This is a genomic window from Limosilactobacillus urinaemulieris, from assembly GCF_932750685.1.
GTDB classification, from domain to species: domain Bacteria; phylum Bacillota; class Bacilli; order Lactobacillales; family Lactobacillaceae; genus Limosilactobacillus; species Limosilactobacillus urinaemulieris.
Genome location: NZ_CAKOBX010000005.1, coordinates 1 through 57,671 on the forward strand (window position 1 = coordinate 1; position 57,671 = coordinate 57,671).

The window sequence follows — 57,671 nt, forward strand, 5'->3', positions numbered from 1 at the left end:
AATTAAGTTGAGAGTAATAGAATTAAATCCCTTAAAATCAATAATACGCTTGACTTAACGTAGAAGATCTGCTCGCCGTGACCGCAACTTCCGCCTGGGGTTATAGACAAGATTACCAAAACGTGCTCGCCAGGAACTTGCTAGAGCTAACAACCTCTTCTACTGCTGCATAGTCTAGATCTGTTCGCCCTAACCTTCCTCGAGCTAACGACCTCCACCTCCGACGACAAGACGCCGTTCGGTGGAGAAATCGTTAGCCACCGGAAGGTTTTAACGGGCTCGCACTCTAATAAATATAATCCCTCGTCATCGGCAGGTTGTTGCCAGAAGGACCCTTGGTAATCAGATATTGAATAACATCAATATTGCCAGACTCAAAGGAAGCTGCACATGCTTGAAGGTAGAGATCCCACATTCGAGTGAAGCGATCTCCCATCATATCTTCAATCTGGGAACGGTGAGCATTAAAGTTCATGTCCCAAATTTCTAGTGTTCGTTGGTAATGACGACGAAGCATTTCAACATCCGCAATCTGCATGTTATTTTCAACAATATGGCCGATCATTTCTTCTAACCCAGGAACATAACCGCCAGGGAAAATATACTTATTGATCCAGCCATTGTAAGCACCGCCCTGTTGACGAGTAATTCCGTGAATTAGGGCGACACCATCCTGAGTAAGGTACTTGTAGATATCCTTAAAGTAAAGGCCAAGATTTTCCTTACCAACATGTTCAAACATTCCAACAGATGTAACATAGTCCCACTTACGATCTCCTAATTCACGGTAATCAACCAAAAGGACTTCTGCAACATTTTCCAGTCCCTCATCCTTAATCCGCTTTTGAACGAGGTTAAACTGTTCTTCACTCAAGGTTACCCCAGTGACCCGAAGGCCGTATTCCTTGGCTGCGGTAAGCATTAGTGTTCCCCAACCACAACCAATATCCAATAAGGTCTTCCCGGGCTTTGGATCAAGCTTCTTCAAGATATGGTGAACCTTATCAATTTGAGCCTTGGTTAAATCGTCACGGTTACCATGATCGAAGTAAGCACAGGAGTAGGTTAATGTATCATCAAGCCATAATTTATAAAAGTCGTTTCCAACATCATAGTGACTTTGAACATCACTTTCACTTTCCTTTTCAGAGTGTCCCTGCTTGGGTAAAAACCGGCGAAATTTAGAATTCCGCATAAAACTACTGGCACTTTCATATGCAGCGGTAATTAGCTTTTGAATACTGCCGTCAATTTCAATCTTGCCGTCCATGTAGGCTTCCCCAAGAGCAATGGAGGCGTTCTTCGTAACGTCACGGATCGGGAGTTTTTCCTTAAAGGTAATAGTTACTTCTGGTTCGCCATCACCATAAACCGCACTCTTACCATCCCAGTAAACAACCTTAACCGGGATATTAAACGAGTGGCTTAACAGTGACTTATAGAACGTCTTTTCTAACATTTCTACGAATCCCTCTTTCAAAAAAGTATGAGATCATTATAACACTCCATCGTAAAATACAGTGATATTATTGTTCAGCCCCTTAATTATTTGCTAAGATTAGGATAACTGAAGCATAAAGCAGAGGAGGAGATATAATGACCGATGCCTGGCACCGCTTCATTGCTAATGTCAAATTACGTCGTTTTGTAGTCTTAGCACTAATCATCTTTGTACTATGGCTTCTTCGACCAATGATGAACTTGATCCTTTTTACATTCATCCTAACATTTATTGTTATTAGTTGGGTTCGGTGGGTTCAACGTCACGTTCCTAAATTATCGACAACATTTACTGTAATTATCACGTATGTCGCATTAATCGTTGCAATCTACTTCGGTGTTACTCGCTACTTACCAGTTCTGGTTAACCAAGTTATTAAAATGGTTAATTCTGTAGTTAAATTCTATAGTTCTCGACAAGCAACTGAAATTATGCACTACGTTAACCATTACATTAGCTGGGCAACAATCATGTCACAGATGAAGCATGGTGTAACCCTCGCTGTCAGCACATTAACCAGTATTGGCTCAATGACAATCACCTTCTTAATGTCGTTTATCCTAAGTTTCTTCTATACTCTTGAGTTAAAACAGATGAACGAGTTCTCGCGAACATTCCTCAACAGTGACTTCGGGTGGTTCTTTAGCGATATTGATTATTTCGGCAAAAAGTTTGTGAATACTTTTGGAGTTGTATTAGAAGCCCAGTTTTTCATTGCCATTTGTAATACTGTCATTACATCAATTTGTCTTGTGTTCATGCACATGCCACAAATTTTTGCTTTAGCGCTAATGGTCTTTATTTTTAGCTTAGTACCAGTTGCCGGAGTAATCATTTCGTTGATCCCTCTATCAATGGTTGCCTATTCTGTTGGCGGGCTTCGAGATGTCATCTATATTCTGATTATGATTTGCGTGATCCACGCCCTAGAAGCCTATGTTCTAAATCCCAAATTCATGTCTAGCAAGACCGAATTGCCCATTTTTTACACCTTTATCGTCCTTCTAGTCGCTGAACATTTCTTCGGTACCTGGGGATTAATCGTTGGTGTCCCAATTTTTACTTTCTTGTTAGATATTCTGGGGGTTAAGTCAATCAAGAAAAAGTCGCATTTGCTTAAGGCCCATCAGCAGAAGAAAAATGAAAATTGAATTTCCCCTTGACATTTAGGAATAAGCCAACTATTATAATGACCAATGAAATACCTTTAACTTAGTCCAGAGAGGCTAGGAAGGATCTAATTGAACGTCATAAGTACTCGATCTACCTTTCTAGTCCATTGCTAGAAAGGTTTTCTTTTTATGCAATGGATAAGGCAGTACGAAACAACGTCAATTATTTCAACTAGGTATTTTGGAACAAGTCACTTTTGATTCACCTAGGAGGAAATATTCATGACATACTCACAACGTGTTGCCAAAGCACTTTTAGACATTAACGCCGTTACCCTTAGTCCAGAAAAGCCATTCACTTGGGCTAGTGGAATGAAAGCACCAATTTACACCGATAACCGGCTAACTATTTCATACCCAGATGTTCGTCAAGCAATCGTTAACGGAATGGAAGAACAAATTAAACTCCATTTTAATGATGTTGATGTCATTGCCGGAACCGCAACGGCAGGAATTCCTCACGCTACCGGAGTTGCCCAGGAAATGGGTCTGCCAATGGTTTACGTTCGTACTAAACCAAAAGACCATGGTGAAGGCAAGCAAGTTGAAGGAGTTCTTCACCAAGGCGAAAAAGTTGTCGTTATTGATGATCTAATTTCAACTGGTGGTAGTGTTTTGAATGCCGTTCATGCTGTTGAAAATGAAGGCGCAGAAGTAATTGGGGTTGTTTCCATTTTTACTTACCAACTACAAGCTGCTGAACAAAATTTCTTAGCCAATGACCTCCAATACTTCTCAGTAACTGACTACACCACTCTTATTAACCTTGCAAAGAAAACCGGCCTCATCAGCGCTGACCACTTAAAATCACTCCAACAATGGCGTGAAGATCCAATGAAGTGGAGCAACAGCCAACAATTACAAGCGATTTAATACATCACATTCTCTTGGATAAAAAAAGTGGTTGTGACATAAGTCCTATTACTTAGATAAAACACGAACAGCGCAGTACACAAATGAGCTCCAGTGTTCGGTAAGATCCGAACTCTGGAGCTCTATTTGTGCTTGCGGGGGCGTGAAGACGAAGTCATAAATGACTTCTGTCACGCTCCCTTTTTATTAAGTTTACAAAACCATGTTTAGAAGCCAGACACCAACCAATCCGGCAATAACTGAAATTGACATCGATCGAGTAAAGTAAGCAATTACCATAACAATCAATGCAGCAACGATTTGGTCTGGATGATCATAGGGGACAAAATGGTAGCCCTTAGTAGTGATAAAAATATTTTTGATTACTAGTGCCGTAAACAAACTGATCGGTACATACTTCATCCATTCATTGAACCATTCAGGAATCTTCCTTGAGGAGAAGAAGTGGATCGGAAAATACCGTGGAATAAATGCCGCAAATGCTGCAAAAATAATTACAACGATATGATAAAGAATTTGATTACTGCCAATTCGGGATATTAAAAACTCCATATTACTAGTCTCCAATTATTCATGCTGACTCGATTTAGGTGCTTGTGAATTTGTTGATTGTTCCTTTGACTGCTCCTTCTTTTTCTCAAGAACCTGCTCTTCCTCAGCTTTTTGATCCTCAACCGTAATTCGAGTAGCCCGCGGACGGAAGAGTTTGGATAAGAACCAGTTATCATCTGGTTTCTTCGAGTGCTTACGAACAGCATTTTCAATCAAGAAACCAATAAATGAAGCAATCAAAGTAGCAATTACAACACCGATAATACTATGAGTAATTACCATGAAGAAAACAGCAAGCACTGCTGAAAGTAGGCAAATAATAAGGGTTAGGTGACTTCGCATCTGCATCACAATCATGTAAATAAAGAGTGCAGTCAAGGCAAAGTCAACTACTTCAAGATTAATCGAAATCGTACTTCCGATCAGTCCTCCAACCATATTGGAAACAGACCAAGAAATTAATGAGTAGTGTTCAACCAGCAACGCATCTTTTGGTTTCCATTTTTTATCGGTTGCAAATTTTAAATAGTTAACAGCATAGTTTTCGTCGTTCATTGACACAGCAAATAGCCAAATGAAATGCTGCGATTCGGATTTGATATATTTTGAAAGACTTGAGCCGAGCAAAGCATACCGCAATTCAAGAAAGAAAAGAGTCACGAAGATCGAGGTTAATGGTGCATGAATCGTTAACAGCGATGCCAAAATAAACTGGGCACCACCGGAAAAAACCACAATCGACACGATCAGCGTCATAATAAAGTTAAAGCCCGCAGCATGCAATAAGATACCACAAGCGACCCCAATCGGGATATAGCTCAAACAGAGTGGCATTGCAATGCCTAAAACTTCTAGCCAGCGTGCTTTTTCGGGATTAATTTGTTGCGCTTTAGCCACAGAATTTCCTCCAATAAAATGTGTTTATTGACTCTACAGCGAGAGTTAATACAACCAATCTTCAGTTTAACACATTCAAAATCAACTGAATATAAAAACACCAGGATTTAATTGATAAGTCCTGATGTTTTTCCTTGTTAATCTTTTTTTTGCGGTTGTTCTTGTTTTAACGGCAAAGTAACAATGAAGCTTGTCTCATTGTCATCAGAGGTTACTTGGACGCTTCCGTGGTGTAAATCAACAATGCTCTTAACGATTGCTAACCCTAATCCGGTTCCGCCCGTCGCCCGCGATCGTGAGCCTTCCGCCCGATAAAAGCGTTCAAACAAGTGATCAATTGATTTGGCCGGGATTGGTGTTCCGTCATTGCTGACTTTAACCACAACCTGATCTCGTTCTTGACGTGCCGTTACTCTAATATAACTTGCACCATTGCCATACTTTAAGGCATTAGCTACAAGGTTACTAAAAACTCGCCCTAATTTTTCTGGATCCGCTTCGATCATCAATGGGTTAGGCTTAACCGATGACGTAATTTCAATTCCTTTATGCTGAGCTTCTAATTCAAAGCTTGCCGTCAATTGTTCCAAAAGTTGGTTAAGGTCAATTTTCATTATATTAATCGGACTACCATGTTGCTGAACCTTAGTATACTCAAAAAGGTCTTCAACCAAGTTTTTCATTTGCTTAGCTTTTTCGTAAGCAATATGAGTATATTTAAGAATATCGTCTTCACTTCGGTATTGCTTATCCTCGATTAACCCTAAATAACCAATAATACTAGTTAACGGCGTCCGGAGATCATGACTAACATTCGTAATCAGCTCGTCCTTTGACTTTTCAATTTTCCGTTCATCATCCATTGACTGAACAGCACTATCCACCAGAGCGTTAACACTGGTAATCACATGTTGTTCACTTCCCTTTAGGCGAAACGGAATTCGGTGATCTAAATGTCCTTGAGCAATGTAGTGCAATTCCCGAATAATGTGATTCATCTGGTACAAGTGATATCGTCTACGTAATCGCCACCAAACGACCCAGATATCGATCACTACTAAAATAGCAATCAAAATCCGTTGGTAGCTCCAGATCTGCGCTTGCATTGGCCCAATTCTCATTGACTGCTTAATCATAAAGATACCACTAGTAATTCCTGGGTTACTCTGGATGATATCCTGAGCAAGAATGATAATGGCCATATCCAATAAGACAAGCAGGATGACCGTAATAACCCCTTCCAGGATTAATGAACTTTTCTCCCGTCCTGTTAGCTTCAAAGTTTCTCCTCCATAACCTTAAGCATACTAATTCTAGTGGTCTTCAACCTTATAGCCAACACCCCAAACTGTTTGAATCACTTTTTCACCATTGGTTGCTTCTTCAATCTTATCTCGAAGGTGACTAACGTGAACCATAACCGTCTTGGCAGAAACAACGCTTTCTTGTTGCCATACCCGTTCAAAGATGTCATCCGCAGAAAATACGCGGTTAGGATGGCTAGCCAAAAGGTAGAGAATACCAAATTCCAATGCAGTTAGTTGAATAGTATCTCCCTTAATCGTCTTAACCTCATGAGAATCCTTGTTAATTGTTAATGGACCGACATTTAAAATATCAGGAGTATCATTAGTTACCTCACCCTGACTCCGTCGTAAAAGAGATTTTACTCGTGCCATCACTTCTAGCGGATTAAACGGCTTAGTAACATAGTCATCAGCGCCACTAATCAATCCTTGAATCTTATCCATGTCCGCTGTCTTAGCTGAAAGCACAAGAATCGGAATATCTGAATCCTTTCGTACCTGCTTAATCACCTGCATCCCATCCATTTCAGGCATCATCAAATCCAAGATAATTAAGCCAATATCAGGATTAGTATTTAGTTTTGTTAATGCTTCCTTACCGTCATAAGCGGTGACCGGCTCGTAGCCTTCATTGCGGATATATATTTCTAACAATTGAACGATTTCTTTATCATCATCGACTACTAAAATCTTCATTCTTCATCCACCCCTTGAGAACATTCTTCTTAACTAACTATTATAAGCGTTTATTAATCCTAGCGGTGGTATTTCCAGGAATAGTTTAAAGAAAATTAGAAGAAGCTAGGAAACAACCTTCTTGGGAGCCTGGCGGGCTAACCTAGAAGGCTCCGGTTGTTTACCGCGATGAGACTATTTATGTTTAAAAAACAAGTTTGGAAAGTATATTCCTTCCAAACTCTCTTAATTTTAGTTATTCCCCTTCATCAATATCCATTGGCTCTAAACCAAGACTCTTTCGTAAAGTATTCGATACCCGTTGCCGTTCATTATAGGAAACATCTTGGAATGACTGACCATCGGAATCGTCATCAGTTCCTTGAACGTGGCCCTGCTGGATATTCTTTGTTGCCTTTCGATAAGACTTAGCAAGGGTCATCATGTTCTCAAAGGTTAAGTCAGTATGAGCATTCTTTGAAACCGTCTTTAAGAATTTTTGGTTAAGAACCGTCTTATAGGATGCGGATTTCTTAAGCAATGCCATGATAACCATCTTCTGTCGTTGCTGCCGACCGTAGTCCCCTTGCGGATCGTCGTATCGCATCCGGCAAAACTTTAGCGCCTTAGTCCCGTCCATGTGCTCAGGAACGCCCTTGGTAAAGGAATATCCTTCATATGTAAAGGTAAGCGGTGAGGTAACAGTTACCCCGCCGACTTGATTAATAGCTTGCTTCATCCCTGCCATATTAACCATAGTATAGAAGTCGATTGGGATATTAAAATACTTCTGAACGGTATTAATAGTTTCCTTAGTACCACCATACGCGTAAGCCGCATTAATTTTTGCTGGCGACTCATCTTCATATCCCGGCAAGTTAACCTTCATATCCCGGGGAATACTCATTAACGTGGTCTTCTTGGTTTGCGGATTGATAGTCATTACCATAATGGTGTCAGTCCGTCCCTTATAAGTCCGTCCCAAATCGCCCGTATCTGTTCCCAATAAAAGGATTGAGACTGGTCGTTTTTGTTCGAGGACCTTTTGCGCGTTTCGCCGTTTATTTGCCCCAGCTGATGTAAACATTTGATCACTTGTTTGCTTAGCGTTATACCAAGCAAGGCCTCCAAAGATCGCAACAAGAATCACCAAGATCAAAATAATAATTCCAAAGATCTTTCTTCCCCGGTGATGTTGTGGTCCGTTACCATTACCTTGATTGTTACCACCACGAATCCGGCGCTGATACTCTGCATGAGTTAACGGAAATTCACTTTCTGATTGATTACCCATCTTTTTCTCCCCAAATTAATTACTAATTTCAAAATTTATAAATCGATTCTAACACGATCCTTAGTTACAAGCACATTTCATTAATAATGCAAATTAAATAAACTAACGATTAAGTAAGTCATCCCACTTGCAATCACGGGCCCAGCAGCAACTCCCTTAAAGAGGACTACACCAATAATTGTTCCTAATACTAGCATTACAGTAATTTGAGGAACATTTGCTAGCTGATCAATCCCATATTTTGAAAGGATCGCAACGGCAATCCCGGCGATAATTGCAATCCAACCAGGAATTGATTTAAAAGCGGCTGTCAAATCAGTAAACCCAATCTGGCCTAACGCAATCGGTACCAAAATAGCAACAGAAATTATCGTAACACCCCAATTGATTCCCTTTGAACCAACTAACGATAACCATTTGGTAGTCATTGGCGTTAATTTCATAATCATCACAACAACGGTTGCAATAATTAGTGACATGTTTCGTCCCCAATATGCAATTGCTAAAATCAGGAGTAAGAATAACCAACTTTCCATCTAATTTTCCTTCTTTCATTTGGACACAAATAATCTCCAAGTATTCGTTAGTAGCGAACATTTGGAGATTTATTACTTAATTACGTTGAATATACATAGAATTAATTCTCTTAAAATCAATAATACACTTGACTTAACGTAGGAAAATATGCTTATCAGAAAATTGCTAGAGCTAACAAACTCCGCCTAGATGACATTCTACTACAACAAAGTCAAAACGTGTTCGCAGGGAAGGCCCCTATAGACAACAAACTCCCTCCCAGATGCTTCCAGCATCCAGTCGGGATAAATTGTTGTCTTACGAGCCTTCTATACCTGCTCACACTCTATTTGTAATTTGGCGCTGCCTTAGTGATTTGAACATCGTGAGGGTGAGATTCACGAAGGCCGGCGTTAGTAATTTGAACAAATTGAGCATTTTCAATCATCGTTGGAATATCTGGAGCACCAACATAACCCATTCCTGAACGAAGACCACCGTCAATTTGGAAAAGAACATCAGCCACGTCACCCTTGTAAGGAACACGAGCTTCAATCCCTTCTGGAACTAACTTGTTAGCTTCGTTAACGCCACCTTGGAAGTAACGATCTGATGAACCATGAGCTTGGGCCATTGCACCAACAGAACCCATCCCACGGTAAGCCTTGTACTTCTTGCCGTTATCTTCATAAATGTCACCAGGAGCTTCAGTAGTACCAGATAACATTCCACCAAGCATTACGGCATTTCCACCAGCAGCTAAGGCTTTAACAACATCACCAGAGTACTTGATCCCACCATCAGCAATAATTGGCTTACCGTATTCACGAGCAACTTGGGCAGCATCGTAAATTGCGGTGATTTGTGGGACACCAACACCAGCAACAACCCGAGTAGTACAAATTGAACCAGGTCCAATACCAACCTTAACAACATCAACCCCGGCATCATAAAGGGCCTTGGTAGCTGATCCGGTAGCAACATTCCCGGCAATCAATGTAACATCTGGGAAGTGATCACGAATTTCCTTAATCTTCCGTAATACACCAGCAGAGTGACCATGGGCAGTATCAATAACGATTGCGTCTGCACCGGCATCCAATAATGCTTGTGCCCGTTCAAACGTATCACTAGTCACACCAACTGCGGCAGCACAAAGTAACCGGTGTTGATCGTCAACTGCAGCCTTGGTTGCACTAGCTGGAACAACCACACTCTTAACGTTGGCTACTTCGCCTGCTTGAGCTTGGATGGACATGTTCTTGTGAACAACCCCAAGTCCACCTTGTAACGCCATCGCAATCGCCATTGCTCCTTCAGTAACGGTATCCATTCCGGCACTAATAATCGGAATGTTCAACTTAATGTTGTCTGCTAACTTCGTACTAAGGTCAACCTCATTTGGTAAAACGTGACTTTCTGCAGGAATCAGAAGGACATCATCAAACGTTAAACCCTTCTTGACAAACTTAGTATCCCAATTTGACATGTGACTAGACACTCCTTTTTTGAATTTTGATTAGGTATACTTTACTAGTAATTTTTCTAAAAATCAATAAAATCGGTAAATTATTTCTTAAACCAGCGAATAATGTTCGCTATTCATGGAATAATTACGAATTATTTACCTAAATCAACCGGTTTTTAAAATTAAAGTTCGGTTATTAAGTGGTTACACATTAGTTCTCACTTTGGAAATCCGCCTTTTATTCATTTCGAATTTCATGATAGAAACTCGTCCCGTTTTCCCCTTGAATATTAAAGTTATCCAGAATTGTGGCACCAAGATCAGCAAAGGTCTTTCGAACTCCTAATGACTGATTTTTCTCCTTCATCGTTGGTGAATAGACAAGGAGGGGAACATTTTCCCGAGTATGATCGGTTCCCCGGAATCTCGGATCATTCCCGTGATCAGCCGTAATGATCAATAAGTCATTCGGCCGCATTTCATCAAGAACATGACCAAGCCGTTGATCAAATTCCATTAGTGCCTGACCAAAGCCTTGAGGATTTCTTCGGTGACCATATTTTGCATCAAAGTCAACTAGGTTAGTAAAACAGAAGCCAGTGAAGTCTTCTTGCATTACCTCATCTAAGTGATCCATCCCATCCGCATTGCTTTCATTATGGAATCCCCGATCAATCCCTTTGCCGGAGAAAATATCATTGATCTTACCAATCCCAATCACATCGTAACCGGCCTCCTGTAGCCGCTCCAAATCAGTTTTCCCCGTTGGCGCTAAGCTAAAATCATGCCGGTTAGCAGTCCGGACAAAGTGATCGCGATCTGGTCCAACATAAGGCCGTGCAATTACTCGACCGACCGTATATTCTGGCCCATTTAATAGCGTTCTTGCATATTGGCAAATCTTATAAAGTTCGTTAATCGGGATCACCTTTTCATGAGCAGCAATCTGCATTACCGAATCTCCCGAAGTATAAATGATTAATTCTCCGGTTTTCATTTGGCATTCACCATAATCGTGAATTACTTGGGTTCCAGAATATGGTTGATTAACAATTACTTTTCTCCCAGAAAATTTTTCAATTTGCTTAATCAGTTCTTGAGGGAAGCCATTAGGAAAGGTGTTAAGTGGTTTAGGTAGTGGCAACCCCATCATTTCCCAGTGACCATTCATACTATCCTTTCCAGCTGACACTTCTGCCATCCGTCCATAGTCGCCAATTGCTGGAGTAGCAACGGAGACTCCCTTAATTGGTATCTCCCGAAGATTACTCAAGCCCATTTGACCTAAATTTGGTAGTTGGAGTTTGTCCTGATAATGTTCACCAACATGACCAAGGGTATCAGCACCAACATCATCAAATCTAGCTGCGTCCTCTGCCTGTCCAGTCCCCACTGAATCAAGGACGATTACAAACACTCGTTGATATGCCATTATTACACTCTTTCTTATTATTCTGATGCTTCATTAAGGAGCTTAACTGATGCAGAAACTCCCAGGCGGTCTGCACCGGCATCGATCATCGTCATTGCTTCATCATAGCTATGGATCCCACCAGCGGCCTTAATCTTAATCGCATCACCAACTGTTTGGCGCATCAATTCAACATCTGCCACTTGGGCACCAGAGGTTGAGAAGCCCGTAGAAGTTTTTACAAAGTCAGCTTGACCAGCAACTGTTAACTGACATGCGCGAACCTTTTCTTCGTCAGTTAGTAGGGCTGTTTCAATAATTACTTTCAAAATCCGGTGCTCACAATGGACTTCATCCGCAACAGCCTTAATATCAGCTACCACAGCATCATCGTGTTTGGCTTTCAGTTCACCAATATTAATCACCATATCTAATTCGTCTGCACCATCTTTAATTGCCTGACGACTTTCAAAAACTTTACTGGCTGTCGAAGTAGCACCAAGCGGAAACCCAATCACTGTGCAGGTATTGATTTCCGTTTCAGATAGTTTCTGGTGAACATGCTTTACCCAGTACGGATTAATACAAACAGAAGCTGTCTGGTACTTAATTGCTTCAGCTACAGTTTGATCAATCATTGATGCAGTTGCTTCAGGTTTAAGCATTGTGTGGTCCAAATATTTTGCTAATTGACGTCGCTTTAGTTTCATCATTTTCCACCTCAGTCTAATTTATGTATCCGCTTACATAATATCAAACAAAAAAGCGAGCGTCCATTGCTCAGTATTGTCAGTATGCAACGAAAGCTCGCTAATATTATTTGACTATTTTCTTCTGTTCCCATAGAAGGAACCAGTAATGTGGTATTTACGACGGAAGACAAGATCGCCCGCAAAGGCAATTACCCCAAGGATAATGTATGCCCAAGCATTTAATCGAGGGTTAATTGCATTAGGTAATAGACTGGAAGCCATGTAAACGGCCAACCAAACAACCAATCCGAAAGCAATGGTTAAGATCCGGAACCAAAGTGGTTTTGCTTGAACCCACTTGCCGTTCTTCTTTACTGGTTGCAGTTGTGAAGCAACATACCCAAACAGAAGTCCACCAGAAACTGCTACCAAAATAATGGCAAGTAAACCACTGCTACCATAATGAGTCATCTTCATTGCTGCTGGTGAGATCCAGAACATTAACCCGAACATAAAGGTAAAGATACTGAAGAAGATCAACATATTATCAATAGCCAGTAACTTAATCGACTGCTTAGTCATATGGTTAGGCTGATTATTTTTCTTGGGATCCTTTAATTCTTTAACATACTCAGTCGGTGTACCGAAAAGTGCTTTAGCAGTTTTACCGGTCTTTTGCCCTTCTTTAAGTTGAGTAATAGTATCCTGAATAATTTCAGGACGCTTCTCCTTAGCAACTCCTTGACGTTCAAGCTGCTTATTTAGCTGAAAAACGAACTCTTCATTCTTTTTTGTTAAGTTATGCTTACTAATTGCATTTCCCGCTTCTCGCCGGTCTTCTTTTAAATGTTCTTTTTGTCGTTGACCGGCTTGAGCGTTTCGTGGTTGATTTTCGCTCACAATGAGACTCCTCTCTTTATCTCTTAGTATGGGGTTGGTTGGTTGAAATGTGCTTCGTCGTGACCGCAACTTCCGCCTAGCTAACTTCTAGGCAACTAAGTCGAGATCTGCGCAGTAGCTGATTGACTTCTTTCATCAACGAGTTGATAGCAAGAAGCCTAATCAGTCTTGCGAGGGTTCACAAACGAATACAAGTTTTCTGGTTCACTCCTTCGCCAGGGCCTTGCTAGAGTTCTAGGCTACATAGTCGAAATGTGCTCGCCCTAACCTTCCTCGAGCTAACGACCTCCACCTCCGACGGCAAAACGCCGTTCGGTGGAGAAATCGTTAGCCACCGGAAGGTTTTAACGGGCTCGCACTCTAGACGTTGAACCTAAACTCCACAATGTCGCCGTCTTGCATGACGTAATCTTTTCCTTCAAGGCGGAGTTTACCAGCTTCCTTGACAGCAGCTTCAGATCCAAGTTTGTCGAGATCGTCAAAGCTCATAACTTCGGCACGGATAAAGCCCCGTTCGAAGTCGGAATGGATGATTCCGGCTGCTTGTGGTGCCTTGGTGCCCTTCTTGAAAGTCCAGGCACGGGTTTCGGGACCACCAGCGGTAAAGAAGGTTTCAAGACCAAGAAGCTTGTAGGCAGCTCGGATTAACCGGTTTAATCCAGGTTCCTTAACACCTTCCATTTCAAGGAAATCAGCCTTGTCCGCTTCATCCATTTCAGCAATTTGTTCTTCGGCAGCAGCGGCAACTCCAATTACTTCACCATCACCCTTAACATGTTCTTTAATTTGATCCATGTACTTGTTAGCATCTGGATCTGCCATGTCATCCTCAGAGATGTTAGCAACATAAAGAACTGGCTTACTGGTTAACAAGAAGAGACCCTTAACAATCTTCTTTTCATCATCACTAAAGTCAATTGACCGAACGCTCTTCCCGTCTTCAAGAACTGGTTTGATCTTGTTAAGAACATCCAATTCTGCTAGGGCATCCTTGTCACGACCCTTAGCAGCCCGTTGAACCTTAGAAAGACGCTTGTTAACGGCATCCAAGTCAGCCATTACCAATTCCAGGTTGATGGTATCAATATCATCGATCGGGTCAACCTTCCCGGTAACACTAGTAATATCATTATCATCAAAGGCCCGAACAACATGAACAATCGCATCGGTTTGCCGAATGTTTTCCAAGAACTTGTTACCAAGACCTTCACCCTTGCTGGCACCCTTAACAATCCCGGCAATATCAGTAAATTCAAACGTTGTTGGAACGATCTTCTTGGCTGGAATAATTTCATCAATTCGTTTAAGACGGCTATCGGGAACCTCAACCATCCCCACATTTGGATCAATCGTGGCAAATGGGTAATTAGCCATTTCAGCTCCTGCTTTAGTAATCGCGTTGAATAGGGTTGACTTACCAACGTTTGGTAATCCAACAATCCCTGCAGTTAATGACATAAGTTGTTCACTTTCCTTTTCAATTTAATTTTTATTTCTAATCTTTAGACTCAGCGGCTTTTTCCAGAACCTTCTTAAAGCCCTTATCAAACTTTTGCCGCGTCATCATCACAATGTGGCCGCAACCGGTGCACTGAATTTTAATATCCGCACCGACACGTGTGATTAACCACCGATTGGTACCACACGGATGTTGCTTCTTCATCATTACAATATCGCCCTTATCATATGCTGCCATCAGTGATTATCCTCCTTAATCTAACGAAATATTTAATACTTCTAAAATCCGGTTAAAGTCATCGGCAGAAGTGTACGGAATTTCAATTTTCCCAGCATTTTTCTTCCGACTCGGCGCCACCGCAACCTTTGTTCCAAACTTACTTTGTAATTGGGATTCTGCTTCACGAACATAGGCTGGTTTTCGTTGGCGACGCTTTGCCCGTTTCTTTTCAGCTGTCCCGTTCATTTGGGCAACTAATTCTTCAAGTTGACGGACAGTTAAATTCTTTTCAACTGCCTGCTTAGCAAGTTTAACCAATTGCTTGCGATCTTTCAAACCTAATAACGTTCGTGCTTGACCCATTGATAACTTCCCGGCAGAAACCAGTTCCTTAATCTCACTTGGTAAGCCTAGCAATCGCAGGTAGTTAGCAATATATGGACGGCTCTTCCCTAATCGTTCCGCAACCTGAGCTTGAGTAAGGGACAGCTTATCCATTAATGTCTGGTAAGCTTGGGCCTCTTCCAGCGGCGTTAAGTCTTCCCGCTGCAGGTTTTCCAAAACAGCAACTTCCATCATCTTTTCATCACTCATGGTTCGAATGATGGCCGGAATCGTTGTTTGTTTAGCAAGCTTAGATGCTCGGAAGCGCCGTTCACCAGCAATTAATTCATACCGTTTTAACTTTGGATCTGGCTGACGAAGAATAATCGGCTGAAATACTCCTGATTCTTGAATTGAGGATGCCAACTCCCGGAGCGCCTTTTGATCAAACGTCCGTCGTGGCTGATATGGGTTAGGGCGAATCAGCGATAGTTTAACATCTTGAACCGTTTCGTTGTCGTTAATCTCATTAAAGTCATTTTCTTCGAAGAGCGCTTCAATCCCGCGTCCTAGTCCACTTTGTTTATTTTTCGCCATGACGAGCTAACACTTCCTTTGCTAATTGTTGATAAACTTTCGCCCCCGTTGACCGTTTATCATAATCAACGATCGCTTGTCCATGACTTGGTGCTTCGGATAAACGAACATTTCGTGGAATAATCGTTTCATAGACCTGGTCACCAAAGTACTTTTTGACCTCCGCATTAACCTGCTGACCCAAGTTTGTCCGCTTATCGTACATCGTCAGTAATACTCCTTCAATCTTCAAGGCAGAATTGAAGTGTTTGCGGACCAGCTTAATGGTATTTAATAACTGACTTAACCCTTCAAGGGCATAGTATTCACTTTGAACCGGAATCAGGATCGAATCACAAGCGGTAAAGGCATTAATCGTCAACAGGCCAAGAGAAGGCGGGCAGTCAATCAGAATATAGTCATATTCATCTTTAACATCACCGAAAGCATCCTTCAGCCGAGTTTCCCGAGCCATCAGGTTAGTTAATTCAACTTCCGCACCAGAAAGAGCAATTGTCGTCGGAACGATATCTAGGCCCTGATGACTTGAGTGCAAGATCACGTTTTTTAAATCAACATCATTGATTAGAACATCATAAACACTCTCATTGATATCTTTCTTATCAATCCCCAAGCCACTTGTGGCGTTTCCCTGAGGATCAAGATCAATCAGGAGGACTTTTTTGCCAGCATCTGCTAAACAAGCTCCTAGGTTAACGCTTGTTGTTGTCTTACCGACGCCGCCTTTTTGGTTTGCTAATGCAATAACATACCCCATTTTTCTGCCTCCTACTGCTTCTTCGGAATTTCAATAACTAATTGGTAAGTATCATCATCATCTTTTTCATGAGTTGTAATGGTAAAGCCATTATCAGTAGCTAGCTTAATAGACTTCTTAATGGTGTTTAAGGCTAACCGGGCATCACTAGCCATAGCTGACTGTTTTCCTGCAACACCCTTCTTTTTACGCTTACTAGTCTTCTTTTTCTTTGGAGTCGCCTTCTTTGGACTTTCAACTACTTCTTCATTAACTGGTTCCGTAGTTGGCACCCCTTCAAGATCAGCTAATTCTTGCCGTTTCTTCTCGGCCCGTTGCTTAGCTAGTTCTGACGGTAATGGTCGCCCAAGAGTCCGAGCAACTTCATCTTCAGTCTGGCGAACTGTCAGCCGTTCATTAACGACTCGCATTAACATTTCTCGTTGTTGTTTTTCATCCAGATCCAGCATTGCCCGACCATGCCGTTCAGAAATCCGGTGATCGAGAATTGCTGTTTGGACCGGTTTAATCAGCTTCAGTAAACGGAGCTTGTTAGCAACAAAGGACTGACTCTTCCCCATCCCCTTTGCTAACGCTGCTTGTGTCAGGTGGTTCAAGTCCATTAGTCGACGGTAAGCCTGCGCCTCTTCAACGGAACTTAATTGTGATCGTTGCAGATTTTCAATCAATGCTAATGAGGCAGTCTCTTTATCGCTCATCTTTTCAACAATTGCTGGAACGGTATCCCAGTTTAATAATTTCACTGCACGATACCGCCGTTCACCGGCAATAATTTCATATTTTGCTGACTCATATTCACGAACAACGATTGGTTGTAGCAACCCGTGTTCATCAATTGTTTGCGCTAATTCACGGATTGCATCTTGATCAAAGACTTTCCGTGGCTGATACCGGTTTGGGATGATTTGATCAACCTTAATCTCAACAACCTTATTCTTTGTATCGCCAGAGTGATCCTTACCGATACCGAATAATGAAAACGCCATATTCTCTCTCCCTCACTTTTATTGAATTGGTTTCTTACTTGGCAATCCAGGACGTCGTGGAAACTTCTTGGGAGTAGCTGCAACCTTATCAATAACAACAATATTCCGTTCTTCATCAGTTTCCGGCAATTCCAATTTAACCGTCTTTCGAATTTGCCCGCCAAGCTTCTTGATTGCTGTTCCGCCTTGTTGAATTTCTTCTGGAGCGGCACTTGCTTTGTAGGCAATAAATTCACCACCAACTTTTACTGCTGGCAAACATAATTCACTCAGAACCGCTAACCGCGCAACCGCCCGTGCCGTGACAATGTCGTATTGTTCACGATGATCGCTTCTTTTATCACTAAAAGTTTCAGCGCGATCGTGAACAAGGGTGACATTAGATAACCCTAGTTGAGCTACTAATTCTTGTAAAAAGATAATCCGCTTATTTAGTGAATCCACTATCGTAACCTTTAGCTGTGGAAAAGCAATCTTTAATGGAATCGATGGGAAGCCAGCACCAGCACCAATGTCACAAAGCGTTAATTCATCAGTCATTAACTTTGGCTCTGCAAATGCTCCGCTGATAGAATCAAAAAAGTGCTTAAGGTAGACTTCCTTCTTCTCAGTAATTCGTGTTAAGTTAACATGCTCGTTAGTTGCGACTAGTAAGTCGTAATACTCAGCAAACTGCTTCATTTGCGCGCTACTAAGGTTAATTCCCTGTTCCGCAAGCGCCTGCTGAAATTGTTCTGGATTCATTTTAACTTCTCCTTTCGTGAAACAATATTGTTTCACGTCTTTTACTACTGTAACTTAATTACTAGGTTTTTTCAAGGGGGAAAATAGATAGAATGCGAGCCAGCAAAGGACTTGCGGAAAGCTAACAATTTCTCCCGACAACGGCGTCTTGCGCCTAGGAGGGAGGTTGTTAGCTCTAGCAAGTTCCTGGCGAACAGATCTTGACTCTGTGACAGTAGAACTTTATCTCGAGAAAGCTTAGGCTGAACACGTTTAGACTCAACTGCAGTAGTTCCTCGTTCACCACATCCATCAACTCTACCCAAAGAAAAAAGGCCAACATTTTACTGCCAGCCTTTCGCCCCTGCCAAGGATCACCATTCTATAATTTTTCTTAAACTGACGCAATTGCCCCACTCTCTAGTCGCCTTTCTACATAATTCACGATATAATAATTATAGTTGTATGTATTCGCTTCCAAGTAAATTGAAAGGGGCTTATATAATGGTAGAATCTGTTAAAATTGGTCATTCTGATGTTGTCGCAAACCCTCTTGGCCTAGGTACTAACGCGGTTGGTGGGTATAACCTTTTCCCCGATCTCAAAGATGAAGATGGGATCAAATTGGTTAAGGCTGCTCTTGATAACGGGATCAACCTCTTAGATACGGCCTATGTTTATGGTCTTGGTCACTCAGAAGAATTAGTTGGTCAAGCAATTAAAGGCTACGATCGTCATAAAATTGTCATTGCCACTAAGGGCGCCCATGATTTTTCTACTGGGGAAGAAGTGATCAATAACGATCCAAAATTTTTAACCGACCAAGTAAACAAGAGTCTTAAAAGATTAGGAACGGATTACATTGATATTTACTACATTCACTTCCCTGATCATGACACGCCAAAAGCTGAAGCCGTTGGTGCCCTGCAAAAGCTGCGAGAAGAAGGAAAAATTCGAGCGATTGGTATTTCTAACTTTAGCCTAGACCAGATCAAGGAAGCTAACGCGGATGGTTACGTTGATGTCGTTGAAGACGAATTTAGCCTCCTTCACCAAGATCATCTGACAGAAGGGATGCTCGATTACCTGCATGATAATCAAATCAGCTTTGTTCCGTACTTCCCATTAGCTTCAGGATTATTAACGGGTAAATATGTTAAGGATGTTAGTTTCCCTGAAGATGATATTCGGAGTCAAATCGCTGACTTTAAAGAACCACGATACAGCAGCATTCTTGATGCCGTTGATAAAGTTCGTGACATTGCGGATGCTCATCACGCTACCGTTGCTCAGACCATTTTAGCTTGGTACTTAAAGAATACGCTCATCTCTGTTGTGATTCCTGGCGCCAAGAAGGCCAAGCAAGTTATCGCTAACGCTAAGGCAATGGACATTACCTTAACGGATGATGAGTACCAGACCATTGAATTAGCTTTCAACCACTTTAAGAATACCAAGAGCGGTAAATCACTAAAGGATCCAGACTAATAAATAATTGGTAATAGTTAGAGGTCGAGAAAAGACAAAACGTTTTTCTCGACCTCTATTCTGTTTACTGACTTATTATTCTTCTTTTTGACCAAATCCCAGCATCGCTAAAAAGCTCTTACCAAGGACGCCTGATTGCTTTTTCGGTTGATGGTTATTGGTTCGACGACTAGCACTCCGCGAATGGCTTGCCGTGGTTTGCTTCCGCGATGAAGGATGCATTTCAGCCCGTGATGGCTGCTGTTCTTTTTTTCTTTGTACCTGGGGACCGTTCCATTCAACCTTAGGCTGTTTTGCGTTATTTTGCTCTTCTTCGGAAGTTGCAAAGATTGGCTTCACCTTTTCACCATCAATCTTTGGTGGACGTGGTGGTTTTGGCCGAGCAACCTGACTTTCTTGCGATTGTGCTACCGTAGATTCGTTTGTCTCAATACTTTCTTGCTCGTTTTGCGTTTCACTTACCGAGCTTCGGTATGCTTCACGGGTTAGCGATTGCTCAACATTCGTTGTTTCAATTTTGTGATTGTTAGATGCCAGTGAAAGTGAGTTAGCATCTAACTCCTGTTGAAGCTTAGACAATTCTTGATTCAATGCCATCAAAGAATCAAGAGGACTTTCCGTGTTTTCAGAATTCATTTCTGAACTTTGAACTTCTTCCTCTTCTAAACTTTCTGATGTTTGAGAACTAGCTGACGAAAAATCCTGAGCTAATGTTAAGGACTGCTTCAAATCATCACGGGTTAATGTAATTGCTTGTGACCCCAAATCAGCAGCAGATGAATCTGGCACCTTACTTTGAACCGTAATTTGTGGTGCTGATTCAGCATTCGTTAATGAATTACTTGCTATTGATACTGAATCATCCTCATTTTCTTGTTCAGTATCAGTATGGATGTCAAATACCGGTTGCTTGCTAACAAGCGCTTGCTTACCGGATGTTTCTAGATTTTCTTCATCTGTTCCTACTTGATCAGTTTGACCACTTTTGAACGAAAAAACGAGGCGCTTTGCTGAAGAACCCTCCTCAGTATTAGCTGTTTTTTTGACATTATTAATATCAAACGAAATCTTTGCTTTGGCATTGCTTCCTGAATCGTTATTGCTCACAGTGATTAACCTCCCCATAAACTTCCAATATATTTTATCACTCTTTACAGGCTTAAAAGGAATCTCCAGAAAATTCTTAAACATCCTTTATGATTCAAAAAGCTCCATTCAGAAATTCATCAAACTTCTAAATAGAGCTTCTTCAGTTAAATCTTTAATTTAAGGTTAGAACTTTTTCTCATTATCATGACGCTTCATCAAAGCGCCTAAACCAAGCACACTTAATAGACTAGCAAATCCTAATCCAATTAAGCCAGTCTTTTGTTCATTACCCGTTTGCGGTAATGCCTTAGTTGTCGACTTCGATAAAACTGGACTAACCGTTGCAGCCGGTTGACTAACTTGTTCCTTAGTTACCTGAACTGAATTAGTCGGTTGAACTGCTTGGCTTGACGTTGCTGGTTCATTTGGTAATTCTGGTTGAACAGGTTCGGTTGGTGTTACTGGTTCAACTGGAATTACTGGCTTTTCAGGAGCTGTCGGTTGGGCTGGTACTGTCGGTTGCTCAGGCTGCGTTGGCTGTGTAGGAGTAGTTGGTTGTTGACTCTTAGTATAGATCACCGTAATTACCACATCACCGCTATTAGCAGAAACTGTTTGTTCAGCAACCTGTGATTGATCTGGTGTTGCTCCAGCGATAACTGGAGATTGAACTGCCTTAAATTCAGCACTAGCCGGTGCCCATGCATTCCAGGTCGTCTCCCCTGTTGTCAGATTCTTCGTTCCAGTTCGGGTAAAGACTTCACTAGCAACATAATCTTCACGAGCCTTAGTTCCGTCACTGTAAACGTAGTGAATTGTTTCCGTGACGGTCTTACTGTCTGAAACCTTTTCTGTCGTTGGTGTTACTGGTTCGTCCTTTGCGTAGGTTACGGTAACTTCAATATTGTTAGAGTCACTCTTAATCCCGTCAAATGCCTTAACTTGGTTGCCTTTAAGGGCATTCTGAGCATCACTCGTTACTGCTGAAACTACATGGTAACCATTAACTTGTGGGTTAGCGACACTTGCAAAGCTACCCGTATCAGTAGTATCACCATTAAGGTGCCAGCCGCTAATGTGATCAAGTTTTGAGTCAACCAAATCACGATAACTACCATCGTTTGCCACAAATGTTAAGCGTGCTTGATGAGCAGAAAGTGCAGTTGGCGTGCCAACATAGTGGATTGTTTCGGTAATGATCTTGTTAACAACTGGACCATGATCATGCTTGAAATGCAACGTAAATACTTGGTTAGTATTGTCGTCATCATCAAAATTGCCAAAGACCGTTGACCAATCAGTATTATCGGAAATCTTTACCTGGTTATTATTAGTTGCCAGCAGAAGCATTAGTAATGCAGTCTTATTAATATTTTCAGTTCCGCTAGTCATCTTTTCTAGAAGGTAGTGTTGATCCTCTAGCTTCTTAATTGAACTAGCAATCTCTGCAAACTTAATTGGCGTACCGCTAAGACCGGTAGCTGTAACTGAATTACCAATTGCCGTACCTTGTTCATCGTCGTCAACGAGATTCAAAATAGCAGTTTGCTCAGTCGCATTTTTGGTGTAGTAAACGTTGATTGGAGTAAGAGTTACATTGGCCTGATCCTTCAAACTAGTCATATCAACCTTTGGTGCAGCAACAGTAGTCTTGTCTGCCGTATAACCATCAATTATAGGTGAATCAATAGAAGCTAGCCCATCTTTGGTTGTCCAACCAGCCTTGTCCCATTGTGTTTGGTTGCTTACAAGATCCTTAGTTCCTGTCCGGGTATAGGTAGCCGTCTTGGTATATGGAGCATGGGCTTGCTTCGTACCTTGATAAAGGTAGTTAATCGTCTCAGTTACTTGAGCGTTTTCCATTACTGATTGTGTCTGGTGCTTCAAGTAAATTGTGAATGATTGATTCTTGGCCTTGTCCTGATCAAAGTTACCAAAAACAGTAGTCCAATCTTGTCCTAGATTATTATCAGAATCTGCATCATTAACAACTTTAGCTACTGTATATCCTTTACTGTTTAAAGCACTAACAATCTGAGTAACAGTTTGATTCTTAGCGTTCTTAAAGCTAATTGGTGTATTCGAATCGCCTTCAGCAGAAATGGATTCTTCTGGGTTCTTAGTTTCATCCCCAGTAGCATTCTCATCGACAAAGTTAAGCGTTGCCTTTTGCTGATCAATACTGTAAGTAACGGTAAACGTATTTCCTTGATCTGCTCCTTTCTTCAATTCATTAAGTTTAACCTCAGGAGCTTCAATTTTTGCATAATCAGGCGTGTACCCAGGAATTTTTGGCGAAGGCACATCAACAAATGCCGTACTATCAGTCATCTGCCAACCGCCAAGATTATCACTAGTTGCATTATTCCACTTAGTCACACCAGTTACCAGATCCTTAGTACCAGAATGGCTATATGTAATTTTCTGATTGTATGGATCAGCTGCTTTAGTTTTATCACTATAAACATAATTGATCGTCTCAGATGCTGTTGCATTTTCTGTTACTAGCTGAGTAGCGTGGGTAAAGTGGATAGTAAATGATTGGGTAGTTTGATCATTAGAATCGTAAGTACCGAAGATCGTTGTCCAATCAGTTGAAGATGGATTAGTTACTACACCGCCTTTTGCAAGAACATAATGGTCGTTTTCAAGTCCTTCAACAATCTCGGCAACCGACTTTCCCTCTCGATTTTCAAAGCTAATTTCACTCCCAGCATCGCCTTGTGCAGAAATTGAAGCTGGCATCTTGGTGCTGGAAGGATCATCGTCGTCGACAAAATTAAGCTGAGCTTGTTGAGCGGCATTTGGAACATAAACATAATTGATAACAATATTTTGTGCTCCAGCAGTTCCTGTTGCGTTAGTTGGTGTTTCCTGCAAATGGTAATTTTGTGGAATTTCAGTTGTACTTAACGGATCTGTACTATAGTTCTTTCCAGATTCTACATTAACATTTACTGAACCTTTAATTGGTGTTGGCGTTCCATCCGTATTCTTTTTCAGCCAATTAGTAGTTACTTGAACATAACGATCAACATGAAGTGGCATTACCCCATTATTATTAAACGTGGATCCTTTATGATCACCCGTAAAGAGGTTTTGCAGATCATAATCAACCGATTCCTTACCATCTCGCATTCCACTAACAGTGAATGGGATATAAGCATTAATAACCGCACCATTCGTTAACTTATTGGACTTAAGCAATACCGCACGAACCTTTGACCAGTCAGTAATCTGATCAGCAGTTACAAAATTAGTTAGATCAGCTTCGGTTAGGCCGTTTTCTTTTGTAACCGGTGTTAATGAATACAGTAATTCTGAACTACCAGTATTATCACCAACCATGATTCCCTTGCCAGTCAGACTAAGAGTGATTGGATTACCGTTTGCAGTAGCTGGTAAATTAATAACGTTATACGAGTAATTTGAAGTTCCGCCATCAGTTAACATATTAGTCAACCGAATTTGACCATTAGAATATGTTGCGTCAGGAACCCCATTTTGGTTAGCACTGTAAGTAAAATTAGTTGATCCGGTTACAAAAGCGTCATGGTAACTAGCTTCATGATTATTTTTAATTCCACTATCTGAACCGTAACGGGATTGTCCAAGGAAAGTATATTGAGCATCTGCATATCCCGGATTCCAAGTATTACTTTCTGGCATTACTTCATATGTTCTTCCACCCAATGTAATTGTTCTAAAATCAACGCCTTGATTTGCATCACTTGGTACCAGAGTCCCCTTTTTAGCTATTTCCATTATGAGAGCTATACCTTGTGGATATCCCCAATTATGACCATATTGATAGGTAGCAGGGCCTTGATTACTATTAATGCCCAAACTAATTGGAACATTATCAGCCTTTTGAACATATACCGGACTACCATTGTAATCGTTGCCTGGGGTAAATGACAAATCTAAACGATAAACATATTCACCAGCTGGACCAATTGCTCCTAAAGAAGTTATTTTTGCCTGCGGATTACTTAAGTATTTGCCTTTGTACATCACTCCCATATCACTTTCCAAAACAACATGGAAGCCAGCAGGAATTACTAGTAGATATGAGCTGGGCCGATTAAGCTCTTCTTTAGAATGAGCGATTTCATACCCAATTTTGCCCTTCAATGTGGCTGTACCTGTAGCATTTTTATCATAGTTTCCATTAATGAAATCATAACTACGGCCAGTAAAGCTCAAATTTTGTTCAATTGGGTCTGGAGCAACAATCTTAATGTCCTTCGTATCCGACTTTACAAATCCCTGATCCGAGGTAACCTTATAACCATATTCCGCCTGGTCACCGACTTTTTTGGTGGTTGCTGCCGATAAGATTGCTCCTTTGTCATTTAGGTTGATATTGAATCCTGAACCAGCTTGAATTTGGTCAAAACTAATATCAATTGCTTTAATATTTGAACCATCACTAGCGTTCGGATCGTTAATTTTTGCATTATAACTATTATTATCACTACCTGGAACAGCAGCAGTATTGAGATTAATCTTTGAACCATTTACTAATGTTGCTGTTACTGTAAAGCCTTTATTTTCGCTAGTGGTTGTTAAGTTAATCGGTCCCCTAAAAATGGTCCCTGGTTCAACATCAAGGTGTAGTTTGACATTAGTTTGTACAATGTTACCGTCATTTTTAAGGTTAAATGACCAACCATCAGGATACTTATACTTATCAGTTTCATCTGATTGGTGTTTCCCGTTAGCTGTCCCATTATCAGTTGCTACCTTTTCAGGTAAATTCATTGTTGGTGTAATTCTAGACCGTTGTTCATCAGTAACTGGTAAATTAATTGCTTGAGTCGTGCCATTAAAGGTATGGACAAGTGCCTCTAACTTCCCATTATTTTCAGTTTGGTATTTAACATCAACCTTAAAATTATTTTGCTCAGCAGATAAGGGTTTCGTATATGTTCCCCAGAAAAGGATCAGGTTGCTATTTAAAAAGCCCTTCCCGTTATCAATACCAATTATTACTGGAGTACCTGCACCATTCGGTTGACTAATCGAAGTAAGTCTTTCATTAGTCAAAGTTTGATCTGTATTTCCATAATCAGTTGGAGAAACGAACCCATAAGCACCATTTGATTCTAATTGAAATCCCTCAGGAACCTGAACAGTAACTGTCCCCTTAAAGTTATCCCCATCATTAGCACCGGTATTAGGAAGGTTAACCGCAATTGCATATTTCTGTCCTTGAACTAAATTACCATGTTGGTTGGGATCAACTGAAACTTTAGAATCCGTAATCACAGCAGGCTGATCAATCGTATAAACTAATTGAGCAATTTTATTACCATTTTTTTCAACTTTAACAGCGTACTTATTTCCGGCAGGTAAAAGTGCCCAGTCGTTAACTAACGGTTTCAGAATAATATTTAAACTATATGAATTATTAGACTTAGCAGTAAAACTGTAAGTAAATGATTGTCCAGAGTCAACCTTATTTTCAACGACTGATACTCCCATTGAAGGATCGCTATCTGCCGAAGCATCGAAAATTTCTGGAGTAGTTACTGTTACATTATCGCCCGCTTTTGCAACAATACTAAAAGCTAACGTACGTCGGTCTTGTTGTTGGCCATGAGTTAGAGTAACCTCAGTTTGCCCATTATCAGTGATTTCAGCATCGGCAGTTTGAGCTAATTTAGCTTGAACTTGCTTAGCATTAGCTTGACTAGTAACAGATTCCGTTGCTTTCTTTACATTTACCGTCTGGGTAGCAGAATTATGATCACTAACGGGAGTAGTAGATTGACTAGTTGTTGACCTCCCCTCAGTAGGCGTAGCAGTCGTTTGCTTAGTCAGTTGAACAGCGTTCCCAGTTGTAGCAGGTTGATTTTCCCCTGTTGAAGTTACCTGTTGTGATACTGGCTGTTCTTCTGTTGAGGAACTTGCCAAAGTATCAGCCTGTGCCACTTGAGTTCCCATAAAGAAAGTTGTTCCAAGCAGAACAGAAGCCACACCAATCGATAATTTGCGTAAACCAAACCGTTGACATTGATTCATGTTTTTTTCTGTTAATATTTTCACATTATTTTTCGATAACATTTCTGATACTCCCTCAAACTATAACTCAATTACTCCATTTTCTTATTATTGTAAATCTCTTAAAGCCAAAACTAAATTAATTAAATCGGTATTTATTAAACTTTTGTTCACAAATACTGAAACAACAATACTAACTCGCCTTATCAGTTGAAAAACATATGAAATATTTTTCCCATGTTCTTCTAAAACTGTTATCCGCATCACTTATTTTTATAAAAAGGGAGTTTTAGCCACAGCCAAAACTCCCTCTAACATTATGAACGTTTATCTAGGATCGTAATTTTACACAATTATAATTTGCTTTTTCTTTATTGTTAAACAAGTTTCAAGTGAAGTTGGTTATCACCGATCAAGCCCGACTTCTTCATGAAGAAGTAAAGTGCCACTGACATTACAGCTGGAGCAACAACCCCGAGTGCCATGTAAGTTGCGAATTGGTCCCATCCCCGAGAAAGGTAAGCGATCGGGGCAATCAATGAGTTCAATCCCAAACCACCAAGCGTGTATGTTGAGCGGAAGTTAAAGAGCACGGTTGCTAGTGGTGCACAAACCGCTGCGGAAACAACTGATGGTACTAAAAGGTATGGGTTGATCAAGATATTAGGGAACTGAACTTTAGGGGTAACTAATCCTTGAGCGATATTAGCTCCGAGATTATTTTGACGCCAGGACATTGCGGTAAAGGCAACGAACTGAGCAGTTGTTCCGATTAAAGCAGCCGCAGAAGAAACAGGGTCAAGAGTTAGAGCAACGGCTAGGGCAGCTGAAGAAGCTGGAGTCATTAAGAACAAGGCCCAAACAACAGAGATAACAGCGGAACCAAGTACTGGTGATACTTGCATTGAGTGAGCGATGTAAGCAGAAACGGCTAACAATGCTGGAGTTACTACCGCCGCAACCATTAAGCCAAAGCTAATTCCAACTGCTAAGGCGCCAAATGGTACTAATACCATATCCAATGGTGTTTTCCCGGTGAGGTATTTACCAACCAGTACTACTACTACCGCTGCTAAAACAGCGGAAACAGGTTGACCAGTTGTAAATACTGGTGCACCAACTGCAGCAACAGCAGCTTGTCCAGTAGCTGTTGCCCCCTTAACGGCTGTGGTTGTAAAGTGAACAGCATTAGCACCAACAGTAGCTGAAATCATCGAAGCAAAGGTTACCAAAGTGTTAGTGTTCATCTGTGAAGCAACCGCCACTCCGATCGCAGGCGCTAAGAGGACTTGGGCTTCTGCGCCAACCAAAGTTAATACATGCAGACCAGACAGGTTACCAATCGTCTGTACTAAAAGTCCTCCTCCCAAGATGACTAAAATGGCATTGGCCACCGCCGCAAAAATTCGGTAAGCCGCCTCTTTCACTACTGACGAATTGGCATAAGTTGCATTTGCTTGTCGCGCATTAACTTGAGTATTTTCCATCATTAACGCCTCCTTAAATATTTTTGATGTTGTTGATTCTACATGGCGGCGTTAACGAAATCAATAGTTTTTCTAATTATTTTCTAATTTATTTTTAATTTTAATATTAGACCCACAACTTTAGCCACTGAAAACGAATTCACAATTTAAAATAAAAAGCGGAGACTAATTAAAGTCTCCGTGCTTCCGCTGAAGAGATGATTAAGTGACACTGTTATCAAGATCCGTTAGATTGTATTCTGCAGTTCTTCAAAATGGGAGAACTAAACTGAGATTATTATCGTAAGGGCTCTGTAGATATGGCCTTCTAATTAAGTAATTAGCTAAACATGCTTTTCAAGGAAACTAAATTGTTTTCATGTGGAGTGGGGTGTGTTTTTGTTAACTTTTTACAGATTAATATAAACATACTTTCAAAGTAGTTTATTAATGAGAAGATGTTCGATGAAAATCACTTAATATCTCTTCACACCTTTAGTATATATTCTCCACTCGCAAAGATCAATTTAACCGCGTCATATCAATGATGAAAGCACTTTTATTAATCAAACATATTCAGGATATTTGTTCTAATACTCATAAATAATAATTCATTTTTTCTCTCTTAGAATCAAAAAAGACCAGAAAAATTTTCTGGTCTTTTTTGATATTCTATACAACCAAGCCGAGATCTGTTCCCTCGAAACTCGCTAGAGCTAATATGTCCTACTGCAGCGTTCAGCCTAAGCTCCCTCAAGATAACGACCTAGGCAACTGAGTCAAAACGTGCTTCGTCCGAGTTTCCTAGAGCTAGCAACCTCCTTCCTAGGCGCAAGCCGCCTTCGTCAGGAGAAATTGCTAGCCTTCCGAAAACTCTTTGGGACGAAGGCACTCTATTTTTTTAACCCATATCCCCAAGCTAATAGGGCAAAGATGATTATTGACAAGATCAACGGAATTCGTGTTGAATCAATGAATAGTAAAATTACCAATACAGCCAGGAAGAAAATAATCGTTAGCCAACTAGTAACGGGGAAACCTGGCATTCTAAAGTAGCTAACCCCTTTTGGATTTCTCTGTCGGTACTTGATATGTGCTGCTAAAATAATGATCCACGTAAAGATAAAGGTAATCGTGGAAATCCCAGCAATCACATCAAAAATTCCGGCTGGCATAATGTAGTTCAAAATTACGGTAATAAAGAGAATCAGTGATGAGAAAGTTAAGGCGTGATTAGGAACCGCCTTTGCACTTAACTCACCAAACCGCTTTGGTGCATTCCCGCTTCGGGCAAGCGAGTACAGTGACCGGCTTGTACTGAAGATTGCACTATTTGTAGCGGACATCGCGGCGGTTAATACCACAAAGTTAATGATTCCGGCCGCACCTGGAATACCAATTGCAGCAAAAACTTGAACAAATGGACTAGATGTCGTCTTAATTTGTGTCCATGGATAAATTACCATCATCGCAATCATTGAACCAATGTAGAACAAACCGATCCGCACTGGCAAAGTGTTGATTGCTTTTGGAATATCCTTTTGCGGATTCTTAGTTTCACCAGCAGTTAAACCAACCATTTCAATTCCAACAAAGGCAAAGACAACCATTTGGAATGACATCAAGAAGCCCATTGGTCCGGTCGGGAAGAAGCCACCGTGATTAACAAGGTTGCTTAGTTCCACTGTCCGATTTTCAATGTGGCTATGCATTAGGAGCATTACCGCACCAATCACGATTAAGACAATGATTGCCAGCACTTTAATCATCGAGAACCAACTTTCTAGCTCCCCAAATAAACCGACATTCACCATGTTAACCAACATCAAAAGAACAACAATTAATAAAGGGCCAACCCACTGAGGCATTGACGGGAACCAGTATTTTAAGTAAATTCCTGTCGCGGTTAAGTCGGCCATTGCCAACGTTAACCAACAAGCCCAATACATCCACCCGGCAACGAATTCCATTCGGTCACCAAGGTATTCTTTAACTGAATCAATAAACGAGTGCTTAGAAGTATCAGCGAGGATTAATTCCCCCAACGCACGCATCATAAAGAAGCAAAAGATACCGACGATGAGGTACGAAAGGATAATCGCTGGTCCAGCTTGTTGAATCGCCTTCCCTGAACCAAGAAATAGTCCAGTACCAATTGCACCCCCGATGGCAATCATCGTTACGTGTCGACTCTTTAATGAGCGCTTTAACTTCTGTTGTTGCTGTTCGTCCATAATCTGCCTCCTTAAAATTTAACTTCTATCTTTTGCATATATCGCTTTCACAAAAAAGGACGTCCCTGGCTTTTATACCAGGGACGTCCTTTTAACGCGGTTCCACCCATCTTTATAGCTCAAATTAATGAACTACCTCTCAGTTGATAAAGGAACCACCCATTTCAAACGTACATGCCATTTTGTTAGTCCCGAATTTCAGCTAATATCGGAATCTCTATTCACTAACATTAAAGATTACTCATTATTATAATGATTTTACGCCTAATGTCAAACAATATTTTGAATTTTTATATAATCTTTCGTATTTTGAAAGCCTAATCATAATGATGAGGTTAGGCTTCAATTACTTTTTAAAAGTTTACGGTAGTATAGTTCGCCAGAGACTTGCTAGAGCTAATATGTCCTACTGCAGCTTAGTCGAAATGCGTTCAGCCTAAGCTCCTTCAAGATAACGACCTCTCTCCTAGGCGCGAGCCGCCTTCGTCGAGAGAAATCGTTATCATCCAGGAGCTCTTTACGGCTTCACGCTCTGCCGGCCTCACACTCAGACGTTTAGCACCTTATCCAAGAAATTCTTGGTGTCGGGGTGTTGAGGATGATCGAAGATTTGGTCAGGTGTACCTTGCTCACGAATATCACCATCATGGAAGAAAACAACCCGATCGGCAACTTGTTTAGCAAAGCCCATTTCGTGAGTAACAACAATCATCGTCATCCCCTCACGAGCTAACCGTTTCATAACCTCAAGAACGTCCCCAACCATTTCAGGGTCAAGGGCACTTGTTGGTTCATCAAACAGCATCACATCCGGTTTCATCGCTAACGCACGAGCAATTGCCACCCGTTGTTGCTGCCCACCAGATAATTTAGTTGGGTTGGCATCTGCCTTATCACTGAGGCCAACAAGATCGAGGTAATGCATTGCCGCCTTCTTGGCCTCATCCTTACTCATTTTCCCCAGTTCCACTGGAGCTAATGTAATGTTTTGCAAAACATTCATGTTCGGAAAAAGGTTAAAGTGCTGGAAAACCATTCCGATATTTTGCCGAACCCGGTTAATATTTACTTTGGGATCCGCAATGTCATAACCATCAACGTAAACATGTCCGCTATTCGGTTCTTCCAATTTGTTAATGCAGCGTAAAAAGGTACTCTTTCCAGAACCAGAAGGGCCAATCATACAAACCACTTCACTCGGCTTAACGTTGAGATCAATTCCCTTTAGCACTTCGTTACTGCCGTAGCTCTTGTGTAGGTCCTTAACTTGAACTTTGTAATTTTTATCCATATTAAGCCATCCTCTTTTGTACGTAGTTTGATAACCATGTTAATAGGGTAATGATAATGATGTAGATTACCGCAATGATGGTCCACATTCTAAACCCTTCCATGTTTTGTGAAATAATTACTGTCCCGGTTTGGGTTAATTCCATGACACCAATTGCCGATAGGATTGAAGTATCTTTCAAGGTAATGATGAATTGGTTAACCAACGATGGCACCATCAGCTTAAATCCTTGCGGTGCAATAACCTTAATCAAGGCCTTGCTGTATGGCAATCCTAAGCTTCGAGCAGCTTCCCACTGCCCTTGGCTAACGGATTCAAAGCCACCCTTAACAATGGCCCCAATGTAGGCTCCTTCATCAAGAGTTAATGTCAAAATCCCCGCAAGGAATAGTGGCACCTTGTGACCAATAACGTTTGGAATCCCCATGTAAATAAAGAAGGCCAAAACGATCATTGGAACACCACGGAAAATGTAAATTAACGTACTTGAAACCGCGTTAGCAAATTTATTTTCCACAACACCAAGAACACCAAGGATAATTCCAAAGATCATTGCGAAGATAATTCCGACAACGGTTAACTCAATCGTCATCCATAAACCACGGAGCAATGCATCCTTGTTAGTCTTTAGCAGACCCCAAATTGTGTGATCAGCCGCTGTTGTCTTGGTTGTCCCGTTTCCTTTAGTATACTTATCAATAATCTTATCTAACTGACCAGTATCCTTTAACCATTTGATTCCGTTATTAACCTTCTTTTGCAAAGCAAGGTTCTTACCTTTTTGGAAACCAACAGCAACAGGTTGTGCATCAATCGGCTTCTTAGTAACAATCTTCAGCGGAACCCCGGTCTTAATCCCATATTCAAGGACTGGACCATCATCAAAGGTCGCTGCAGTATTACCGTTTTTCACATCGTTCCACATGGTGTTCGATGAGTCGAAGTACCGAATCTTGTAACCATATTTATCCTGATTCTTCTTCAAGTACAATGCAGCACTAGTTCCCGACTTAGCTGAAACGGTTTTGCCTTTCAACTGCTTCATTGACTTAATATTGCTATCCTTGGCAACCGCCATAACGACACCATCAGTGTAGTACGGAGTTGAGAAATCATACTTAGCTTTCCGTTCATCAGTAACACTCATCCCAGCGATAACCGCGTCAACCTGACCTGATTCAAGTGCCTGTAAATCACCGTTAAAGCTCATTGGTTTTAGCTTGTACTTAAAGTGCTCGTGTTTAGCAATTTTTTTAAGAATTTCAATTTCAATTCCTGGATTCTTTCCAGAATACCCACCCTTGCTATCCTGAATTTCAAAGGGTTCAAACGTGTTGTTCGTTGCAAAGGTATAGGTTGGGTCAGCAGATGCCGGTTGCTGTTCGACGACCACCCACCCAATTACAATTCCAACAATCGCAATAAAGGCAGTGATTAATTTTTTCCAATGATTGCTTTGCATCTATACCGACTCCTCTTTAATCAAATTTTAACGTTGGTAATACATTATCATTCAGACAAAAAGAAGTGAATAGTTTTAAGCGAACCGTGTGTTTATCCAAGATGAAATCGGTTTAAACTAATCTTTTTAAAAGATAATACCCATAATTTGGTTAACTTAATTAAGTATAATTTTTGATGGATGTTTTTTAATGAGAAAATTCTCATTTTAAATGATTCAAAAAAGGGAGCGTGACAGAAGTCATTTATGACTTCGTTTTCACGCCCCCGCGAGCGCAAATAGGGTTCCAGAGTTCGGTTATACCGGACACTGGAACCATTTGCGTACCGCGCTGTTTACTTTTGAACTTGGTAAAAGTACTTATGTCACAGTCCCTCCCCTTTAATATAGTGTTTGATATTCTTTAATAAAATCAGCAAAGAATGGAAGTGTAAAAGCAACTTCTCCCCATTTTGTTGCCGTAATAAGTTGATCATCCAATAATCGACGTCGATAAATCGAAATATAATTTTTATCTCGATGCATCTTTTTGGCAATCTCTGCAACTTTAACACTAGCTTTACCACTCTCCGTCATTGCTTTAATAAATTCTCGATCCTTGTTGGATAACTCTTGGTACGTTTTAATATATACATTTCGATAGAGTTCCGCTTGATAGTTCGGTAAAATTTTCTGGACTACCACACTCGTTATCTCTGCTTCTTTTGTCCGCCATAGTAGGAATCCTAACAGCTGAAATGCGTATGCATAACCATTTGTCATCTTTGTGATTCGGTTAAGAGTGTCATCATCTATCGTCCGTCCCTTTCGACTAAATGCTCGACGGTAGCTTTGTTTGATAGTTAATAAGCTTAATGGTTCAAGATAGATTCGCTGACTACGTAATAAGAAAGTTAATAATTCATCATTTTGTAATTCAGATACCTTATTTGGCAACCCAGCCATTAATAAGGCAATATGGTAGTTATTTCTCAGCAACAATTGATAAATTCCCGCAAATTCACGTAATTCCGGGGTTGAACTGATTTCATCAATCGTTATTAATAATGATAAGCCACGCTTCTTTAACATTTCTGCCATTTTCTCCAATAGAACCTGATATGGCAAATTAGTAGATAGTGTCTTTCGATGGTTATAGTCAATCTCTAGTCCATTTGTACTCAATTTTATCCCATCGATCCCTGTTAGCAATTTCCTTAAACTATTATCTGCTTGTGTGTAAACCGATTCAATTAACGTTGGAATAAACCTTTTTCCCATCGTTAAATCAACAACCAGCCAATCATCATGTTTCATCATATTGTGACTAATATCTGTTAGAAGTGTCGTCTTTCCTGACCCACGCATCCCGTAAACAAGAGTAGTTAAAAATGGACTATCTGGATCTTGAATATCTTCTTCTAGTTGCTTCACAATTTTACTACGATCCAAGAATAGCCGAGGAACACGTCCGAAACTTGGATTAAAAGGATTCTTCTCCACCATTTTTATACTCCTTTATACTTTTTATTTTATACTTCTTTATACTTTAAATCTACTTTTATACTTCTTTATACTTTAAACCTAAAAAGCAGTTCTAATTGGTATTACTACCAGCTAGAACCGCTAATTTTTATCTACTCATTATTTCAAACACCGTTTATAGTATTGCTCAGCTTCCTCATCCGTTAAGTCATACGCTTCTTTCAAATTAGCAATGATATTTTCTTTTGGCAATTGCTGTTTGACAAACAAGCTTGTAACTTGTAAAATCGCTTCTTCTTTTCCTTCCTCTATCCCCTCTTGCCGTGCAACCTTCAATCCATGGCGACGATCCATTTCATATAACGATAAACGCATATATTCCGCCCTCCATTTCTTATTATGTTTGACGAATGTAACTCTTTCTTTTAATTGTACGATGAAATGATCATCACTATCAACTTTACGATTAGCAATCACATCCAAAAACTTTTGTAAAGGCTGATTAACATCTTTCCGTAAGCTCGGAATATTTAAGAAAATTGTTGTTGTCCCATCGTCTGCGATATGTTCTGGACTTTCATCAACGTGTCGATGAATGGTATATTGCTGCAAGCCTAAGCCAAGCGGATCAAAGCAACAAAAGAAAATCACATATGAATTATTAGCTTCTTGGTAATTTTTCCCTTTTTCGTACGAATCAAGTGATGTCATTGCTTGATAATATCGCGCTCGTTTTAACAGATCTTTTTCATCTGCAACCTGCATTTCTATATCATAGCAATTATTTTTCGTATCCCGAGTGAATACATCAAAGCGGACTCCCTTCGCATCTGGAGCAAAATTAATCTCTTCTTGGCTATTTGGTAGTTTGATATGGTCAATTTTCAACTCCGGTAAAACACGTTGAATTACTTCCTGACAAATCTTTGGATCAATCATCACCTTACTGAAAACAAAGTCATTTGATAATCCAGCATCTTTCCATTTCTGAATTAAGTTCATTTTTTGCCTCCTATTAACTAAAGAACGGAAAAAATGGACTTTTTAACTAAATTCAAAAGAAAAACCAGGAGCAACCGCCTATTTAAGGAGGTTATTCCTGGTTTAATTATGTTTAAATGTAATTTGGCTTCTAGGTAATCTAGTCGAAACGTGTTCAGCCTAAACTTCCTCGAGCTAACGACCTCCACCTCCGACGGCTTACCGCCGTTCGGTGGAGAAATCGTTTCTACTGCAGCATAGTCAAAATCTGCCCACCGCGACCGCCATCTCCGTCTAACTATCCCGTCCTTGATTGTAAACAATCATCGTCCGGGATTCCTTAGTACTCGGTGGCTAGTCCGTCGCGGTTCGCACTCTATTTTTTAAACGGTACCGCGTTTTCTTTGGTGATCTTAGTAACACCATGCATGTATGGAACTAAGACTTCTGGAATAGTAACAGAACCATCTTCATTTTGGTAGTTTTCCAAAATAGCGGCAACGGTCCGACCAACGGCAAGACCTGAACCATTCAGGGTGTGAACGTATTGCAACTTACCATTTTCATCCCGGTATTGCGTATGCATCCGTCGAGCTTGGAAGTCCAGGCAGTTTGAACAACTTGATACTTCACGGTACTTGTTTTGAGCTGGCATCCAAAGTTCAAGGTCATGGGTTTCAGAAGCAGTGAAACTCATGTCACTAGTAGTCAATGTAATAACGTGGTATGGCAAGCCAATCTTCTTCAAGATGTTTTCAGCATTGGCTGTCATCTTTTCCAATTCATCCCATGAATCTTCTGGCTTCGTGTACTTGACCATTTCAACCTTGTTAAATTGGTGCATCCGGATCAAACCACGGGTATCACGACCAGCGGCCCCAGCTTCAGAACGGAAGCATGGCGTTAAGGCTGTAACGTAAACTGGCAATTCTTCTGCTGGAATAACGTCGCCACGGTAGTAGTTAGTTAATGGTACTTCGGCAGTTGGGATCAAGGTCATATCTTCACCGTTAACTTGGTAAACACCCTTCTTGAACTTCGGGAATTGACCAGTCCCATACATTGAAGCAGCGTTAACAATGTATGGTGGCAATACTTCGGTGTAACCGTCCTTCATGTGTTCATCGAGCATGAAGTTGTAAACGGCACGTTCAAGCTGAGCACCTAAACCGAGGTAGTAGACAAACCGGGCACCAGAAACTTTCCGTGCGCGGTCAAAGTCAAGGATTCCCAAGTTTTCACCAACATCCCAGTGATGCTTTGGTTTAAAATCAAAGTCACGGATCTTGCCGACCTTCCGTAATTCAACGGAACCTTCTTCAGTCAAGCTTACTGGAACACCATCGTGAGGAATGTTTGGTAAGCGAGACATCTTATCATGGAAGACTTCATCATTTGCTTCAACTTGTTCATCAAGTTCCTTGATTTGGTCACCCAGTTCACGGGTTTCCTTGATTGCTTCGTCAGCTGATTCACCGTTACGCTTAGCTTCACCAATTTTTTTTGAAGCTTCATTCCGTTGTGCCTTCAATGCTTCAGTCTTTTGAAGCAGATCACGCCGCTTTTGGTCAAGCTCAAGAACTTCATCAATTTCTTCAGCCTTAATACCCCGTGTAGCTAATTTTTGCTTAAAGAATTCAGGATCCTTACGAATCTTCTTAATATCTAACATTAATATTCCTCCTAACAAAAAGAGCCATTCCATCCTCAAAATATTTTGGGACGAAATGGCTCTTAGTTCCGCGGTACCACCCAAGTTTGACAAATTAAATGTCACCCTCGTGATGGATAACGGCCACCAGCCGTGCGGCATTACCCGCCCACATTTATCTGCACCGGAGTTTCGATCAACAACTTTCACCAACCGTTGTCTCTCTGAATGATCTACTTGAAATGCATCCGTGTTTTATATTCGCCATTATCATATTACATCTGGCGTTATTTATCAATCGCTATTTTAGCAAATTATGAAAAAGTTTTAATTTGCTCGACGAAGGCCAAATAGTGAGGTCAAACCCGCAACTCGTAAAGCTAATCCGTGAAGAGGACTATCCTTCTTTGGTTCAGCCGGACGGTGAATTAATGGTACTCGAGATTGAGTCTTAATGTAACGACTATCTAGCCGTTCATTGTCAAACTTATTGTAGACAATGACGATTTTTGAATCAGGCGTCCAAGCATTAACTTCTTCACTTGGAAGTATTGCCCGATCCGGCGCGCAACCCTTTATTTCAGGAGCGTCAAATTCAGCCCATTCTTTTGGTGAGTCTGGTTGAACCACCCATTGGCTATATGTCGCTTTACCATCAGCTGCTGGAACCTTACTCCGTTGAAAACGAACGGTTTGCTTAATTACTTGCTGAGTTCCATCGACATTCACTAGAACAATCGTCCGTGTTGACTTTGCAGTCAGTACGTTAGTCATTGTTTGTTCTTCTGCAGTAACCATATGGGATCATACCTCACTTTTCTATTTTATTTATTGGTTATTAACTACTTTTATACTAGTTATCTTTACTTTATCTATTGAATAGTTTTAGTCTCTTGCACAGCGATTGTCAAAACTCATTTATCAAAATATAAGTTTAATTTTTGATTGCAAGTAATTTAGCAAAAGAAAATATAAGAATTTTGAGTAACTGTTGGCAAATTAAGTATTAATAGATATTTTACTTAGCTGAGTTGATCTGAATATATAAAACAACCTGGGAAAAGATTATGGTGTTTCTGATGAGACTGTTAGACGGGTTATTAGCGATCTTGATCAATCCTTTAAACTTAATTATCATTGGCTCCCTCTTCATATTGCTTTTGATGATTTTAAGTCTGGATGGCTCGCTCCCAGTGGAATGAGCATCATTTTGATGGACATTGAAACTAAGCGAACTCTCAACATCATTCTCTCTCACCGGATTTTTGGTTATGATCAACTAACTGATATTTAAGTCGTTCATCGGTTTTTAGGCTTTGATGATTAACTTAAACAAGCATATTCAATTATTCTATCAGTATTTCTTAGTGAAAAGCCACAGAAACCCCGATGCTCAAACTATTCGAGTATCGGGGTTCCCTATTCATTCAAGAAGTAATGTTAGTTAACAACTAATCAATAATTAGTTTTCCTTCTTCTTGAGGCCGCCAAGACCAAGCATAGCAGTCAAACCTGCAAGAGCAAGGCCAGCTACAGCAGCTGTGTTTTGTTCGTTACCAGTTTGTGGTAAGGTGTTAGCCTTCTTGGTGTTGTTTACAGTAGTATTGTTGTCACCAATTGTGATGCTGTTAGTGGTGTTCTCATTACCACCATTATTACCATTAGTAGTATTTCCACCATTATTACCATTAGTAGAATTACCACTGTTTCCACCATTACCGTTATTATTGCCATTGTTGTTGGTGTTGTCGTTATTGCCGTTGCTATTGTTATCGTTGTTGCCGTTATTGTTGTCATTGCCAGACTTAGTGTAGTTAATTACTACAGTTTGGTCAGCAGTTTCAGCATTAACAGTTTCAGCATCAACCTTGGCTTGACTTGGAGTGTAGCCACTGAATTCAGGAGCGTCAAATTCACCCCATGAACCAGTAGTTGCATCAGTCAACTTGTTATCAGCATTGTTGTAAACTTTCCAATCGCCGAAATTAGTGAATTGCTTAGTCACTTCGTCGTAAGTACCAGTCCGCCCAAAGATAACAGTTTGAGTCGTAGTCTCTGCTTGGCCAGTTACTGGATCATTAACGATAATTGTCCGGGTTACCTTGTGGAACAAATCTTCATAAGCAGGATTGTCCGGAGTTACACCTGGTTCACCTGGTGTTACCGTCTTAGTTTCGTGAACAAGGTGGATAGTAATTGTTTCATCAGCGGATGGCATAGTTACATTAGTTGGAAGGGTTTGACCTTCAGCTAACTTGTAACCTTCAGGAATAGTCAAGTTTACACTTTGAATAGTTCCTGGTAGGCCACTTACGCTAGTACTACCACCAATAGTCTTGTTATCAATGTCATCATGGAAGACGTAGGTAACAGTCGTGTTTTGGACTGGAGTTACTGGAGTAGATACTTTCTTGTAGCTTACATGGAAACTAACATTTAATGGCACAGTTAATGTGTAGGCTGGAATTTCATATGGGTTTTGCGCAATAGCTGCATTTAACTGATTGAGTAATGCACTAGCTTCAGCTTGGTAAGTATCATCATTACCTACAACTACACCTGAAATATATGGAACATATCCTGGATGGCTTGGCAATGTTTGACCGCGATAGCCAGTTTGAGCATTAGTATACGTACCTTCAAGCGCATCATTTAATGAAGTTGCCCCATACGATACAGGTTCCCAAGTATTTCCGTTAACGTTCTGACTGATCTCTTGTTGACTATTGGTCTTGTAATAGTAAGTAGTATCACCAGGTTGTTCCTCGAAACGAACATCTATTTGTTGCCAAGTATTTGTCTTATAAGAAACATGGAAAGTAACCATTAATGGACTGTTAAGAGTATATGCAGGAATTTCATATGGATTTTGCGCAATGGCTGCTTTTAACTGAGTGAGTAATGCACTAGCTTCAGCCCGATAAGCATCACTACCAGTTACAAATACTGCAGAAAGAAATGGAGTATAGCCTGGGAACTTAGGCAATGTTTGACCGCGATAGCCAGTTTGAGCATTAGTATACGTACCTTCAAGCGCATCATTTAATGAAGTTGCTGCAAATGAAGCCGAGGTCCATGTCTGTCCATTGTCAGTAGATTCTACATTCTGGGATGCTGTAGTCCGGTAATAGTAGGCATTTTGGTCGTTAATTTGAACATTACCAAGGTTCAACGGAAATTTAATGTCAATTTCTTGTTGAGCCTTATCCGTTACAGGAGTTGAGGCATTCTTTTCATAAGTAACTGTATAGTAATAACTTTGGTAATCAGCCTGAATCTTTGGAAATACTAAACTTAATTGACCATTGTTATCCGAAATTGTCGCTAATGGTAACCCTTCAGTTAGAGTTGATACGACAGGAGTATAACCTGCAAATGATGGTAATGAAACACTGTTAAAGGAAAGGTTAGCAACATCTGCCTCAGTTGGACCAGAACCGTTAGTCGTAGTAACTGGTAATTGTTGCTTCCCCACGGTACTTTCTTTACCATCAGGCGTTTTAATCGTTACCATTGAGTTGTAGTAGTACGTCATCTGCACACCGGAAGAAGCAACATTTCCCGTCCCAGAATCTGCCGATGATTCAGGAACTGTTACCGTTGTACTCGAAGCTGGAGTATCACTAAAATGAACTCCTGTTGGACTATCTGGCACTGTCGGTGTTTTTGTAGTTACTGACCCAGCTGCTGGTAAGACATTAGTTGTGGTGTTAGCAGGTGATGCTTGACTATCATTTACCTGTGTTTCGCTTCCAACTGTTGCCGACCCAGTTGTTGTAGAGTCAGCAGATGCATTTAATCCCATAAAAGTGAAACCAATCAACACGGAAGCTACTCCAACAGTTAACTTCTTAATAGCAAATCGTTGCTTCTTAGACTGTTGCTTTTTAATTTGCTCTTTTTTATTATTACTTGATAGCATTTTCTTACCTCCAATAGTAAATACTGCATTATCATATTCACACACTAGCATTCTAAATTTTATTTTTCAAGTGACAGATAAAGCTAATTAATTTTTTATTATTATTAATTCCCATTAATCGCATGATAAGAACTCATGTTAATAGCTTACCAATCATCATTTCTTGCTATTTTTGACAAAAGGAAAGTACACACTCCCCTCTCAATTTGCTTATCATTATTTAAATATTATATGAAAATCATTTCATATATTTTTCTCCTTTTAACTAAATAAAAGGAGTGGAGCTAAATCTCTAGTGAATTTTTAGTCCCACTCCCGCAAGGATAATTGAGTGTTTTGGCAATTTATAATTTGAAATATCAAAGAGCTCTTCAGATTTCAGCCTCTTCCTTTTCAGTCTATTGTTACTTTTCTTTCATTTTGATCGATAAATACTGCCCCCAGGTTTTCTGGCTTACTCTCCCAACTAGGGATTGGCTTACCATTAAAGAATAGTCGTTTAGCCTCAATCTCTCCCATTACCGATTGTTTGGTAAATACCGTAACGCTCGATAAGTTGGTTTGCAAAGGATAACCTGTCCGTGGATCTAATAGGTGATGGTATTTCTTTCCATTAACTTCAAGGAACCGTTCATAGATCCCAGAAGTAACAGCTGAACATTCCGGTTTCCGCACAACTTCAACGTCTTCACCACGTTTTAGTCGTGGATCCTGGACACCAATAACCCATTGACCATCTTCACGACGCGGCGATTTACCTACAAACAGCAGGTTTCCGCCTAAGTTAATAATGCCTGCAGGAACTCCTTTTTTGATCCAGCGTTCCCGAATTCGATCCGCAATATATCCTTTAGCGATCCCGCCTAGATCGAGCTCCATCCCCTTTTCTTCCAAGAAGACAGTTCGATTATCGTCATTCAAGAGCACCTTGTAAGGATCGATTAGTTTTAAACGCTCTTGAATATCAGCATCCGCAGGAACATTAGCCCCATCAAAGCCAATCTTCCAGAGCTTAACTAACGGACCAATCAATGCATTAAAGCCAAAATTTTGACGACTATACTTGACCGCTAGCTTGATTAATTCGTAAGTAGATGGTGACACAATCTTGGGAATCCGCCCTGCAGCATGGTTAATATCCATTACTTCTGATTCATCACGATTAACGGTTAATCGGTCCTCATATTCATCGATTAACCGCATCGATTCCCCAAGCACTGGGTAATATTGATCCCCATAAATAGTCAGTACAATCCGTGTTCCCAATGCATGATGAACTAGGGAATGCCGTTGCCCAACCAAATTATTAGTCATCGTTTTCTGACGCACCAGTAGATGCATCTGCTGTGTCGTCTTCAGCATCGACACTTCCAGTTTCAGAGGCGCCAGTAGTGGCATCCGTATCTTCACTTACGTTATCATTATCTACTGCTGCGGTGTTGTTAGTAGTAGTTTCTTCAGAACTATCACTTTCTGATGCACCAGTTGATGCATCAACTGTAGTGTCTTCTTCTGTTTCTGTAGCTGGAGCATTGTTAGTGTTCTTTGATGCACCAGTAGTGGCATCCTTGCCCCAAGCACCATTTTCAAAGAGGTTCAAAATGCATTCAACACTACCAGTGAATTCAATTGTGCCAAGGTAATGACCATTAATGTCCCGTAATGCATAGTATTGAATCAATGAACGGTGACCATTCATCCATAATGGACGGGTTACTACATCCTTCTTTCCTTCACGGAAGCTGTTGATAATGCTCATTACAGCAGGGACAGCCATTGGTGGATGGCATTCTTGGACAGTTTCACCGAGAGAAGCGGTGTTCCGAACATGTTCCCGATTTGGCTTGTCTGAGTACCATGCAAAGTGATCAGTACTATCGATCAGATCAATTTCAAATGGAATTGTGCTGAAAATTTGTTGAACTTCTTTTAATGTCAAGCGACCAGTAGGGAAGTTGATGTATGCATCACTGATCGTTGGTTGTTTAACGGCCATTTGGAGACCCTCCTTATCTACATCTTGGAAAATTTGAATATATTCGATGAAGTGTTCAAAACTTTGTTCAAGATCATTGATTGCTGCTTGATCAATCAACCGACCATCCTTAGCAAATGTGTTCCGAACATTACCAATCAAGACTTCGTTACCTGGCAATAAGTTTGTATTGCAGTCAGGTGAAATCAAGATTTGCCGCATTTGAACTTGGGAACGGGCTGATGCTTGACGACCGTAAGCAACCCCAACGATCATTGCAGGCTTCTTAGACATAACATTAGTGTGGTAAGAAAGCCATTCGATCGCAGACTTAAGAACAGCAGGAATCCCGTGGTCGTATTCAGGAGTAGCAAAGACTAAACCGTCCGCTTCTTTAACCTTTTGCTTTAATTTCCAGACTTCTGTTTGTTCAGATAAAGGTGTATCAACACTAAATGGTGGCAACTTACCGACTTCGTAGATTTCGATATCTGCCATTTGCTTAAAGTGCTTCTTCATGAACCGTAATAGCAAACGGTTATATGAGAAATCTGCGTCAGTACCTGCGAAAGCAAGAATTTTCATCATTATTTCTTCATCTCCTTTTCCATTTGATCGATTGCCTGGGCAAAGTAGCGAAAACCAGACATGCATTTTTCAAGGAAGCTAATTGTTCCTTCGTCAGTGACATTGCCATCTTCGTCCATTAATTCGGCAACATTACTCATAAAGAATTCGTCTCCCTGGTAGACAAAAGCATTGATTCCTGGTGAAATCAGGATATCACGTAATTGTACTTGTGACCGTGAAGCACCCTGATCATGAGTTGAAGCACCGATTGTCATAACAGGCTTGCCAGCAAGTGGGTGAACACTGTATGAGAGCCATTCAACGATACTCTTCAATGCTGAAGTAATTGAGTGGTTGTATTCTGGGCTAGCAATAATAACAGCATCAGCAGCCTTAATCCGCTGATCAATGTCTTGGATAACTTCTGGGACATCACCCTTAAAGTTTTCACTGAACATCGGAACTTGGCGAATATCGATCACGTCAATTTGATCTTGATCCTTAAAATGTTGAGCCATAAACTCTAGTAGCATCCGATTATAAGAATGGTTAGCGTTTGAACCGGCAATTGCAGCAATTTTCAAGTATGTCACTTCCTCATTATTGATTAATATTTCACAATCATTCTACTATAACTAGATGTAAAAAAACAACGGAAAACTACAAAGATTTAGTTATAGTTACAAAATTCCCTGATCTGTTAAATATGCTAGAATAGAACAGCAATTATTTGAAAGGAACGGATAAAATTATGGTTCAATCACGTCCACATCGTCACCATGAAAATATCACTGTCGCAGTTGGTGATCGTTTCCCTCTTACCATCCGTCGTCTCGGAGTTAATGGTCAAGGGATCGGTTATTTTAAGCATAAGGTCTGCTTTGTTCCCGGCACCCTTCCCCATGAAGTTGCCGTCGTAGAAGTCACGGCAGTCCATCCCCGTTTTCTCGAAGCTAAAGTTCACCGGTTGCGTAAAACTAGCCGTGACCGGGTTGAACCTCGTGATGCTTATGCTGATATTGCTGGGGGCTTCGAGCTTGAAAAACTTGCCTACCCACAACAATTACAATTCAAGCGCCAAGTTGTTCTTGATAGTCTCGAAAAGTTCAAACCTTATGGCTACCGGGCCTATGATGTTCGTCCAACAATCGCCGCACCTCACCAATATGGCTACCGCAACAAGGCTACATTCCAAGTTCGGATGATTGACGGCCATGTTGCTGCCGGCTTATATAAAGCGCACAGTCACGACCTCGTTGACATGAAAGAATGTGCCGTTCAGATGCCTGCAACGATGCATGTTGTTCGAACGGTCGTTAATCTAATCGAACAGTTAGCAATCCCTGTTTATGACGAAGAACATAATAGCGGAATCATCAAGACTCTAGTTGTCCGCGAATCACGGGCAACAGGAGAATTGCAACTAACATTCATTACCAATACGGCAAAGTTACCTCATAAACACCAACTATTAGAAGCAATTGCGGAGCAGCTTCCTGAAGTCGTTTCAGTAATGCAAAATGTAAATCCGGGTGACACCCCACTGGTTTGGGGCGATAAAATGATTCATTTAGCTGGCGAAGAATACATTACCGAAAGTTTGATGGGCCTTGATTTCAAACTTTCCGCCCGTTCATTCTTACAACTGAATCCTGAGCAAACCGAAACGTTGTATGAAGAAGCAGCGAAGGCACTAGAACTATCACCAAATGATACCTTAATTGATGCCTACGCAGGAATTGGAACAATTGGTTTATCGCTTGCGGGACAAGTTAAGGAAGTCCGGGGGATGGAAACAATCCCTGAAGCCGTGGAAGATGCCAAACAAAATGCTGAACTTAATGGTATTTCCAATGTTCATTATGAAGTTGGCGCTGCAGAGGATGTCATCCCCAAATGGCGCAAAGAAGGTCATCACTTTGACGCTTTAGTCGTCGATCCACCACGTACGGGTCTTGATAATGAACTGATTGAACAGATCATTAAAGAACGCCCTGCTAAGTTCGCCTATGTTTCTTGTAACATGGCATCCCTTGCTCGGAACCTTGGCCGTTTAACTAGCGTCTACCATGTCGACTACATTCAACCAGTCGATATGATGCCCCAAACAACCCGGTGTGAAGCGGTTGTGAAACTTTCATTACGTAAATAAAAGAGGAATTCGGACTTTTCCGAATTCCTCTTTTACTTTAGTTTTGTAATGCTGTCCATTGTTTCCAGGTATTAAGATTGCTAATACCATCTAATGAATCATAAGCACCAGTACTTAGTTTTTGCAGAAGCGTTGAATCTGTCAGGATATTTACAGCTGCCTTTTCCATCTTCTTTGCACTATTCAATGGAATTAATTCACCGTTAACCCCGGACTTCACCATTTCGCTTGGGCCATACATGTAATCATAGGTAACCACAGGAACACCATGAGCCAGTGCTTCACCCATTGCTAATGGTTGGGCATCGATCCGACTGGTATCCATGAATAATTGAGCAGTATTATAAGCTGCTTCAAGATTTACTTGGTAACCAGCAAAGGTCACGACACCATTTAAGCCAGCATCAGCAACCTGTTTTTTATAGCGATTAACATCATCAGGCGCACCATAACCATAAAGGGTCAGTTTAGCATTTGGTACCTTCTTATGAATATTGATGAAGATATCAATCAACTTACCAGTTTGCTTATCTTCGCCAAGACGACCAACATAGATAATTTGGCCAGCAAGCCGATATTTCATGTCAGCCCGTTGAATATTTGTCTTAACTGGAACCCCATTAATTGCATAAACAGGCTTCTTATTATTAATCCGTTTCCGAATCATTTCAGCCTGGCCTTCTGTCATGGTGATAATGCCATCCCACTTGTTCAGGTTCGTGGTTAGTGGCCCCTGAAGCATTGCATTTAATGGACCATTCTTTAGGTTATCACCATCATTAACATGGTTCATTGCCATCCATAGGTACTTCTTAGCAGCGGTCTGCATATTCATTACTGGTTGGATTGCGATTGCTGGACGGTCAGCGATAAAGACATTGTTTTCCCCATTAGCCTTGTTCAATTCATCCAAGAAGAAAGCAAATAGGTCTTCTTCACTATCAAAGAAGTAATCCTTACCGTTATAGTCTTTTAAGATGTTCAACGAATTGATCGGGGTGTTTTGAACAGACTTAACATAGTACCGTTCCATATAGAAGGTTTGGTCAGGACGGTAATAACGTTCTAAGCTAATCTGGCCATCTTCACCGAAGAATTGGTCAACGGACTTGAAGCCTCGCAGATCATACTGTTGACGAAGGGTAATGTTTCCGGCAACGTCAAACCAATCAATGTGATTAACAAGACCGATTGTGCCCCCAGTGAAGTAAACAATACAAACTAACCGATCCCCGTCCATAACTTCCTGGTAGTTATTTCCAGTTCCGACTTGGTAGTCAATTGGCAAATCAAGATCACTAACATGGAGTCCTTCGCCAGTGTAATCTGTCGTACCTGCAAAGAAGTCATACATGTTAACGAGTTGATCATCAGTTAAGCCAAACCGTTGTAGGGTCGCGTGGATAATTTGATCGTAATTCCGAGTAACTAATTTAGCTGCTGTATTGTGATCCTTAAAGAGCTTCAGCCGCTTCATTTCAGCGTGTTCAATACTAGAATCGTTGCTCAATAAGTATTGGTTAACGAAAAAGAACATTAGTTAGCGGCCTCCTTTGCTTTCATATCATCAACTAATTCGTTCCAAAGCTTCATGACGTTTGGTTCAGAGTAACGTTCACTATCCTTATAGGCGTTTTCACTGAACTGAGCAAGCTTTTCTTGATCTGTCAGGAGGCTAATAATTGCCTTAGCTAAACCATCAATGTCACCATTCGTTGTTAGGAGACCATCTTGGCCATCAATTACAACGTCTGCAGGTCCATACTTAATATCATTAGCAATGATTGGCAAACCGTGCGATTGCGCTTCAACCAATGACAATGGCAACCCTTCAGCTCGACTAGGCAAGATCAGCAACTGAGCATCGTTGTAAACCGCGTTCGGATCATTAGTGTAGCCATGGAAGGTAACAGTATTTTCTAGTTTTTCTTCCTTTACAATTCGTTTTAAGGTCTTGTCAAAGTTATCATTAGCGTATCCCCAGAAGTCTAATTTGGCAGTTGGAACTTTTGCCAAGACTTGTGGCCATGCCTTTAACAATTGATCTTGTTGTTTTTCTGGGGAAAGCCGGGCAACCATTACTACTTGATCCTTTGTCCGCTTAGCAAATGGAATATGGTCAGCTTCTAAGACAGCTTTTGGTACGATTGGTCCTGGAATTCGGTAAATCTTAGTTCCGTACTTATCAAACCGATCCTTAACATCCTTTTGTTGTTGAGGAGTTAAGGTGATGATGCCATCCCAGTCTTTGATGTGGTTTAATCCCCAAGTGTAGTTGTAATTTAAGGTTGAATGAATCATGTCACTATTGTCGTTGACATGATCGTTATGCAATTGCATTGCACGGAAGACACGATGTTTCATGTGAAGCACTGACCAGCCAACTTCATACGCCCGGTCAACAACCAATCCCATCGGTTCACCCTTAGTAATTTCAGGATCAGTAACTAGTTCATCATAGAAGAACCGAGTTAACTCATCTAAATTAGCAAATTGGTAATCGTGGCCCTTATAGTTAAAGAGATGGTAAGTATCAACATTCTTATTCCGCTTATTCTTTTGGTGTTCTAGTTGAATAGCAACGGTACCATCTGGGCGCAGGTAGTTTTCAGTTGCAATATTGCCATCCCAGTCGTAAACTTGTTCAACCGAGATAAATCCACGGTTATCATACCAGCTAACCTTCAATAACTTGCCAAAGTGATCAAAGTACTGAAGGTTAATGATATGCTTTTCCTTATCATTACGCCGCCGAACATACATGATTCGGTTACCGTTTCGATAGTAGTTATAGTTGATTCCGTCAGCTTTACGGTCCCAGGTAGGATCGATATCAACATCCTTAATGGTGACATCTTTTTGTGGAAAAACCCGTGCTTCTTGGAAATAATCAAATAAGTTTACAAAGTCTTCATCAGCAATCCCTGCTTCTTCAGTTACCATGTGAAGTTCATTTGAATACTTCCGGGTAACGATCTTAGCTGGTTCGTCAAACATCTCAAACAGGTGCAACCGCTTGATTTGCGCGTGTTCAATGCCTGACTTATTATGCTGAATATTATCGTTCAGAAAGAATAACATTGCTTTTCTCCTTTTCTACGTTAACAGGTTAAGTGTACCATAACAAAAGCAGTGATATTAGGACTTGTAATCAGTTTGTGTTAAAATTTATACTTATAATATGAAAGAAGGAGAAGATTAATGCAAAACCCATTTGGTAATAACAATAATAATGACCAAAACCCGTTTGATCTCAATAATCTCCCATTACCGCCAAATTATGCCAAAGTCGTTAACGATCAGGGGCAAATTAGGATCGCCAAAGTGGGAATTTCATGGACAACGCTGTGGTTTGGTCCCCTACCAGCACTATTCCGGGGCGACTACTATAACTTTCTCTTAATGATCGTCCTTGATCTTGATTACGCATTAGTAGTTCTCTTTTTCGGTTTAAACTGGTTAATGCAATTCCCGTGGCCTTCACTTGTGTTTGCAATTTTCTACAACATGATGTACTTCAAACACTCCTTCAACATTGGCTACCGTCCCGCTGACCAGCGTTCACGTGAACTACTAGAAAGATTTCATTACCTTAAAAAATAAAAATAAGGAACTGAGAAAAACAAAATTTTCTCAGTTCCTTGTTTTTATTAGAATAACAGCCTAATCAGCGTTTTCTCCTTCAAGAAATTCATGACGAATCTTCTTGTATGCTGCTACCGGATCGTCGCTTTGGGTAATTGGCCGACCAACAACAATTCCGTTGCTTCCCATTTCGGCGGCTTGCTTTGGTGTCACTACCCGCTTCTGGTCATCATGAGTATTCAAGTCAGGCCGAATCCCTGGTGTGATACAAAGAAAGTCCGGGTTGGTAACTTCACGAATTGCAGAAATCTCCTTAGCGGAACAAACTACTCCTGCTAAGCCACTCTCATCGGCCAACCGGGCATAGTTTTGAACAGATTCCATTACGGTACCGTTAATCTTCTGTTCGTTGTGAAGAATTTCCTCGTCAATTGATGTCAACTGGGTAATTGCCAACATCTTAGGAACTGAATTGCGTGCTTCAGCAGCTCCTTGCTTCAACCCACGTAAACCTGCTTTCATCATTTCACTTCCACCAGCAGCATGAACAGTGACAAATGCAACTCCTAATCGACCAACTTGCGCCATTGCCCGTTCAACCGTGTTCGGAATATCGTGCGCCTTTAGATCAAGAAAAATCCTAAATCCGCGTTCCTTGGCTTGTTTAATAATTCCAGGGCCAAAAGCGTAGAATAACTCCATCCCGATTTTGATAATCGGCATATGATCAGTATCGTTAGAAAGGCGATCAAAGAGTTGAACAGCCTCCCGCTTATCAGGGACATCAATAGCAACAATTGGTTCAAAGCGTTCCATAATTTTCCTCCTAAAAAAGCACCAGTGCTCCTCAGAAAAGAGAGCCTGGTGCTTTTGCGTTCTCCGCTTATAACACCGTTTCGCCCTCACTGGAGCAGATTAAATGGTTATCCAGAATTTATTCGTGATGTTCGATTGTAATATCTTCGTGACCGTCATATTCTTCAACGGCAACGTGAACTGTTTCATTCATTGCAGTCGGAATGTTCTTGCCAACAAAGTCAGGCCGAATTGGTAATTCACGGTGACCCCGGTCAACTAACACAGCAAGTGAAATTTGTTGTGGCCGTCCCATATCCATCAAGGCATCTAAGGCCGCCCGGACTGTCCGCCCAGTAAAGAGAACATCATCAACAAGGATGACATGCTTATCGTTAATATCAATTCCAAGTGAAGATGTCTTAACTGTTGGTTCCTTATGGTGATCGGGAATGTGCCGATCATCCCGATATAAGGTAATATCGAGCGCGCCAACTGGGATTTCAACATTTTCAAGTTGGTTTAGCCGCTTAGCTAATCGTTCAGCAAGGTAAACTCCCCGGGTCTTAATCCCAACAAAGACAAGGTTTTCAACCCCTTTATTCTGTTCAATAATTTCGTAAGTAATTCGTGTTAATGCCCGTTGCATACTTGATCCATCAACAATTTCATGGGCCATTCTGGTCACTTCCCCTTAATCAATTTATTTTTACAAAACCCTTCTTCACTGAAACTGTGAGGAAGGGTCTAATTACTTATTTATTCCTTCTTGATTTCACGGAATCAGGTTAAAGGCGATATTTCTCTTATTACCAGTATTTTAAGCGTCTCGTCTAAGCCTGTCAATAATTATCATTGGTTACTATTACTCTGACTAGCGTGCTTACTTAACCAATTTTCCATCATGGAAGTGATATTGTCCCAAATCTGACTGAAGCCATCCTTGTTTTTAAGGTTATTAACTGTGCTAGTAGCATTATCAGGGTCTTGTTGAACCTGAGTAATAGTCTGGTCAATGTCATTCAGTTTTTGCTTAGCGGAATTACTGCTTAGCTGATTCTCAATCTGTTGATTTTGGTTTGAAATATTATTCAAATGGTTTTGGAGTTCTTGTTGGTCATGATCTTTTTCGTATTGCCGAGCAGCACCACGAAGCGCGGCAACCTGTTCCGCAAGTTTTTGGTTATCAGAACTCAGCTCACTAATGCTACTGGAGTTATCGCTAATTTGGCTGCTTTGCTCAGCATTATTAGCTTGTTGATTTTGATTACGGTTATGTGCTGAAACCGCCCACCATACAACAATTATTGCCAGTAAAATGATCAATGCTACTAACCAGCCACGATGATGTTTTTTCGGTGCAGTTGATTGGTGATCCCGATTCGATTGTGATTGGACTTGTTCTCGAGGCTTAATATTTAAGGTTAAGTGATCTGATGCAGTTTGACCATCACTATCCATTACTGTAACGGCAATTGGATATTCACCCTGCTGGTTAATGTTAACTTGGGTTAAGTTAAATATAATCTTATCGGTTAGGTCACGACCATCACTCGTTGCTTTAATTCCAAACTGGTTAATCAATTCTGAATTGACGATTGACTGTCCCAGTGGCCAATCAAGATAGTGTCGTTGAATCGTTAAAACTGGTTTTGCCATAGTATCCTCCACATTTTCTTGTTAATCCGTTTGCATTATAGCACATGAAAGAAAAAGCTAATCGTAGGTTTTCCTAGCGATTAGCTTTTTAGAATGTTTATTTGAATTATGTGGGTGAGCTAGCGTTCTATTGCTATACAGTCAAAACTGTCGCAGTAGCTGATTGACTTCTCGCATCAACAAGTCGATAACGAGAAGTCTAATCATCCTTGCGGGGGTTCACAGACGAAAACAAGTTTTCTGGTTCACTCCCTCGCTCGAGTTTTCTAGAGCTAGCGTGTCCGACTATAACAGAGTGGAAACGTGCTCGCCGTGACCGCAACTTCCGCCTAGCTATTCTAGACAACTGAGTCGAGATCTGCTCGCTAGAAACTTGCTAGAGCTAACATGCGCTACTGCAGTATAGTCGAAACGTGCTTCGCTCGAGTTTTCTAGAGCTAGCAACCTCCTTCCTAGGCGCAAGTCGCCTTCGTCAGGAGAAATTGCTAGCTTTCCGAAAACTCTTTGGAGCGAAGGCACTCTACAAGCTCCACGGATCCTTTACAATGATGGTTTGGATCCGGTCGGCACCAACGGAAACAGTTGCGAGTGAGGTTTCGGATAACTCGCTAATCCGCTTAAGGTAGTTTTGAGCGTTAACTGGTAAGTCTTCGAACTTCTTTACACCAGTAATATCTTCATCCCAACCTGGGAGTTCTTCATAAACTGGTTCGCACCGGTCAAGTTCCTTTAAGCTAGCTGGGTAGTAATCAATTTCCTTCCCGTCAAGCTTGTAAGCTTTACAAATCTTAACGGTCTTCAAACCAGTAAGGACGTCTAACAGGTTTAAACTAAGGCAGGATAAACCTGAAACGCGTCGTGCATGACGCATTGCCACACTGTCAAACCAGCCAACACGACGAGGACGGCCAGTAACAGTTCCGTATTCATGACCGGTTTCCCGAATTTGATCACCAATTTCATCGGTTAATTCTGTTGGGAATGGACCAGCACCAACACGGGTTGAGTAAGCCTTACAGATTCCAACAACAGTATTAATCTTGTTTGGACCAACACCGACACCAGTACATACACCACCAGCGATTGGGTTGGATGCAGTAACGTATGGGTAGGTACCTTGATCAACATCAAGCATTACCCCTTGAGCTCCTTCAAAGAGAACCTTTTTGTTACTATCAAGGGCATCGTTAACGATCCGGGAAGTATCAGTAACATACTTCTTTAACTCTTGACCGTATTCATAGTAACTTTCGAAAATATCGTCGAAGTTAATTGGATCAACGTGGTACAACTTAGTGAACAATTCGTTCTTTTCAGCTAAATTCCGGCGTAACTTAGTTTCAAAGGTATCCTTTTCTAACAAGTCGCACATCCGAATACCAACACGGGAAACCTTATCCATGTATGTAGGTCCAATCCCATTCTTGGTAGTTCCAACTTTGTGATCACCCTTAGCTGCTTCTTGGCACTTATCCAAAAGAATATGGTAAGGGAATGTCACGTGGGAACGGCTGGAAATCCGCAAGCCAGAGATGTCAATTCCGTTATCTTGAAGGTAGTGTAATTCCTTCAATAATGCAGGCGGGTTAATAACAACACCGTTACCGATAACCGCTAACTTATCTTTACCAAAAATTCCGGATGGCACAAGCCGCAAAGCAAACTTCTTGCCATCGAACGCAATTGTGTGACCGGCATTATTTCCACCTTGGGAACGGACAACAACATCCGCTTCTTGACTAAGGTAATCGGTCATCTTACCTTTCCCTTCGTCTCCCCATTGACTACCTACAATCACAACTGATGACATTATTCTTTCACCTCAAACTATTAATTTGTAAAAGACGTTTTTACTTCACTATATTACCGGACTTCAGGATCTTCGTCAAGGAGATAACGAACAATTTTTCTGAACATTTTTATAAATGTCCGATGTTTTTTATTGACGATAATCAGTAAACAGTGCATAATAGCATACGGAATTTTTAAGAAAGTAAAGGAGCTGTTCTCGTGCAAACATTCGATTACGATGACATCCAACTAGTCCCAAACAAGTGCATTATTAAAAGCCGGAAAGAGGCTGATACCAGCATTAAGTTTGGGCCAAAGACATTCAAGATCCCTGTTGTACCGGCAAACATGGAAAGCGTGATCAACGAAGACCTCGCTATTTGGCTCGCCCAAAATGATTACTTCTATGTGATGCACCGCTTTGAACCCGAAAAGCGTGCTGAATTCGTTAAACGGATGCATAAACGCGGGCTCTTTGCTTCTATTTCAGTTGGAATTAAGGATGCTGAATATGACTTTATCGATCAACTAAAAGCCGAACATTTAGATCCAGAATACATTACAATTGATGTTGCCCATGGTCATTCCGATTTTGTTATTAAAATGATCCAATACATCAAGAAAAACCTTCCCAACGCATTCGTGATCGCCGGAAATGTCGCAACTCCTGAAGCAGTTCGTGACTTGGAAAATGCAGGGGCAGATGCGACTAAAGTTGGTGTTGGTCCTGGTAAGGCCTGCATTACTAAACTAAAAACCGGTTTTGGGACTGGAGGCTGGCAGTTAGCAGCAATTCGCCTTTGTGCTAAGGCCGCCCGTAAGCCAATCATTGCTGACGGTGGGATCCGCCATAATGGTGATATTGCTAAGTCTGTCCGTTTCGGTGCCTCAATGGTAATGATCGGTTCAATGCTTGCTGGTCACCTTGAATCACCAGGTCACATCATCACAATTGACGGTAAGCGTTATAAGCAATACTGGGGTTCCGCTTCCGAAGTCCAAAAGGGCGCTTACCGTAACGTTGAAGGTAAACAAATGCTCGTTCCTTACCGGGGTTCAATTAAAGATACTCTTCGCGAAATGCAAGAGGATCTTCAATCATCAATTTCATACGCTGGTGGTCGTGACCTTGAATCAATCCGCCGCGTCGATTACGTAATCGTTAAAAACTCCATCATGAATGGGGATTATTAAAGAAAGAGTGTGAGCCAGCAGAGAACTTGCGGAAAGCTAACAATTTCTCCCTCCTGGATGCTGAAAGCATCTGGGAGGGAGGTTGTTAGCTCTAGCAAGTTCCTGGCGAGCAGATCTCGACTCAGTTGCAGTAAAAACACTACTAACTTCTAATAAAAGTCAAAAGAGATCTTGAAGAATCAGATGATTTTTCAAGATCTCTTATTTTTTTACTGTATAGATTCAGCTCTATCCATTAATCACTAAAATGCAGCACCTCATCTAGTGGACGTCGCTCAGATTTATAAGTGTTAATATCTGTATTCTCTTCGTACCCTAAAGAAATTCCCACAATAAATCGTTCATCCGCAGGGACCTTCAAAATTTTGTGTAAAATATCAGGAAAACGAACACTATTATAGGTTGGAATTGAAGCCAAGCCCAGATCAGTTGCCGCTAACATTAGTGTTTGAGCAAATGCTCCCGCGTCCAGAATCGACCAATCAGGTGAAGCTTTTGGAATCGTGATGTAGAGGATGACCGGAGAATTGTAGAGCGTCTGACTAGCTTCAGTCATTTGTTGGTGAGCCTCGTCAAATGTTGCAAAGTGGTGAACAATACCATGTCGCCACTGTTTCATATTTGCCTGCGTTCCATCGCTCCAGTCTTCCCGTGACATCACTGCCAAATCAGGATGCCCGTGATTTCCTGCTAGATCTTCCTCATGATAGGCTACCTTAATTTGTGCCAATGATTTGCCCATTGCACAATAAACCTGCCATGGCTGCGAATTAACCCATGATGGGGTCCGCTGCGCTAGTTTCACAACTTTCTTAATGAGATCCCGATCAACAGGCTGATCCGTAAACTGCCGAACTGAATGACGAGAATTAATTGCTTCCGTTAGTTTCATTCTGATCGCTCCCTAATTAATTTATTCGTTAGTTACAGTTTACCCCATTTTTATTAACTAACGAAATCAGCATTAGCCCCTTTGAGCAATAAAGTTAGCAATCAGTGATGATCTCGTCAGTAGCGACTTCACACTAGCCCGTTCTTCTTCACTATGTGCGCCATCCCCGACAACTCCTAAAGCATCAATCGTCGGGACATCCCGAGAAACCATAATCCCCGCATCGGATGCCCCACCGCCACCAACAGCTTGGAGTTTACCATAGCCAACCTGTTGAGCAACCTGGTTTAATTCAGTAAAAAGCTCGTTAACTGCTGGCGTTTCTTCCATACTATCGATCTTCGTCCGCACTTTTACCGTAGTGGTTGTATCTGGAATGGTTGGCGTAGCAGCAATTAATTTAATTCGCTCCAGTAACCGATCTCGTTGCTGGTTCGTCCTAAACCGAACACCCAAGCTAGTCGTTGCCCGATCTGGAATAATATTCTCACTAGTCCCACCCTTAATCACTCCACAACTCACATGGACACCTGCTTGTAAATCGCTGAGTGCGCTTAATTTAATAATCTGGTGAGCCAATTCAATAATTGCGCTTCGTCCCTTCTCTGGTTCCGCTCCTGAATGGGCAGCTCGGCCATGAACAGTAACATCAACAATCATCCCACCACGGTTATGGGTTCCAACATGACTTGGATCGTCCTTTGTCCCTTCAAGATTAAGGCCATAGGCACCACCTCGGCACTCATCTGCAATAATATCGTACGTATTTGAATCCATGTGGAGCTTTTCCTCGTCACTCACGATGATCATTTTAATTGGGCGCCGATTCAACTTCAGTTTTACCAGAGCTTGAATTGCAAATAGGCTAATCACCAATCCCGGTTTCATATCAAAGATTCCCGGACCCGTCATTTGATCCCCCTCAATCTTAAACGGCCGTTGCTTTACGGTTTCTTTTGGGAAAACGGTATCCATGTGACCAAGTAAAATCACTGGCTGAAGGTCTTTTTCTCCTGGTAGCTCACCGATTAAAACCATCCCTTGCTTTCCGCTATCTCGTTGACGAGTTTGCATTCCGATTTCGCGCATTTTTGCGCTAAGAATATCCGCTACTTTTTGAATACCATCAATGTCATTAGACGGGCTATCGACATTGATGATTTTCTTCGTTAGTTCAATCATTGCCAAAAATTGTTCCTGTAAATAATTCGTAATTTGATTCATTGTTATCTCCTCCGCTCAATTAATCGTCTTAATTTTTATAAATAATTAATCGCGAAACCAGCAAAGAATACTGATACTAAAGTAACGGTGACTAATCCAGCAGTAATCATTTTTGGTAAGAAATAATTCTCTAGTGCTACTTGTTCCGCCTCTGTTTGTCCAGCGCTTGCTGCTATTTCCTGAGATAAAATCATTGTAGTTGGGAAACCGAAAGTACATGTCATTCCCAACGCAATTGCCATTTCACGTGAAACATTAAAGATTTTTGCGGTAAAGAAAGAAGTTATCACTACCCCAATCATTCCCACAATCAGGCAAACTAATAATGGGAGCAAAACAGACATCACAGTTTGTGGCGTCGTATTCGCAAGGCTTGCCAAGATCACGATGGTTACTAAGAATGTAATCATGCCACTAGAGGCGGTTTTATCCATAATATGATCGTCAAGGAAACCTA

At 41.0% G+C, this 57,671-nt stretch carries 46 protein-coding genes and 1 pseudogene (1 of these 47 running past the window's edge); 7 read left to right on the forward strand and 40 right to left on the reverse strand.

What is annotated here, in order from left to right; translation table 11 throughout:
- Window positions 1–286: 286 nt before the first annotated feature.
- Window positions 287–1,459 carry an SAM-dependent methyltransferase gene (locus tag MR181_RS04535; protein ID WP_242335432.1) on the reverse strand — a complete coding sequence of 391 codons (1,173 nt, stop codon included), beginning with the start codon at window positions 1,457–1,459 and terminating at the stop codon, window positions 287–289.
- Between the two features lie 137 nt (window positions 1,460–1,596).
- Between MR181_RS04535 and MR181_RS04540 the strand changes: the two genes are divergently transcribed.
- Entirely contained in the window at window positions 1,597–2,652 is a 1,056-nt protein-coding gene (locus tag MR181_RS04540) for an AI-2E family transporter (RefSeq protein ID WP_242335433.1), read from the forward strand.
- Window positions 2,653–2,895: 243 nt separating this feature from the next.
- Window positions 2,896–3,546 carry an orotate phosphoribosyltransferase gene (gene pyrE / locus MR181_RS04545; protein WP_242335435.1) on the forward strand — a complete coding sequence of 217 codons (651 nt, stop codon included), beginning with the start codon at window positions 2,896–2,898 and terminating at the stop codon, window positions 3,544–3,546.
- Window positions 3,547–3,738: 192 nt separating this feature from the next.
- On the opposite strand, the gene MR181_RS04550 is transcribed toward pyrE, so the two are convergent.
- The 16 genes from MR181_RS04550 to rsmG all read right to left on the reverse strand — a co-directional run bounded on the left by MR181_RS04550 (window position 3,739) and on the right by rsmG (window position 18,344).
- Window positions 3,739–4,098 carry an AzlD domain-containing protein gene (locus tag MR181_RS04550; RefSeq protein WP_191911497.1) on the reverse strand — a complete coding sequence of 120 codons (360 nt, stop codon included), beginning with the start codon at window positions 4,096–4,098 and terminating at the stop codon, window positions 3,739–3,741.
- A gap of 15 nt (window positions 4,099–4,113) precedes the next feature.
- On the reverse strand, window positions 4,114–4,995 hold the full coding sequence (locus MR181_RS04555) for an AzlC family ABC transporter permease (protein ID WP_242335437.1): 882 nt from the start codon (window positions 4,993–4,995) through the stop codon (window positions 4,114–4,116).
- 137 nt (window positions 4,996–5,132) lie between these two features.
- Window positions 5,133–6,275, reverse strand: coding sequence for a sensor histidine kinase (locus MR181_RS04560; RefSeq protein WP_191911499.1), 1,143 nt, complete (start codon window positions 6,273–6,275; stop codon window positions 5,133–5,135).
- Between the two features lie 33 nt (window positions 6,276–6,308).
- Window positions 6,309–6,998: a response regulator transcription factor CroR gene (gene croR / locus MR181_RS04565; protein WP_098045137.1), complete on the reverse strand. Its 690-nt coding sequence runs from the start codon at window positions 6,996–6,998 to the stop codon at window positions 6,309–6,311.
- Window positions 6,999–7,233: 235 nt separating this feature from the next.
- A complete protein-coding gene (locus MR181_RS04570; RefSeq protein WP_242335439.1) occupies window positions 7,234–8,271 on the reverse strand; it encodes an LCP family protein in 1,038 nt (345 codons plus the stop codon).
- An 80-nt stretch (window positions 8,272–8,351) separates the two neighbouring features.
- Entirely contained in the window at window positions 8,352–8,807 is a 456-nt protein-coding gene (locus tag MR181_RS04575; RefSeq protein WP_102168572.1) for a DUF441 domain-containing protein, read from the reverse strand.
- A gap of 326 nt (window positions 8,808–9,133) precedes the next feature.
- Window positions 9,134–10,276, reverse strand: coding sequence for an IMP dehydrogenase (gene guaB, locus MR181_RS04580; RefSeq protein WP_191913111.1), 1,143 nt, complete (start codon window positions 10,274–10,276; stop codon window positions 9,134–9,136).
- Between the two features lie 217 nt (window positions 10,277–10,493).
- Window positions 10,494–11,687, reverse strand: a complete 1,194-nt coding sequence (locus tag MR181_RS04585) for a phosphopentomutase (RefSeq protein WP_242335441.1) — start codon at window positions 11,685–11,687, stop codon at window positions 10,494–10,496.
- Between the two features lie 17 nt (window positions 11,688–11,704).
- The gene (gene deoC / locus MR181_RS04590) at window positions 11,705–12,376 is read right to left on the reverse strand and encodes a deoxyribose-phosphate aldolase (protein WP_242335443.1); all 672 of its coding nucleotides are present in this window, start codon (window positions 12,374–12,376) and stop codon (window positions 11,705–11,707) included.
- A 114-nt stretch (window positions 12,377–12,490) separates the two neighbouring features.
- Window positions 12,491–13,258 carry a DUF1129 domain-containing protein gene (locus MR181_RS04595; RefSeq protein WP_242335445.1) on the reverse strand — a complete coding sequence of 256 codons (768 nt, stop codon included), beginning with the start codon at window positions 13,256–13,258 and terminating at the stop codon, window positions 12,491–12,493.
- Window positions 13,259–13,618: 360 nt separating this feature from the next.
- Window positions 13,619–14,716, reverse strand: coding sequence for a redox-regulated ATPase YchF (gene ychF / locus MR181_RS04600; protein WP_242335447.1), 1,098 nt, complete (start codon window positions 14,714–14,716; stop codon window positions 13,619–13,621).
- Window positions 14,717–14,753: 37 nt separating this feature from the next.
- Window positions 14,754–14,954: a DUF951 domain-containing protein gene (locus MR181_RS04605; protein ID WP_242335449.1), complete on the reverse strand. Its 201-nt coding sequence runs from the start codon at window positions 14,952–14,954 to the stop codon at window positions 14,754–14,756.
- Between the two features lie 15 nt (window positions 14,955–14,969).
- Window positions 14,970–15,857: a ParB/RepB/Spo0J family partition protein gene (locus MR181_RS04610; RefSeq protein WP_242335451.1), complete on the reverse strand. Its 888-nt coding sequence runs from the start codon at window positions 15,855–15,857 to the stop codon at window positions 14,970–14,972.
- Window positions 15,844–16,614 (reverse strand): ParA family protein, encoded by a 771-nt coding sequence (locus MR181_RS04615; protein WP_242335453.1) that lies wholly within the window; start codon window positions 16,612–16,614, stop codon window positions 15,844–15,846. Before MR181_RS04615 ends, MR181_RS04610 begins: the two co-directional genes overlap by 14 nt.
- 11 nt (window positions 16,615–16,625) lie before the next feature.
- Window positions 16,626–17,600: a nucleoid occlusion protein gene (locus tag MR181_RS04620; RefSeq protein WP_191911508.1), complete on the reverse strand. Its 975-nt coding sequence runs from the start codon at window positions 17,598–17,600 to the stop codon at window positions 16,626–16,628.
- An 18-nt stretch (window positions 17,601–17,618) separates the two neighbouring features.
- The gene (rsmG, locus tag MR181_RS04625) at window positions 17,619–18,344 is read right to left on the reverse strand and encodes a 16S rRNA (guanine(527)-N(7))-methyltransferase RsmG (RefSeq protein ID WP_242335455.1); all 726 of its coding nucleotides are present in this window, start codon (window positions 18,342–18,344) and stop codon (window positions 17,619–17,621) included.
- 483 nt (window positions 18,345–18,827) lie between these two features.
- Between rsmG and MR181_RS04630 the strand changes: the two genes are divergently transcribed.
- Window positions 18,828–19,811: an aldo/keto reductase gene (locus tag MR181_RS04630; protein ID WP_242335457.1), complete on the forward strand. Its 984-nt coding sequence runs from the start codon at window positions 18,828–18,830 to the stop codon at window positions 19,809–19,811.
- A 75-nt stretch (window positions 19,812–19,886) separates the two neighbouring features.
- On the opposite strand, the gene MR181_RS04635 is transcribed toward MR181_RS04630, so the two are convergent.
- From MR181_RS04635 to MR181_RS04680, 10 genes are all read right to left on the reverse strand, one after another.
- Window positions 19,887–20,918 (reverse strand): hypothetical protein, encoded by a 1,032-nt coding sequence (locus tag MR181_RS04635; RefSeq protein WP_242335459.1) that lies wholly within the window; start codon window positions 20,916–20,918, stop codon window positions 19,887–19,889.
- Window positions 20,919–21,083: 165 nt separating this feature from the next.
- Window positions 21,084–26,969, reverse strand: a complete 5,886-nt coding sequence (locus MR181_RS04640; protein ID WP_242335461.1) for a mucin-binding protein — start codon at window positions 26,967–26,969, stop codon at window positions 21,084–21,086.
- A 314-nt stretch (window positions 26,970–27,283) separates the two neighbouring features.
- Window positions 27,284–28,396 carry a PTS sugar transporter subunit IIC gene (locus tag MR181_RS04645; protein WP_242335463.1) on the reverse strand — a complete coding sequence of 371 codons (1,113 nt, stop codon included), beginning with the start codon at window positions 28,394–28,396 and terminating at the stop codon, window positions 27,284–27,286.
- Window positions 28,397–29,265: 869 nt separating this feature from the next.
- Complete coding sequence (locus MR181_RS04650) at window positions 29,266–30,606, reverse strand: amino acid permease (protein ID WP_242335465.1); 1,341 nt, start codon at window positions 30,604–30,606, stop codon at window positions 29,266–29,268.
- 547 nt (window positions 30,607–31,153) lie between these two features.
- On the reverse strand, window positions 31,154–31,897 hold the full coding sequence (locus tag MR181_RS04655) for an amino acid ABC transporter ATP-binding protein (protein ID WP_191913557.1): 744 nt from the start codon (window positions 31,895–31,897) through the stop codon (window positions 31,154–31,156).
- A gap of 1 nt (window position 31,898) precedes the next feature.
- Complete coding sequence (locus tag MR181_RS04660; protein ID WP_102168556.1) at window positions 31,899–33,359, reverse strand: ABC transporter substrate-binding protein/permease; 1,461 nt, start codon at window positions 33,357–33,359, stop codon at window positions 31,899–31,901.
- A 381-nt stretch (window positions 33,360–33,740) separates the two neighbouring features.
- Window positions 33,741–34,844 carry a P-loop NTPase fold protein gene (locus MR181_RS04665; protein WP_242335467.1) on the reverse strand — a complete coding sequence of 368 codons (1,104 nt, stop codon included), beginning with the start codon at window positions 34,842–34,844 and terminating at the stop codon, window positions 33,741–33,743.
- Between the two features lie 138 nt (window positions 34,845–34,982).
- Window positions 34,983–35,825, reverse strand: a complete 843-nt coding sequence (locus MR181_RS04670; protein WP_242335469.1) for an Rpn family recombination-promoting nuclease/putative transposase — start codon at window positions 35,823–35,825, stop codon at window positions 34,983–34,985.
- A gap of 355 nt (window positions 35,826–36,180) precedes the next feature.
- Window positions 36,181–37,476: a serine--tRNA ligase gene (serS, locus tag MR181_RS04675; RefSeq protein WP_242335471.1), complete on the reverse strand. Its 1,296-nt coding sequence runs from the start codon at window positions 37,474–37,476 to the stop codon at window positions 36,181–36,183.
- Between the two features lie 306 nt (window positions 37,477–37,782).
- A complete protein-coding gene (locus MR181_RS04680; protein WP_242335473.1) occupies window positions 37,783–38,253 on the reverse strand; it encodes a mucin-binding protein in 471 nt (156 codons plus the stop codon).
- Between the two features lie 262 nt (window positions 38,254–38,515).
- Here MR181_RS04680 and MR181_RS04685 point away from each other — a divergent pair.
- A pseudogene (locus tag MR181_RS04685) lies at window positions 38,516–38,716 on the forward strand (ISL3 family transposase); the annotation flags it as partial.
- 201 nt (window positions 38,717–38,917) lie between these two features.
- Here the strand turns inward: MR181_RS04685 and MR181_RS04690 are convergent.
- From MR181_RS04690 to MR181_RS04705, 4 genes are all read right to left on the reverse strand, one after another.
- Window positions 38,918–41,377: a mucin-binding protein gene (locus MR181_RS04690; protein WP_242335475.1), complete on the reverse strand. Its 2,460-nt coding sequence runs from the start codon at window positions 41,375–41,377 to the stop codon at window positions 38,918–38,920.
- A gap of 393 nt (window positions 41,378–41,770) precedes the next feature.
- Complete coding sequence (locus MR181_RS04695; protein WP_242335723.1) at window positions 41,771–42,691, reverse strand: FAD:protein FMN transferase; 921 nt, start codon at window positions 42,689–42,691, stop codon at window positions 41,771–41,773.
- Entirely contained in the window at window positions 42,684–43,937 is a 1,254-nt protein-coding gene (locus MR181_RS04700) for an NAD(P)H-dependent oxidoreductase (protein WP_340139456.1), read from the reverse strand. The genes MR181_RS04695 and MR181_RS04700 overlap by 8 nt, the downstream gene beginning before the upstream one ends.
- Window positions 43,938–43,939: 2 nt before the next feature.
- Window positions 43,940–44,506: an NADPH-dependent FMN reductase gene (locus MR181_RS04705; protein WP_242335481.1), complete on the reverse strand. Its 567-nt coding sequence runs from the start codon at window positions 44,504–44,506 to the stop codon at window positions 43,940–43,942.
- A 167-nt stretch (window positions 44,507–44,673) separates the two neighbouring features.
- Between MR181_RS04705 and rlmD the strand changes: the two genes are divergently transcribed.
- Complete coding sequence (gene rlmD / locus MR181_RS04710) at window positions 44,674–46,074, forward strand: 23S rRNA (uracil(1939)-C(5))-methyltransferase RlmD (protein ID WP_242335484.1); 1,401 nt, start codon at window positions 44,674–44,676, stop codon at window positions 46,072–46,074.
- Window positions 46,075–46,111: 37 nt separating this feature from the next.
- Here the strand turns inward: rlmD and asp1 (MR181_RS04715) are convergent, their stop codons facing one another.
- A complete protein-coding gene (asp1, locus tag MR181_RS04715) occupies window positions 46,112–47,611 on the reverse strand; it encodes an accessory Sec system glycosyltransferase Asp1 (RefSeq protein ID WP_242335487.1) in 1,500 nt (499 codons plus the stop codon).
- Window positions 47,611–49,155 (reverse strand): accessory Sec system glycosyltransferase Asp1, encoded by a 1,545-nt coding sequence (gene asp1 / locus MR181_RS04720; protein WP_242335490.1) that lies wholly within the window; start codon window positions 49,153–49,155, stop codon window positions 47,611–47,613. Before asp1 (MR181_RS04720) ends, asp1 (MR181_RS04715) begins: the two co-directional genes overlap by 1 nt.
- Before the next feature lie 120 nt (window positions 49,156–49,275).
- Here asp1 (MR181_RS04720) and MR181_RS04725 point away from each other — a divergent pair, with 120 nt between their 5' ends.
- Complete coding sequence (locus MR181_RS04725; protein ID WP_102168546.1) at window positions 49,276–49,677, forward strand: hypothetical protein; 402 nt, start codon at window positions 49,276–49,278, stop codon at window positions 49,675–49,677.
- A gap of 60 nt (window positions 49,678–49,737) precedes the next feature.
- Here the strand turns inward: MR181_RS04725 and pyrF are convergent, their stop codons facing one another.
- From pyrF to MR181_RS04745, 4 genes are all read right to left on the reverse strand, one after another.
- Window positions 49,738–50,475 carry an orotidine-5'-phosphate decarboxylase gene (pyrF, locus tag MR181_RS04730; protein ID WP_102168545.1) on the reverse strand — a complete coding sequence of 246 codons (738 nt, stop codon included), beginning with the start codon at window positions 50,473–50,475 and terminating at the stop codon, window positions 49,738–49,740.
- A gap of 118 nt (window positions 50,476–50,593) precedes the next feature.
- Window positions 50,594–51,133, reverse strand: coding sequence for a bifunctional pyr operon transcriptional regulator/uracil phosphoribosyltransferase PyrR (gene pyrR / locus MR181_RS04735; protein WP_003716245.1), 540 nt, complete (start codon window positions 51,131–51,133; stop codon window positions 50,594–50,596).
- A 173-nt stretch (window positions 51,134–51,306) separates the two neighbouring features.
- Window positions 51,307–52,113, reverse strand: coding sequence for a DUF5011 domain-containing protein (locus tag MR181_RS04740; protein WP_242335493.1), 807 nt, complete (start codon window positions 52,111–52,113; stop codon window positions 51,307–51,309).
- Window positions 52,114–52,633: 520 nt separating this feature from the next.
- Window positions 52,634–53,923 carry an adenylosuccinate synthase gene (locus tag MR181_RS04745; protein ID WP_242335496.1) on the reverse strand — a complete coding sequence of 430 codons (1,290 nt, stop codon included), beginning with the start codon at window positions 53,921–53,923 and terminating at the stop codon, window positions 52,634–52,636.
- Between the two features lie 200 nt (window positions 53,924–54,123).
- Between MR181_RS04745 and MR181_RS04750 the strand changes: the two genes are divergently transcribed.
- On the forward strand, window positions 54,124–55,098 hold the full coding sequence (locus MR181_RS04750; protein WP_242335499.1) for a GMP reductase: 975 nt from the start codon (window positions 54,124–54,126) through the stop codon (window positions 55,096–55,098).
- A 235-nt stretch (window positions 55,099–55,333) separates the two neighbouring features.
- On the opposite strand, the gene MR181_RS04755 is transcribed toward MR181_RS04750, so the two are convergent.
- From MR181_RS04755 to MR181_RS04765, 3 genes are all read right to left on the reverse strand, one after another.
- On the reverse strand, window positions 55,334–55,990 hold the full coding sequence (locus tag MR181_RS04755) for a nitroreductase (protein ID WP_242335502.1): 657 nt from the start codon (window positions 55,988–55,990) through the stop codon (window positions 55,334–55,336).
- A gap of 72 nt (window positions 55,991–56,062) precedes the next feature.
- On the reverse strand, window positions 56,063–57,214 hold the full coding sequence (locus tag MR181_RS04760; protein ID WP_242335506.1) for a M20/M25/M40 family metallo-hydrolase: 1,152 nt from the start codon (window positions 57,212–57,214) through the stop codon (window positions 56,063–56,065).
- 35 nt (window positions 57,215–57,249) lie between these two features.
- Window positions 57,250–57,671, reverse strand: partial view of a 2-hydroxycarboxylate transporter family protein gene (locus tag MR181_RS04765; protein ID WP_242335509.1) — the final stretch only. It continues 736 nt past the right edge of the window; only the last 422 of its 1,158 coding nucleotides appear in the window; the start codon falls outside the window, past its right edge; its stop codon occupies window positions 57,250–57,252.

Bases quoted from the DNA above. Each gene is read 5' to 3' on its own strand.
- MR181_RS04610 (WP_242335451.1), bottom strand. From the start codon at position 15,857: ATGGCGAAAAATAAACAAAGTGGACTAGGACGCGGGATTGAAGCGCTC.
- asp1 (WP_242335487.1), bottom strand. From the start codon at position 47,611: ATGTTCTTTTTCGTTAACCAATACTTATTGAGCAACGATTCTAGTATT.
- rsmG (WP_242335455.1), bottom strand. From the start codon at position 18,344: ATGAATCCAGAACAATTTCAGCAGGCGCTTGCGGAACAGGGAATTAAC.
- MR181_RS04700 (WP_340139456.1), bottom strand. From the start codon at position 43,937: ATGAAAATTCTTGCTTTCGCAGGTACTGACGCAGATTTCTCATATAAC.
- croR (WP_098045137.1), bottom strand. From the start codon at position 6,998: ATGAAGATTTTAGTAGTCGATGATGATAAAGAAATCGTTCAATTGTTA.
- deoC (WP_242335443.1), bottom strand. From the start codon at position 12,376: ATGAAACTAAAGCGACGTCAATTAGCAAAATATTTGGACCACACAATG.
- MR181_RS04665 (WP_242335467.1), bottom strand. From the start codon at position 34,844: ATGGTGGAGAAGAATCCTTTTAATCCAAGTTTCGGACGTGTTCCTCGG.
- MR181_RS04585 (WP_242335441.1), bottom strand. From the start codon at position 11,687: ATGGCATATCAACGAGTGTTTGTAATCGTCCTTGATTCAGTGGGGACT.
- MR181_RS04620 (WP_191911508.1), bottom strand. From the start codon at position 17,600: ATGGCGTTTTCATTATTCGGTATCGGTAAGGATCACTCTGGCGATACA.
- MR181_RS04605 (WP_242335449.1), bottom strand. From the start codon at position 14,954: ATGGCAGCATATGATAAGGGCGATATTGTAATGATGAAGAAGCAACAT.
- MR181_RS04725 (WP_102168546.1), top strand. From the start codon at position 49,276: ATGCAAAACCCATTTGGTAATAACAATAATAATGACCAAAACCCGTTT.
- pyrF (WP_102168545.1), bottom strand. From the start codon at position 50,475: ATGGAACGCTTTGAACCAATTGTTGCTATTGATGTCCCTGATAAGCGG.
- MR181_RS04550 (WP_191911497.1), bottom strand. From the start codon at position 4,098: ATGGAGTTTTTAATATCCCGAATTGGCAGTAATCAAATTCTTTATCAT.
- MR181_RS04680 (WP_242335473.1), bottom strand. From the start codon at position 38,253: ATGGTTACTGCAGAAGAACAAACAATGACTAACGTACTGACTGCAAAG.
- MR181_RS04670 (WP_242335469.1), bottom strand. From the start codon at position 35,825: ATGAACTTAATTCAGAAATGGAAAGATGCTGGATTATCAAATGACTTT.
- rlmD (WP_242335484.1), top strand. From the start codon at position 44,674: ATGGTTCAATCACGTCCACATCGTCACCATGAAAATATCACTGTCGCA.
- MR181_RS04535 (WP_242335432.1), bottom strand. From the start codon at position 1,459: ATGTTAGAAAAGACGTTCTATAAGTCACTGTTAAGCCACTCGTTTAAT.
- MR181_RS04575 (WP_102168572.1), bottom strand. From the start codon at position 8,807: ATGGAAAGTTGGTTATTCTTACTCCTGATTTTAGCAATTGCATATTGG.
- MR181_RS04650 (WP_242335465.1), bottom strand. From the start codon at position 30,606: ATGGACGAACAGCAACAACAGAAGTTAAAGCGCTCATTAAAGAGTCGA.
- MR181_RS04740 (WP_242335493.1), bottom strand. From the start codon at position 52,113: ATGGCAAAACCAGTTTTAACGATTCAACGACACTATCTTGATTGGCCA.
- asp1 (WP_242335490.1), bottom strand. From the start codon at position 49,155: ATGTTATTCTTTCTGAACGATAATATTCAGCATAATAAGTCAGGCATT.
- ychF (WP_242335447.1), bottom strand. From the start codon at position 14,716: ATGTCATTAACTGCAGGGATTGTTGGATTACCAAACGTTGGTAAGTCA.
- MR181_RS04745 (WP_242335496.1), bottom strand. From the start codon at position 53,923: ATGTCATCAGTTGTGATTGTAGGTAGTCAATGGGGAGACGAAGGGAAA.
- MR181_RS04615 (WP_242335453.1), bottom strand. From the start codon at position 16,614: ATGGGGTATGTTATTGCATTAGCAAACCAAAAAGGCGGCGTCGGTAAG.
- MR181_RS04570 (WP_242335439.1), bottom strand. From the start codon at position 8,271: ATGGGTAATCAATCAGAAAGTGAATTTCCGTTAACTCATGCAGAGTAT.
- pyrR (WP_003716245.1), bottom strand. From the start codon at position 51,133: ATGGCCCATGAAATTGTTGATGGATCAAGTATGCAACGGGCATTAACA.
- serS (WP_242335471.1), bottom strand. From the start codon at position 37,476: ATGTTAGATATTAAGAAGATTCGTAAGGATCCTGAATTCTTTAAGCAA.
- MR181_RS04690 (WP_242335475.1), bottom strand. From the start codon at position 41,377: ATGCTATCAAGTAATAATAAAAAAGAGCAAATTAAAAAGCAACAGTCT.
- MR181_RS04660 (WP_102168556.1), bottom strand. From the start codon at position 33,359: ATGCAAAGCAATCATTGGAAAAAATTAATCACTGCCTTTATTGCGATT.
- MR181_RS04695 (WP_242335723.1), bottom strand. From the start codon at position 42,691: ATGACTAATAATTTGGTTGGGCAACGGCATTCCCTAGTTCATCATGCA.
- MR181_RS04640 (WP_242335461.1), bottom strand. From the start codon at position 26,969: ATGTTATCGAAAAATAATGTGAAAATATTAACAGAAAAAAACATGAAT.
- MR181_RS04540 (WP_242335433.1), top strand. From the start codon at position 1,597: ATGACCGATGCCTGGCACCGCTTCATTGCTAATGTCAAATTACGTCGT.
- MR181_RS04755 (WP_242335502.1), bottom strand. From the start codon at position 55,990: ATGAAACTAACGGAAGCAATTAATTCTCGTCATTCAGTTCGGCAGTTT.
- guaB (WP_191913111.1), bottom strand. From the start codon at position 10,276: ATGTCAAATTGGGATACTAAGTTTGTCAAGAAGGGTTTAACGTTTGAT.
- MR181_RS04760 (WP_242335506.1), bottom strand. From the start codon at position 57,214: ATGAATCAAATTACGAATTATTTACAGGAACAATTTTTGGCAATGATT.
- MR181_RS04655 (WP_191913557.1), bottom strand. From the start codon at position 31,897: ATGGATAAAAATTACAAAGTTCAAGTTAAGGACCTACACAAGAGCTAC.
- MR181_RS04630 (WP_242335457.1), top strand. From the start codon at position 18,828: ATGGTAGAATCTGTTAAAATTGGTCATTCTGATGTTGTCGCAAACCCT.
- MR181_RS04645 (WP_242335463.1), bottom strand. From the start codon at position 28,396: ATGATGGAAAATACTCAAGTTAATGCGCGACAAGCAAATGCAACTTAT.
- pyrE (WP_242335435.1), top strand. From the start codon at position 2,896: ATGACATACTCACAACGTGTTGCCAAAGCACTTTTAGACATTAACGCC.